Origin of the sequence: Streptomyces sp. NPDC005202 (genome assembly GCF_040608235.1) — a bacterium.
Lineage (GTDB): Bacteria > Actinomycetota > Actinomycetes > Streptomycetales > Streptomycetaceae > Streptomyces.
This window is the reverse complement of record NZ_JBEXHW010000024.1, coordinates 1-54158: the sequence shown is the minus strand read 5'-3', so window position 1 is coordinate 54158 and position 54158 is coordinate 1. Positions and strand designations below refer to the sequence as shown.

Annotated in this window: 57 protein-coding genes, 11 pseudogenes and 1 riboswitch (1 of these 69 running past the window's edge); of the genes and pseudogenes, 44 read left to right on the top strand and 24 right to left on the bottom strand. The window is 70.5% G+C overall.

The window, feature by feature from the left end; genetic code table 11:
* Both ABZV31_RS27580 and ABZV31_RS27575 read left to right on the top strand, forming a co-directional pair.
* On the top strand, window positions 1-836 hold the 3' portion of the coding sequence (locus ABZV31_RS27580) for a helix-turn-helix domain-containing protein (RefSeq protein WP_355899002.1). Its footprint begins 508 nt before the window's first position; 836 of the gene's 1344 nt are visible here — the last part of the coding sequence; its start codon lies beyond the left edge, outside the window; its stop codon occupies window positions 834-836.
* A gap of 109 nt (window positions 837-945) precedes the next feature.
* Window positions 946-1227, top strand: a complete 282-nt coding sequence (locus ABZV31_RS27575; RefSeq protein ID WP_355898999.1) for a ribosomal protein L7/L12 — start codon at window positions 946-948, stop codon at window positions 1225-1227.
* A 126-nt stretch (window positions 1228-1353) separates the two neighbouring features.
* Here the strand turns inward: ABZV31_RS27575 and ABZV31_RS27570 are convergent, their stop codons facing one another.
* The gene (locus ABZV31_RS27570) at window positions 1354-2130 is read right to left on the bottom strand and encodes a hypothetical protein (protein WP_355898996.1); all 777 of its coding nucleotides are present in this window, start codon (window positions 2128-2130) and stop codon (window positions 1354-1356) included.
* A 321-nt stretch (window positions 2131-2451) separates the two neighbouring features.
* On the opposite strand from ABZV31_RS27570, the gene thrS reads away from it, so the two are divergent.
* Together thrS and ABZV31_RS27560 are read left to right on the top strand one after the other, a co-directional pair.
* Window positions 2452-3666: a threonine--tRNA ligase gene (gene thrS, locus ABZV31_RS27565; protein ID WP_355898994.1), complete on the top strand. Its 1215-nt coding sequence runs from the start codon at window positions 2452-2454 to the stop codon at window positions 3664-3666.
* A 27-nt stretch (window positions 3667-3693) separates the two neighbouring features.
* Window positions 3694-4650: a nucleoside hydrolase gene (locus ABZV31_RS27560; protein WP_355898992.1), complete on the top strand. Its 957-nt coding sequence runs from the start codon at window positions 3694-3696 to the stop codon at window positions 4648-4650.
* Here ABZV31_RS27560 and ABZV31_RS27555 read toward each other — a convergent pair.
* Window positions 4647-5747 carry a HoxN/HupN/NixA family nickel/cobalt transporter gene (locus ABZV31_RS27555; protein ID WP_355899127.1) on the bottom strand — a complete coding sequence of 367 codons (1101 nt, stop codon included), beginning with the start codon at window positions 5745-5747 and terminating at the stop codon, window positions 4647-4649. The genes ABZV31_RS27560 and ABZV31_RS27555 overlap by 4 nt on opposite strands.
* A gap of 28 nt (window positions 5748-5775) precedes the next feature.
* Window positions 5776-5997: riboswitch (cobalamin riboswitch) on the bottom strand.
* An 80-nt stretch (window positions 5998-6077) separates the two neighbouring features.
* Here ABZV31_RS27555 and ABZV31_RS27550 point away from each other — a divergent pair.
* Both ABZV31_RS27550 and ABZV31_RS27545 read left to right on the top strand, forming a co-directional pair.
* Complete coding sequence (locus tag ABZV31_RS27550; protein WP_355898989.1) at window positions 6078-6437, top strand: metalloregulator ArsR/SmtB family transcription factor; 360 nt, start codon at window positions 6078-6080, stop codon at window positions 6435-6437.
* A 215-nt stretch (window positions 6438-6652) separates the two neighbouring features.
* A pseudogene (locus ABZV31_RS27545) lies at window positions 6653-8325 on the top strand (glycoside hydrolase family 13 protein).
* Between the two features lie 18 nt (window positions 8326-8343).
* Here ABZV31_RS27545 and ABZV31_RS27540 read toward each other — a convergent pair.
* Window positions 8344-9060, bottom strand: coding sequence for a DUF4142 domain-containing protein (locus tag ABZV31_RS27540; RefSeq protein WP_355899125.1), 717 nt, complete (start codon window positions 9058-9060; stop codon window positions 8344-8346).
* A 326-nt stretch (window positions 9061-9386) separates the two neighbouring features.
* Between ABZV31_RS27540 and ABZV31_RS27535 the strand changes: the two genes are divergently transcribed.
* From ABZV31_RS27535 to ABZV31_RS27520, 4 genes are read left to right on the top strand one after another with little or no spacing between them, the layout of a single operon-like run.
* Entirely contained in the window at window positions 9387-9719 is a 333-nt protein-coding gene (locus ABZV31_RS27535) for a J domain-containing protein (RefSeq protein ID WP_355898986.1), read from the top strand.
* Window positions 9720-9764: 45 nt separating this feature from the next.
* Window positions 9765-11633, top strand: a complete 1869-nt coding sequence (gene dnaK, locus ABZV31_RS27530) for a molecular chaperone DnaK (RefSeq protein ID WP_355898983.1) — start codon at window positions 9765-9767, stop codon at window positions 11631-11633.
* 2 nt (window positions 11634-11635) lie between these two features.
* Complete coding sequence (grpE, locus tag ABZV31_RS27525) at window positions 11636-12208, top strand: nucleotide exchange factor GrpE (protein ID WP_355898980.1); 573 nt, start codon at window positions 11636-11638, stop codon at window positions 12206-12208.
* Between the two features lie 9 nt (window positions 12209-12217).
* Window positions 12218-12901 (top strand): DUF6445 family protein, encoded by a 684-nt coding sequence (locus ABZV31_RS27520; RefSeq protein ID WP_355898977.1) that lies wholly within the window; start codon window positions 12218-12220, stop codon window positions 12899-12901.
* Between the two features lie 47 nt (window positions 12902-12948).
* Here the strand turns inward: ABZV31_RS27520 and ABZV31_RS27515 are convergent, their stop codons facing one another.
* Window positions 12949-13434 carry a hypothetical protein gene (locus ABZV31_RS27515; RefSeq protein WP_355898974.1) on the bottom strand — a complete coding sequence of 162 codons (486 nt, stop codon included), beginning with the start codon at window positions 13432-13434 and terminating at the stop codon, window positions 12949-12951.
* 212 nt (window positions 13435-13646) lie between these two features.
* Between ABZV31_RS27515 and ABZV31_RS27510 the strand changes: the two genes are divergently transcribed.
* The 3 genes and pseudogenes from ABZV31_RS27510 to ABZV31_RS27500 all read left to right on the top strand — a co-directional run bounded on the left by ABZV31_RS27510 (window position 13647) and on the right by ABZV31_RS27500 (window position 16192).
* Window positions 13647-14213 (top strand): hypothetical protein, encoded by a 567-nt coding sequence (locus tag ABZV31_RS27510; protein WP_355898971.1) that lies wholly within the window; start codon window positions 13647-13649, stop codon window positions 14211-14213.
* A gap of 313 nt (window positions 14214-14526) precedes the next feature.
* Window positions 14527-15201: pseudogene (locus ABZV31_RS27505) on the top strand (type 1 glutamine amidotransferase domain-containing protein).
* A gap of 100 nt (window positions 15202-15301) precedes the next feature.
* Window positions 15302-16192 (top strand): NAD(P)-dependent oxidoreductase, encoded by an 891-nt coding sequence (locus ABZV31_RS27500; RefSeq protein ID WP_355899122.1) that lies wholly within the window; start codon window positions 15302-15304, stop codon window positions 16190-16192.
* Window positions 16193-16250: 58 nt separating this feature from the next.
* Here ABZV31_RS27500 and ABZV31_RS27495 read toward each other — a convergent pair.
* Window positions 16251-17207 (bottom strand): annotated as a pseudogene (locus tag ABZV31_RS27495) (Ig-like domain repeat protein); the annotation flags it as partial.
* 5 nt (window positions 17208-17212) lie between these two features.
* Between ABZV31_RS27495 and ABZV31_RS27490 the strand changes: the two are divergent.
* A pseudogene (locus ABZV31_RS27490) lies at window positions 17213-17560 on the top strand (ATP-binding protein); the annotation flags it as partial.
* Between the two features lie 114 nt (window positions 17561-17674).
* On the opposite strand, the gene ABZV31_RS27485 reads toward ABZV31_RS27490, so the two are convergent.
* Window positions 17675-18637, bottom strand: coding sequence for a hypothetical protein (locus ABZV31_RS27485; RefSeq protein ID WP_355898968.1), 963 nt, complete (start codon window positions 18635-18637; stop codon window positions 17675-17677).
* Between the two features lie 1142 nt (window positions 18638-19779).
* On the opposite strand from ABZV31_RS27485, the gene ABZV31_RS27480 reads away from it, so the two are divergent.
* Window positions 19780-20115, top strand: a complete 336-nt coding sequence (locus ABZV31_RS27480; protein WP_355898965.1) for a hypothetical protein — start codon at window positions 19780-19782, stop codon at window positions 20113-20115.
* Here the strand turns inward: ABZV31_RS27480 and ABZV31_RS27475 are convergent.
* Complete coding sequence (locus ABZV31_RS27475; protein ID WP_355898962.1) at window positions 20090-20755, bottom strand: hypothetical protein; 666 nt, start codon at window positions 20753-20755, stop codon at window positions 20090-20092. The genes ABZV31_RS27480 and ABZV31_RS27475 overlap by 26 nt on opposite strands.
* A gap of 127 nt (window positions 20756-20882) precedes the next feature.
* On the opposite strand from ABZV31_RS27475, the gene ABZV31_RS27470 reads away from it, so the two are divergent.
* Both ABZV31_RS27470 and ABZV31_RS27465 read left to right on the top strand, forming a co-directional pair.
* Window positions 20883-21413, top strand: coding sequence for a DUF2867 domain-containing protein (locus tag ABZV31_RS27470; protein WP_355898959.1), 531 nt, complete (start codon window positions 20883-20885; stop codon window positions 21411-21413).
* A gap of 362 nt (window positions 21414-21775) precedes the next feature.
* A pseudogene (locus tag ABZV31_RS27465) lies at window positions 21776-21916 on the top strand (DUF5994 family protein); the annotation flags it as partial.
* 6 nt (window positions 21917-21922) lie between these two features.
* On the opposite strand, the pseudogene ABZV31_RS27460 reads toward ABZV31_RS27465, so the two are convergent.
* Window positions 21923-22319: pseudogene (locus ABZV31_RS27460) on the bottom strand (DUF5994 family protein); the annotation flags it as partial.
* 242 nt (window positions 22320-22561) lie between these two features.
* Here ABZV31_RS27460 and ABZV31_RS27455 point away from each other — a divergent pair.
* The 5 genes from ABZV31_RS27455 to ABZV31_RS27435 all read left to right on the top strand — a co-directional run bounded on the left by ABZV31_RS27455 (window position 22562) and on the right by ABZV31_RS27435 (window position 25320).
* Window positions 22562-22819 carry a hypothetical protein gene (locus ABZV31_RS27455; RefSeq protein WP_355898956.1) on the top strand — a complete coding sequence of 86 codons (258 nt, stop codon included), beginning with the start codon at window positions 22562-22564 and terminating at the stop codon, window positions 22817-22819.
* A gap of 157 nt (window positions 22820-22976) precedes the next feature.
* Window positions 22977-23279, top strand: a complete 303-nt coding sequence (locus tag ABZV31_RS27450; protein WP_355898953.1) for a PRC-barrel domain-containing protein — start codon at window positions 22977-22979, stop codon at window positions 23277-23279.
* Window positions 23280-23556: 277 nt separating this feature from the next.
* Entirely contained in the window at window positions 23557-24162 is a 606-nt protein-coding gene (locus ABZV31_RS27445) for a DUF5994 family protein (RefSeq protein WP_355898951.1), read from the top strand.
* A 5-nt stretch (window positions 24163-24167) separates the two neighbouring features.
* Complete coding sequence (locus ABZV31_RS27440; protein WP_355898948.1) at window positions 24168-24404, top strand: hypothetical protein; 237 nt, start codon at window positions 24168-24170, stop codon at window positions 24402-24404.
* Window positions 24405-24897: 493 nt separating this feature from the next.
* Window positions 24898-25320: an STAS domain-containing protein gene (locus tag ABZV31_RS27435; RefSeq protein ID WP_355898945.1), complete on the top strand. Its 423-nt coding sequence runs from the start codon at window positions 24898-24900 to the stop codon at window positions 25318-25320.
* 157 nt (window positions 25321-25477) lie between these two features.
* Here the strand turns inward: ABZV31_RS27435 and ABZV31_RS27430 are convergent.
* Window positions 25478-25761, bottom strand: a pseudogene (locus ABZV31_RS27430) (transcriptional regulator); the annotation flags it as partial.
* Between the two features lie 23 nt (window positions 25762-25784).
* Between ABZV31_RS27430 and ABZV31_RS27425 the strand changes: the two are divergent.
* From ABZV31_RS27425 to ABZV31_RS27395, 7 genes and pseudogenes are all read left to right on the top strand, one after another.
* Window positions 25785-26213: pseudogene (locus ABZV31_RS27425) on the top strand (FtsK/SpoIIIE domain-containing protein); the annotation flags it as partial.
* Window positions 26209-26570 (top strand): annotated as a pseudogene (locus ABZV31_RS27420) (SpdA protein); the annotation flags it as partial. The pseudogenes ABZV31_RS27425 and ABZV31_RS27420, both read left to right, overlap by 5 nt.
* 19 nt (window positions 26571-26589) lie before the next feature.
* Complete coding sequence (locus tag ABZV31_RS27415; RefSeq protein ID WP_355898942.1) at window positions 26590-26790, top strand: hypothetical protein; 201 nt, start codon at window positions 26590-26592, stop codon at window positions 26788-26790.
* Window positions 26790-26981, top strand: coding sequence for a mobile element transfer protein (locus tag ABZV31_RS27410; RefSeq protein ID WP_355898940.1), 192 nt, complete (start codon window positions 26790-26792; stop codon window positions 26979-26981). The genes ABZV31_RS27415 and ABZV31_RS27410 overlap by 1 nt, the downstream gene beginning before the upstream one ends.
* A gap of 9 nt (window positions 26982-26990) precedes the next feature.
* Window positions 26991-27185, top strand: a complete 195-nt coding sequence (locus tag ABZV31_RS27405; RefSeq protein WP_355898938.1) for a hypothetical protein — start codon at window positions 26991-26993, stop codon at window positions 27183-27185.
* Window positions 27186-27306: 121 nt separating this feature from the next.
* Window positions 27307-27495 (top strand): hypothetical protein, encoded by a 189-nt coding sequence (locus ABZV31_RS27400; protein WP_355898935.1) that lies wholly within the window; start codon window positions 27307-27309, stop codon window positions 27493-27495.
* A gap of 191 nt (window positions 27496-27686) precedes the next feature.
* Window positions 27687-28232: pseudogene (locus tag ABZV31_RS27395) on the top strand (tyrosine-type recombinase/integrase); the annotation flags it as partial.
* Window positions 28233-28648: 416 nt separating this feature from the next.
* On the opposite strand, the gene ABZV31_RS27390 reads toward ABZV31_RS27395, so the two are convergent.
* Both ABZV31_RS27390 and ABZV31_RS27385 read right to left on the bottom strand, forming a co-directional pair.
* Window positions 28649-29038, bottom strand: coding sequence for a group 1 truncated hemoglobin (locus tag ABZV31_RS27390; protein WP_355899120.1), 390 nt, complete (start codon window positions 29036-29038; stop codon window positions 28649-28651).
* Between the two features lie 43 nt (window positions 29039-29081).
* Window positions 29082-29939 (bottom strand): MOSC domain-containing protein, encoded by an 858-nt coding sequence (locus ABZV31_RS27385; protein WP_355898932.1) that lies wholly within the window; start codon window positions 29937-29939, stop codon window positions 29082-29084.
* A gap of 240 nt (window positions 29940-30179) precedes the next feature.
* Here ABZV31_RS27385 and ABZV31_RS27380 point away from each other — a divergent pair, with 240 nt between their 5' ends.
* From ABZV31_RS27380 to ABZV31_RS27355, 6 genes are all read left to right on the top strand, one after another.
* Window positions 30180-30368, top strand: coding sequence for a hypothetical protein (locus ABZV31_RS27380; protein WP_355898929.1), 189 nt, complete (start codon window positions 30180-30182; stop codon window positions 30366-30368).
* 541 nt (window positions 30369-30909) lie between these two features.
* Complete coding sequence (locus tag ABZV31_RS27375; RefSeq protein WP_355898926.1) at window positions 30910-32088, top strand: helix-turn-helix domain-containing protein; 1179 nt, start codon at window positions 30910-30912, stop codon at window positions 32086-32088.
* Between the two features lie 143 nt (window positions 32089-32231).
* Window positions 32232-33539: an amidohydrolase family protein gene (locus ABZV31_RS27370; protein ID WP_355898924.1), complete on the top strand. Its 1308-nt coding sequence runs from the start codon at window positions 32232-32234 to the stop codon at window positions 33537-33539.
* On the top strand, window positions 33529-33924 hold the full coding sequence (locus ABZV31_RS27365; RefSeq protein ID WP_355898921.1) for an ATP-binding protein: 396 nt from the start codon (window positions 33529-33531) through the stop codon (window positions 33922-33924). Before ABZV31_RS27370 ends, ABZV31_RS27365 begins: the two co-directional genes overlap by 11 nt.
* A gap of 307 nt (window positions 33925-34231) precedes the next feature.
* Window positions 34232-35656, top strand: a complete 1425-nt coding sequence (locus tag ABZV31_RS27360; RefSeq protein WP_355898919.1) for an MFS transporter — start codon at window positions 34232-34234, stop codon at window positions 35654-35656.
* A 140-nt stretch (window positions 35657-35796) separates the two neighbouring features.
* On the top strand, window positions 35797-36435 hold the full coding sequence (locus ABZV31_RS27355) for a GntR family transcriptional regulator (protein WP_355898916.1): 639 nt from the start codon (window positions 35797-35799) through the stop codon (window positions 36433-36435).
* Here ABZV31_RS27355 and ABZV31_RS27350 read toward each other — a convergent pair.
* From ABZV31_RS27350 to ABZV31_RS27340, 3 genes are all read right to left on the bottom strand, one after another.
* The gene (locus ABZV31_RS27350) at window positions 36336-37493 is read right to left on the bottom strand and encodes an amino acid permease (protein ID WP_355899117.1); all 1158 of its coding nucleotides are present in this window, start codon (window positions 37491-37493) and stop codon (window positions 36336-36338) included. The two genes, ABZV31_RS27355 and ABZV31_RS27350, sit on opposite strands and share 100 nt — an antisense overlap.
* Before the next feature lie 60 nt (window positions 37494-37553).
* Window positions 37554-38909, bottom strand: coding sequence for an amino acid permease (locus ABZV31_RS27345; protein WP_355899115.1), 1356 nt, complete (start codon window positions 38907-38909; stop codon window positions 37554-37556).
* 99 nt (window positions 38910-39008) lie between these two features.
* A complete protein-coding gene (locus ABZV31_RS27340) occupies window positions 39009-39959 on the bottom strand; it encodes an EamA family transporter (protein ID WP_355898914.1) in 951 nt (316 codons plus the stop codon).
* A gap of 296 nt (window positions 39960-40255) precedes the next feature.
* Between ABZV31_RS27340 and ABZV31_RS27335 the strand changes: the two genes are divergently transcribed.
* From ABZV31_RS27335 to ABZV31_RS27310, 6 genes are all read left to right on the top strand, one after another.
* Window positions 40256-40933 carry an HAD family hydrolase gene (locus ABZV31_RS27335; protein WP_355898912.1) on the top strand — a complete coding sequence of 226 codons (678 nt, stop codon included), beginning with the start codon at window positions 40256-40258 and terminating at the stop codon, window positions 40931-40933.
* A gap of 89 nt (window positions 40934-41022) precedes the next feature.
* Window positions 41023-42288 carry an aminotransferase class III-fold pyridoxal phosphate-dependent enzyme gene (locus ABZV31_RS27330; protein WP_355898909.1) on the top strand — a complete coding sequence of 422 codons (1266 nt, stop codon included), beginning with the start codon at window positions 41023-41025 and terminating at the stop codon, window positions 42286-42288.
* Entirely contained in the window at window positions 42285-45140 is a 2856-nt protein-coding gene (locus ABZV31_RS27325; RefSeq protein ID WP_355898907.1) for an FAD-binding and (Fe-S)-binding domain-containing protein, read from the top strand. The genes ABZV31_RS27330 and ABZV31_RS27325 overlap by 4 nt, the downstream gene beginning before the upstream one ends.
* A gap of 15 nt (window positions 45141-45155) precedes the next feature.
* Window positions 45156-46631, top strand: coding sequence for an NAD-dependent succinate-semialdehyde dehydrogenase (locus tag ABZV31_RS27320; RefSeq protein WP_355898904.1), 1476 nt, complete (start codon window positions 45156-45158; stop codon window positions 46629-46631).
* Between the two features lie 59 nt (window positions 46632-46690).
* Entirely contained in the window at window positions 46691-47365 is a 675-nt protein-coding gene (locus tag ABZV31_RS27315) for a GntR family transcriptional regulator (RefSeq protein ID WP_355898902.1), read from the top strand.
* A gap of 51 nt (window positions 47366-47416) precedes the next feature.
* A complete protein-coding gene (locus tag ABZV31_RS27310) occupies window positions 47417-47662 on the top strand; it encodes a hypothetical protein (protein WP_355898900.1) in 246 nt (81 codons plus the stop codon).
* A gap of 12 nt (window positions 47663-47674) precedes the next feature.
* Here ABZV31_RS27310 and ABZV31_RS27305 read toward each other — a convergent pair whose 3' ends face one another.
* From ABZV31_RS27305 to ABZV31_RS27260, 10 genes and pseudogenes are all read right to left on the bottom strand, one after another.
* Complete coding sequence (locus ABZV31_RS27305) at window positions 47675-47974, bottom strand: ASCH domain-containing protein (protein ID WP_355898897.1); 300 nt, start codon at window positions 47972-47974, stop codon at window positions 47675-47677.
* Between the two features lie 26 nt (window positions 47975-48000).
* The gene (locus ABZV31_RS27300; RefSeq protein WP_355898895.1) at window positions 48001-48372 is read right to left on the bottom strand and encodes a phosphotransferase; all 372 of its coding nucleotides are present in this window, start codon (window positions 48370-48372) and stop codon (window positions 48001-48003) included.
* Window positions 48373-48492: 120 nt separating this feature from the next.
* On the bottom strand, window positions 48493-48783 hold the full coding sequence (locus ABZV31_RS27295) for a hypothetical protein (protein ID WP_355898892.1): 291 nt from the start codon (window positions 48781-48783) through the stop codon (window positions 48493-48495).
* Window positions 48784-48802: 19 nt separating this feature from the next.
* Window positions 48803-49423: a hypothetical protein gene (locus tag ABZV31_RS27290; RefSeq protein ID WP_355898889.1), complete on the bottom strand. Its 621-nt coding sequence runs from the start codon at window positions 49421-49423 to the stop codon at window positions 48803-48805.
* Between the two features lie 156 nt (window positions 49424-49579).
* Window positions 49580-49711: a hypothetical protein gene (locus tag ABZV31_RS27285; RefSeq protein WP_355898886.1), complete on the bottom strand. Its 132-nt coding sequence runs from the start codon at window positions 49709-49711 to the stop codon at window positions 49580-49582.
* Window positions 49711-50901 (bottom strand): cupin domain-containing protein, encoded by a 1191-nt coding sequence (locus tag ABZV31_RS27280; protein ID WP_355898884.1) that lies wholly within the window; start codon window positions 50899-50901, stop codon window positions 49711-49713. Before ABZV31_RS27280 ends, ABZV31_RS27285 begins: the two co-directional genes overlap by 1 nt.
* A gap of 16 nt (window positions 50902-50917) precedes the next feature.
* On the bottom strand, window positions 50918-51061 hold the full coding sequence (locus ABZV31_RS27275) for a hypothetical protein (RefSeq protein WP_355898882.1): 144 nt from the start codon (window positions 51059-51061) through the stop codon (window positions 50918-50920).
* A 377-nt stretch (window positions 51062-51438) separates the two neighbouring features.
* A complete protein-coding gene (locus ABZV31_RS27270) occupies window positions 51439-51657 on the bottom strand; it encodes a hypothetical protein (protein WP_355899113.1) in 219 nt (72 codons plus the stop codon).
* Window positions 51658-51683: 26 nt separating this feature from the next.
* On the bottom strand, window positions 51684-52097 hold the full coding sequence (locus tag ABZV31_RS27265) for a hypothetical protein (RefSeq protein WP_355899110.1): 414 nt from the start codon (window positions 52095-52097) through the stop codon (window positions 51684-51686).
* Window positions 52012-52485: pseudogene (locus ABZV31_RS27260) on the bottom strand (TauD/TfdA family dioxygenase); the annotation flags it as partial. The gene ABZV31_RS27265 and the pseudogene ABZV31_RS27260, both read right to left, overlap by 86 nt.
* 168 nt (window positions 52486-52653) lie before the next feature.
* Between ABZV31_RS27260 and ABZV31_RS27255 the strand changes: the two are divergent.
* The 3 genes from ABZV31_RS27255 to ABZV31_RS27245 all read left to right on the top strand — a co-directional run bounded on the left by ABZV31_RS27255 (window position 52654) and on the right by ABZV31_RS27245 (window position 54114).
* Window positions 52654-52932, top strand: a complete 279-nt coding sequence (locus ABZV31_RS27255; RefSeq protein WP_355898879.1) for an NUDIX domain-containing protein — start codon at window positions 52654-52656, stop codon at window positions 52930-52932.
* Window positions 52933-53005: 73 nt separating this feature from the next.
* A complete protein-coding gene (locus ABZV31_RS27250) occupies window positions 53006-53128 on the top strand; it encodes a hypothetical protein (protein ID WP_355898876.1) in 123 nt (40 codons plus the stop codon).
* Between the two features lie 5 nt (window positions 53129-53133).
* Window positions 53134-54114, top strand: a complete 981-nt coding sequence (locus tag ABZV31_RS27245; protein ID WP_355898873.1) for a helix-turn-helix domain-containing protein — start codon at window positions 53134-53136, stop codon at window positions 54112-54114.
* The last annotated feature ends 44 nt before the right edge of the window (window positions 54115-54158 follow it).

The window sequence follows — 54158 nt, the reverse complement described above, 5'->3', positions numbered from 1 at the left end:
TGGCCGGTGAACTCCGGTACGCCGTCTACCTGCTGGAGACCACGCTCGACGAGCTCAACCGCGGTGGCCTGCACGACCCGGACGCCCTGCTGCTGCTCTACGCCAGCGTCATCGGACCGTACATGGACATGGGCGCGCACGCGCGGGCGGCCCAGGCGGCCGAGTTCGCGCTGGCCCTCGCCCCGCAGGCGGGCGACCCGGCGCTGGTGGCCCGGATGCACCGCTCCGTCGCCCGCACCCTGCTGGCCGAGGGCCGTGTCACCGAGGCCGACGCCTCCCTCGCCAAGGCCGCCGAGCTCTACCGCCAGCTGCAGCTCCGTACCGAACTCGCCAACTGTCACTGGATGCGCGGCTACGTCTACGCCCAGAACGGCGAACTGGAGTGCGCGGAGAGCGAGTTGCGCACCGCGCAGACCATGCTGACGGCCAGGCGCGCCGCCCTCTACACCAGCCGGGTCGCCGTCGAGCTGGCCGACATCCTGCACCGGCGCGGCAAGTCGGAGGAGGCGGCCGCCCTGCTGCACGGTGTCCTCGGCGACCTCTCCCCCGAGCGCGGCGCCGTCCACGCGGCGGCCGCGCACCGCCTGCTCGGCATCATCGCCGAGGACGCACGCGACACGGAGGCCGCCGAGGAGCACTACGTCCGCGCGTTGAGCCTGCTGGAGCGGGCGGGCGCGGCCCGCGACCTGGCCGATCTGTGCCGGCTCCTCGGCGACCTGCTGCGCCGGACCGGCCGGGTCGAGGCGGCGCTGGATGCGTACCGGACGGGGCTGGGCCACCGCACGGCTCCGGGCACGACGACGCTCGGACCCGCGCCCGCACAGCCGCCTCTGTGAGGAGCCGCCGCCGGCCACCACGTCGGGCAGTCTCCGTGCACGCATTGCCGCTCCGGCCGGCGGAGTGTCCACGACACAGGAAACGCACGCGTTCCTTACGATCACGGTCATGGGCATAGTGGCTTTCCTCGTCGTCGCCCTGGCCGTGCTCATCAGCATCGTCAACACCGAGAGCCGGCTCTCACGGACCGACCGGCGCATTGCGCACGTCGAGCGCCAACTCGACCTGATCATCGACCACTTGGGTCTGTGCGAAAAGGACCCGCGGATGGACGAGGTGGCCGCGCTCGTCCGCGAGGGGAAGACGATCCAGGCGATCAAGGTGTACCGGGAGGCCACGGGCGTCGGCCTGAAGGAGGCCAAGGAGGCCGTCGACCGCCTGGCCGCCTGAGCGGGCGCGGCCGGACGGCGCTCAGCGGGCCGCCGAGACGGACCGCACCTGACGACGTGTCCGCGCGTCACCCGCTCACCTCCTCACCCACGTGGGCGGCGGCGAACAGTCCGGCGGGCACGCGTCTCAGGCCTGGCCGCGGGCCTGGTGGTGAACCTCCGTCAGGCGCCGCGCACCCAGCTGGACCGCCTGCCGCGTCGAGTCGGCGGATACGGCTCCGAGGCCGCCGTTGGTGAGGGTGATCGCGTCGTCGCCCACGCGCACGACGGCGACGTCCAGGGCGAGGGTGGCCGCCTCGCCGTCGGCCGACTCGCCGGTGAGCGTGACCCGCAGGCCCTGGCGGGCGTCCCCTACGTCCGGCAGCGCGAGCTCGAAGACCTGCACGTTCTGTACGCCGGCCCGGGTGGTCGCCGCCGTGAACCGGGCGCATGTCTGCGGCAGCGTCCTCAGCCAGGCCAGGGTGCGGTCCACCTCCGCCGGCCGGTGGGCGAGGACCTGGTAGCGCAGCTGGGCCTCGTCGTCGCCGTCGTCGAAACCAGCGACCGCGTGCGCCCCCGTCGGTGTGCCGAGCAGCTCGTCGGCGTAGACGGCGTCGAGGAGACGCTGGCAGTCGGGTAGGTCGGTCTGCGCCTTGAGCAGTTCGTCGTGCCAGGTTGCCGCGCCCTGGGCCGGCGCCCACGGCGCACCCAGGTCGGCCTCGGTGATCAGCGCGGCCTGGGCCTGCGCGTCGGTGAGCGCGGGGACGGTGATCGGGGAGGTGGGGGCGGCCGGACGCGTGTTCCCTGCGGCGGACGGGGGGACGTCGGCCTGTCCCGTCAGCCCGGCCGTGCAGGCGGTCGCGGCCGGCAGGGCGGCTATGCAGAGGACGAAGGCGGGCAGGACGCGGGCCGGGGGACGGGGCATGCGGGTGCCTCCAGACGTACGTACCTCAGGGGCGTGTGTCCTCTCACGGCACCACCCAGGGGCTTCGCCCACCAGCGTGCCGGGCCGTCCGGGTGAGGGGCGGGCGCGGCGGCGGGCCCGGCTGGACGAAAACCCGTCGCGTTGACGCGCGGTCCGTTGAGATCGTCCTGCCCATGAAGCGCGCCCAGCCGTCTCCCATGACGACGACGCCGGAGAGTGTCCCGGCGCGCTGACAGCTGAGCTGAGTGAGAAGCCCCGGGGCGAGTGCCCCGGGGCTTCGGCGTCTCCCGGTTCCTCGCCCCTTCCAGCGAGGGAGTCCCCATGCACGACCACCGCCGCCTCGGCCGTGAACTCGGTCTGTTCGACACCGACCCGCTGATCGGCTCGGGCCTGCCGTACTGGCTGCCCGACGGCGCGATCGTGCGCCACACCCTGGAGGAGTACATCCGCGAGGCCGAGTCCGCGGCCGGTTACCGCCACGTGTACTCGCCCGTCCTCGGCAAGCGCGAGCTGTACGAGGTATCCGGCCACTGGGCGCACTACAGCGACGACATGTACCCGCCGATGGACCTGGGTGCGGAGCAGGTCGTGCTGCGCCCCAGCCTCTGCCCCCACCACGCCCTCATCTACCGCTCCCGCTCCCACAGCTACCGCGAACTGCCCCTGCGCATGGCCGAGCTGGGCGGCATGTACCGCTCCGAGCTGTCCGGTGTGCTCGGCGGACTGACCCGGGTGCGGGCCATCCACCTCAACGACGCGCACATCTTCTGCACCCTGGACCAGGCCGTCGACGAGGCCCGCGCCGCCCTGGACCTCATCACCCGCGCCTACGCCGACCTCGGCATCCGCGCGGCCCGCCACCGCCTGTCCCTGCCCGGCGAGGGCGGCAAGTACGTCGCCGACCCGAACCTGTGGCGGCGGGCCACCGCGCTGCTGAAGGAGGTCCTGGACGGTTCCGGCATCGCCTACGAGGAGGCCGAGGGCGAGGCCGCCTTCTACGGGCCCAAGATCGACGTGCAGATCGCCGATGCCGCCGGCCGCGAGGCCACCCTGTCCACCGTCCAGATCGACTTCCACCAGCCCGAGCGCTTCGACCTGCACTACATCGGCGCCGACGGCGCGAAGCACCGGCCCGTCATGGTGCACCGCAGCATCATCGGCAGCGTGGAGCGGGCGGTCGCGCACCTCATCGAGGAGCACGGCGGGGCGTTCCCGGCGTGGCTCGCGCCCGTGCAGCTGGTGGTGCTGCCGGTCGCCGAGGCGCAGGCGGCGCGGGCGGAGGAGGTCGTGCGGCGGGCGGCCGCGCGCGGCCTGCGGGCCGAACTCGCCGGGCCGGAACACGGCAGCCTGGGCGCCCGCATTTGGGCGGCGCGGCTCGTGCCGTACCAGGCGGTGATCGGGGAGCGGGAGGCCGAGAGCGACCTGGCCGCCGTACGACTGCGGGACGGAAGCCGCCCCGGGCCCCTACCCGTCGGCGAACTCCTGCACCGGATCGGGGAGCGGGTGGCGGCGCGCGGCACCGGGCTGTGGTCCTAAGGTCGGTACGACGGAAGGAGTGCTGTTGTGGCCGGTCAGCCCATCCCCGTGATCATCGACTGCGACACCGGCGTCGACGACGCCCTCGCCCTGCTGTTCGCCGTACGCCACCCGGGCCTGGAGCTGCGCGCGGTCAGCTGTGTCGCCGGGAACACGGACGTGGACCAGGTGGTACGGAACACCCTGACCGTCCTGGAGCAGGCCGGCGCCGGTGACATCCCCGTCGCACGCGGCGCCGAGCGGCCGCTGATCGAGCCCGTGCGCACGGCGCACCACGTGCACGGCCGGGACGGCATGGGCGACCTCGGCCTCCCGGCACCGCGCCGCACGCCCGCGGACGTGGACGCCGTGACGCTGCTGCGCCGCGAGATCCTGGCGTCCGACCGTCCGGTCACCCTCGTCCCCACCGCGCCCCTGACGAACATCGCGCTGCTGCTGCGCACGCACCCGGAGGTGACCCGCAACATCGAGCGGATCGTGTTCATGGGCGGCGCGGTGGCCACCGGGAACGCCACGCCGGTCGCCGAGTTCAACGTCTGGCACGACCCGGAGGCGGCGGCGATCCTGCTCACCGCCGGGGTGCCGATCACCATGTACGGCCTCGACGTGTTCGAGCGGGTGATCGTCCCGGCGGCGGACGTACGGCGGCTGCGCGAGAGCGCCGAGCCCGGCGCGCGCCTGGCCGGGCGGCTGCTGTCCCACCGCACCCCGGCCACCTACGACGACCCCTCCGGCGGCCTCGGCGACGCGGGCGCGGTCTGCGCGGTCGCCGACCCGGCGGGACTGACCACCCACCGGCTGCCGGTGGAGGTGAACCTCGCGCCGGGCCCGGCCCGCGGACAGACGATCGTCGACCGCCGCCCGCGCCCGGGCGAGTCGGAGCTCCACGGGGAGAGGCGTGAACAGCCGCTGGTGGACGTGGCGTTGGACATCGACGCCGAGCGGTACGTGAAGCTGTACCTGGCCACCGTCGAAGGCGCCTAGTTGGTGTCGGCGGGCTGCACGGCCCACCGCTGCTCCACCTTCGCCGCCTTCCAGTACGCCAGTGCCACCGCCCACACCACGACGAAGAGGGCGACGATGATGTAGCCGACGTTGTCGAGGTCGAGGCCGGCGATCCAGCCGGTGACGTCGTCGCGCAGGTCGAGCTTGTCGTGCAGGACGCCGACGAGCTCGATCGTGCCGATGAAGAAGGCGACGGCGATGGACAGGCCGGTGATGGTGAGGTTGTAGAACACCTTGCGGACGGGGTTCGAGAACGCCCACTGGTAGGCGAAGTTCATGAAGGTGCCGTCGAGGGTGTCGAACAGGCTCATGCCGGCGGCGAACAGGAGCGGCAGGCAGAGGATCGCGTACCAGGGCAGGCCGGCCGCCGCGCCCGAGCCGGCCATCACCATCAGCGTGACCTCGGTGGCGGTGTCGAAGCCGAGGCCGAAGAGGAAGCCGAGGGGGTACATCTGGCCGGGCCGGGAGATGGACTTGGTGAGGCGGCCGAGGACGCGGTTCATGAAGCCCCGGGAGTCCAGGTGCTGTTCGAGCTCCTTCTCGTCGTACGTGCCCGCCCGCATCGCCTTGAAGACCTTGAGGATGCCGACGAGGGCGACCAGGTTGAGAGCGGCGATGAGGTAGAGGAACGTGCCGGAGATCGTCGTCCCCATGAAGCCGAGGACCTGGTGGGTGCGCGAATTCTCGTTCATGACGCGTCCGGCGAGCTGGGTGCCGCCCGCGATCAGCAGGGCAAGGATGACGACGACACTGGAGTGGCCCAGCGCGAACCAGAAGCCGACCGACACCGGGCGCTTGCCGTCGGCCATCAGCTTGCGGGTGGTGTTGTCGATCGCGGCGATGTGGTCGGCGTCGAAGGCGTGCCGCATGCCGAGGGTGTACGCGGTGACGCCGAGGCCGATGCCGAAGGCCTCGCGGCCGACCTTGTAGTGCTCGGGGACGACGAGCAGGAACAGGACGCCGAAGGCGACGACGTGCAGGGCGATGATCACGGCCATCAGGCCGGCGGTCTTGAGGGTGTCCTCCCGGCGCCACTTGAAGGACGTCGACGTCGGGGCAGGGTCGGGCAGGGCCATCCGGTTCACGCTCCAGCACCTCGTGGATCACTTCGTGAGCTGCCGTGGCCGGTCTCCTGGCTTACGGGTCGTGCGTTCGCCGCCCCTGCCTTCCCGGTCGTGCGACCAGTGGCCCGGCGTGCGCCGGACGGGACGGAAACTCCCCGATCACAGTGGCGAGGGCCGCTCCGGCCTGGGCCCCGCTTGGTCCCGGTAAGGGACGTGAGGGGCCGTCACCGGCTTCCCGAACACCACGGCCCGCCCACCGTAGGGCCGTAAGCGGTTCCCTGCATAGCTGCATACCTGCGCAGGTATTCAAGATCACACAGCGGCGTTTGCGAGGATGACGGCATGCATCTCGTTCCGGCCGACCGCGCAGACCGCCGCACCATCGACGGCCACCGGGTGTGCGACGCCATCGCCGCGATCGGCGAGCCGGGTCACGTACGCACCTGGGCCGACCGCTTCTCGCTGCTCGCCGATCCCAGACGGCTCGCTCTCCTCCTCGCCCTGCACCGCACCGGGCCACTGGCCGTGTCCGACCTGGCGATCGCGACCGGCATGAACGACCCCGCCGTCTCCCAGGCCCTGCGGCTGCTGCGGGCGGCGGGGGTCGTTCAGGGGGAGAAGGAGGGGCGCGTGGTGCGGTACCGGGTGGTCGATCCGCACGTACAGGGGTTGTTGAAGCACTGCGCGGCGGACGCCGGCTGACCTGCGACCGCCCCGGCACTCCGACGGGCGCCGGGGCGGTGGTGGAGTCGGAGGCCGAGGGGGCGCACACCGGGAACGAGCCGCTCCGCAGATCGGTCGGTGTTCACGTTTCCGGCGATGTTCCCGGCGATGTTTCCGGCGATGTTTCCGGCGATGTTTCCGGCGATGTGGACAGAGTTCTCCTTGTCGCTCCAGCGCACCGAAGAGGAGACCGCGTGACCGTCCGCACCACCACGCACGACTCCCCGCCCGACCTCTCGTCCCGCAACCCCGACTGGTGGCGGCAGGCCGTCGTCCACCAGGTCTACCCGCGCAGCTTCGCCGACGCCGACGGCGACGGGCTCGGCGACATCCGGGGCATCACCCAGCGGCTCACCCACCTCGCCGCCCTCGGCGTCGACGCCCTGTGGCTCAGCCCCTTCTACCCCTCCGAACCGGCCGACGGCGGCTACGACGTCGCCGACCACCGCGACGTCGACCCCCGCCTCGGCACCCTGGACGACTTCGACGGCATGGTCGCCGAGGCCCGCCGCCTGGGCCTGAAGGTGATCGTCGACATCGTCCCCAACCACACCTCCCACCAGCACCCCTGGTTCCAGGAGGGGCTGCGCGCGGGCCCCGGCTCCCCGGCCCGCGACCGCTACGTCTTCCGCGACGGCCGCGGCGCCCACGGGGAACTGCCGCCCACCGACTGGCAGTCCGTCTTCGGCGGCAGCGCCTGGCGGGGGTGCCGGACGGGCAGTGGTACCTGCACCTGTTCGCACCCCAGCAGCCCGACCTCAACTGGCAGAACGAAGAAGTCCGCACCGACTTCCGCACCACCCTGCGGTTCTGGTCCGACCGCGGCGTCGACGGCTTCCGCGTGGACGTTGCATACGCCCTGGCCAAGGACCTCGACGAGCCGCTTCGGGACGTCGGGGACATCGGCGCCACCGGAGAGGAGGCGCTCCTCCACGTACCGCCCGGCAGCCACCCCTACCACGACCGGGACGACGTCCACGAGATCTACCGCGACTGGCGCAAGATCTTCGACGCCTGCACCCCGCCCCGCACGGCGGTCGCCGAGGCCTGGGTGCCGGGTGCCCGGCGCGCGCTCTACGCCCGCCCGGACGAACTGGGTCAGGCCTTCAACTTCGAGTACCTGCAGACCGGCTGGGACGCCGACGAACTGCGCCAGGTCATCACCGAGTCGCTCGAGACCGCCCGCGTTGCCGGAGCCTCGGCCAGCTGGGTGCTGTCCAACCACGACGTCGTCCGCCACGCCTCCCGCCTGATGCTCCCGCCCGGCACCGCCGACAACGCCTGGCTGCTGTCCGGCGGCCGCGCACCGGCGATCGACGAGGCGGCCGGGCTGCGCCGGGCCCGGGCGGCCACGCTGCTGATGCTGGCGCTGCCCGGCTCGGCGTACGTCTACCAGGGCGAGGAACTCGGCCTGCCCGAGGTGGCCGACCTGCCCACCGAGGTGCTCCAGGACCCGATCTGGCAGCAGACGGGCCACGTCCACAAGGGCCGCGACGGCTGCCGGGTGCCGCTGCCGTGGACGACCACCGGCCCGTCGTACGGCTTCGGGGCGGGCGAGGCCTGGCTGCCGCAGCCGGCGGGCTTCGCGTCGTACGCCGTCGAGGAGCAGAACGGCGTGGCCGGCTCCACTCTGGAGCTGTACCGCACGGCCCTGCGGCTGCGCCGCAAGCTGCTGGACGGCGAGTCGCTGACCTGGGGTGAGGACGCCCCCGCCGGGATGCTGGCCTTCACCCGCTCCGAGAACTGGCGGTGTGTCACCAACCTCTCCGGCACGGCCGTGCCGCTGCCGCCGGGGGAGGTGCTGCTGAGCAGTGCGCACCTGACGGAGGGCCGGCTGGATCCGGACACCACCGTGTGGCTCTCGTAGGACGCGGCCGGCTCAGGCTCACCCCACCGTCGGGCTGGGGCTCGGCGCGCCGTCGATCGCCACCGGGGTGGAGGTGGCGTTCGGCGGCGGGGTGAGCACCACCTGGGGCTGTCCGGGGGCCGGGGGCGGCGGGGTCAGGTCCGAGGCGGGCAGCTTCGGCGGGGTCGTCTCCTGGAAGAGCACCTGGTCGAAGTTGACCAGGCCGGTCTTCTCCATGACCGTGATGTGGTCGAGCACGGTGTCGTTGGCCTGGTCGGCCAGCGCGCGCACCAGGGTGTTCTTGGTCGTGGACCGGATCTTCGCCACCGTGTTGAAGATCGAGCCGTGCGTCACGCGCAGGATGTTGGCGAAGTCGGTGTCGAACTGCTTGCCGCTGTCCGCGTTGAGCGTGTTGATGAATCCCTGCTGCTGCGGGCTCGGCACGTTGGGGATCGCGATGTTGAGCATGGGGGCGATCTTGCGGCAGGTGGTGTCCAGCGCCGCGTGCCCGTCGATCAGGTGCTGTCCCGCGATGATGACCGCCTTGGTCGTGCCCTTCTTCAGGGCCATCTGCCCGACGGGGTACTCCCACAGCCCGGCCGCGCGCACCTTGACCACGAAGTCCCGGTCCGCCTCCGTCAGCGGCCCCCACTGCGTCTGGGCGATGACGCGTGAGGGCGAACTGGAGACGTTGTTGAATCCGAGCATGGTCGGGTAGGCGAGCGCGGCGAGGGTCAGGCTGAGAGCTCCGCCCACGAAGAGAGTTCCCGTCGCGTTCCGCGAAAAGCGCACCGTGCCTCCTGCCCGGTCGTGGATCCGCCCGTGGGCGGTTCGGACGCACAGCAGTACGGGCGGGGAAGCGGAAAGAACCTTTGGTTTTAGTAAAATCTTCCTCCATGGGCAGGGAGGCGCCGGCCTGCGGCGTGTGACACCCCGCTCCGCGGTCGCTCGACGATCAGTGGTTCCCCGTCCTGGTCCCCACCACCCCTCAGACTTGACAAGAGGGCGCTCAAGTTTTATTCAGGCAAATAGGTAATCCGGGTCCGAAACCGCAGCTCGCGGCGCGCGAGGAGGTGGGCGGAATGCAGACGCGGGACGGGACGCCGGACTGGTACGCGGTGCTGGGGGTGGAGCCCTCGGCGACGGCCGAGACGATCACCTCCGCCTTCCGCGCCCGGGTGCGCGAACTGCGCCCCGACACCCGGGTCGACCCCGTCACCGCGCAGCGGTTCGGTGAGGTGAGGGCGGCCTACGAAACCCTCCGCGACCCCCTCCTGCGCGCGGCCTACGACCGGACGCGCGCCCCCGCCCCGGACGCCCGGCCCCCGCGGCGGTACGCCGTGGCGCTCGGGGCCCTCGCCCCCGAACCGCCGCTGCGCGCGGGCCCCGTCCGGTGGGAGCGGACGTCCCGATGAGGACCCCTCAACCACCACGACCACAGCAACGAGGAGGAGAACCAGATGGCCCGCTCGGTCGGCATCGACCTCGGCACGACGAACTCGGTGGTCTCGGTCCTCGAGGGCGGCGAGCCCACCGTCATCACCAACACGGAGGGCGCCAGGACCACCCCGTCCGTGGTGGCCTTCGCCAAGAACGGCGAGGTACTCGTCGGCGAGGTGGCCAAGCGGCAGGCCGTGACGAACGTGGAGCGCACGGCGCGCTCCGTCAAGCGGCACATGGGAGACCACAGTTGGCGGTTCCCGGAGAACGGCGACATCGACGGCAAGCGCTACACCGCGCAGGAGATCTCCGCGCGCGTGCTGCAGAAGCTGAAGCGGGACGCGGAGGCGTACCTGGGTGAAAAGGTCACCGATGCCGTGATCACCGTGCCCGCCTACTTCGACGACACCCAGCGGCAGGCGACGAAGGAGGCCGGTGAGATCGCGGGCCTGAACGTCCTGCGGATCATCAACGAGCCGACGGCCGCGGCGCTGGCGTACGGGCTGGACAAGGAGAACGACCAGACGGTCCTCGTCTTCGACCTCGGCGGCGGCACCTTCGACGTGTCGCTGCTCGAGATGGGCGAGGGCGTCATCGAGGTGAAGGCCACCAACGGCGACACGCACCTCGGCGGCGACGACTGGGACCAGCGGATCGTCGACCACCTGGTCAAGAACTTCAAGAACAGCTACGGCATCGACCTGAGCAAGGACAAGATGGCCGTGCAGCGGCTGCGGGAGGCCGCGGAGAAGGCCAAGATCGAGCTGTCCTCGTCCTCCGAGACCACCATCAACCTGCCCTACATCACGGCCTCCTCGGAGGGTCCGCTGCATCTGGACGAGAAGCTGACCCGCGCCCAGTTCCAGCAGCTGACCGCCGATCTGCTGGAGCGCTGCAAGGGGCCGTTCCACCAGGCGGTCAAGGACGCCGGGATCAAGGTGTCCGACATCGACCACGTGGTCCTGGTGGGCGGTTCGACGCGCATGCCCGCCGTGACCGACCTGGTCAAGGAGCTCACCGGCAAGGAGCCGCACAAGGGCGTCAACCCGGACGAGGTCGTGGCCGTCGGCGCCTCGCTCCAGGCCGGTGTCCTCAAGGGCGAGGTCAAGGACGTCCTGCTGCTCGACGTCACCCCGCTGTCCCTCGGCATCGAGACCAAGGGCGGCATCATGACCAAGCTCATCGAGCGCAACACGACGATCCCGACCCGGCGTTCGGAGATCTTCACCACCGCCGCGGACAACCAGCCCGCCGTGACCATCCAGGTCTACCAGGGCGAACGGGAGATCGCCGCGTACAACAAGAAGCTCGGCATGTTCGAGCTGACCGGGATCGCGCCCGCCCCGCGCGGGGTGCCGCAGATCGAGGTCACCTTCGACATCGACGCCAACGGCATCATGCACGTCTCCGCCAAGGACCTCGCCACCGGCAAGGAACAGAAGATGACGGTGACCGGCGGCTCGGCCCTCCCCAAGGAGGACATCGACCGCATGGTCCGCGAGGCCGAGCAGCACGCCGAGGAGGACCGTAAGCGGCGCGAGGCCGCGGAGACCCGCAACCAGGCTGAGCAGCTCGTCTACCGGACCGAGCAGCTCATCGAGGACAACGATGCTGCCGGGATCCCGGCCGACGCGAAGAGCGAGACCGAGGCGGCGCTGGCCGACCTGAAGGAGCAGCTCAAGACCGAGGACACCGCCGCGATCCGGCAGGCCATGGACCGTACGGCGCAGGCCGCGCAGAAGATCGGCGCCGCGCTGTACGAGAAGTCGCGGGCCGAGCAGACCTCCGGCGGGTCCGCGACCGGCGGGTCCGCAGGCGGTGATGCGGCCGCCGAGGACGAGGTGGTGGACGCCGAGATCGTCGACGACGACAAGCCGGAGGCGGGCTGACCATGACCAGGAGCCGGCCGCAGAGCACGGAGCTCACGGAGCTGCGGCGCCTTGTGGAGGAGCGGACCGCCGACCTGCAGCGGGTGAAGGCCGAGTACGACAACTACCGCAAGCGGGTCCGCCGGGACCGCCTGGCCGTGCGCGAGATCGCGGTGGCCAACGTGCTGCGGGCCCTGCTGCCCGTGCTGGACGCCGTCGACCGGGCGTGCGCGCACGAACCGCTGACGCCGGGCCTGAAGGACATCGCCGACAGCCTTCAGGCCCAGCTCGGCTCGCTGGGCGTGCAGTCGTTCGGGGAGGAGGGCGACCCGTTCGACCCCGCCTGCCACGATGCCCTGACGCACCACGTCTCCCCGGGCGCCGACCGCCTGGTCTGCTCGGCGATCCTCCGCCCCGGCTACCGCCTCGGCGACCACCTGCTCCGCCCGGCCCAGGTGGAGGTGACGGGCCCGCCGCCCGGAGCGGCGGGGGCAACCGCCACCCCCCAGGTCTCGTCCCCAAGCCCCGTACGGACAGAGAAGGTTGACGGAATGTTGACCGGTTCGGGGGAGAGCCCTGGCGAAAGCCCGCCCTAGATTCGCCGCATGCCCCCACAGCCCGGCGGTGTGCCCACCGCGCTCCCCGTCCTCCCCTATCGCAAGCCCACCAAGGGCCGCGACTACTGGGTGCTGGACGACGTCCTGGCCGACGTGGACGCCGTACGGGAGCGCTGCCTGGCCAAGGACGACTGGGTCAAGGGATACCCGTACACCTCGGAGACCTGGCCCGGGCTGCGGACGATGCCCGGCCTCGAACCGTCCGAACTGGCCCGGGTCGAGCGGCTGGTGAAGAGGGCGACCGGGGCGAAGGAGCTGTGGGTGCAGCAGGCGCCCGGCGGCGGCACCCTCAACCACAACTGCGTCCAGGTCGTCGGTGCGGGCGAGAGCGAGCCGCGGCCGCACACCGACTCGCGGGCGCTGTGCCGGTACGCGGCCGTGCTCTATCTCAACCCCGGGGTGCCCAAGGACTGCGGCACCAGCTTCTACCGCCAGTCCCTGCCCGGCGGGCGGCTCGGCGGCAACGTCGTCCAGGCCCCGCACAACAACCTCGTCGAGGCCCTCGGCACGCGGTTCGTCGCGCCGGACGCCTTCGAGGAGGACGTCCGCGTACCGCACAAGGCCAACCGGCTGCTCCTCTACCACGCCAACCTCGTGCACAGCGCGACCGGTTACTTCGGCCGGACGCTGGAGGACAAGCGCATGACGGCGGTGTTCTTCTGGATGGCGTGACCGGATGTCCGCGAAAGCTCCTTCCGGTGACCTGAGCGGACGGCGGATCAGTACCGCAGCGCGGTGCCCACCTCGGCCTTCACCTCGCCGGACAGTTTGTGCGTGCTGCGCGCGGTACCCGTACCCGTCTTCCCGGCCGGCACGTCGGAGACGGTGACCACGACCGTGTCGAGCAGATTGCCGCCGGTGTCCTTGAAAGTGACCTGCACGGCGAAGGACTTGGTCGAGGCCGCCTTGTTGTCCACCGTGACCTCGACCGCGGTGCGCCCGTCGGAGGCCGTCGTCGGCGTGCCCAGCGTCACGGCGCTCCTGGCGTCGACGCCGTTCTTCACCTCGTCGAGCCTGCGGCCCGCCTCCGCGGTGGCCGAGGCCAGCGCCTCGGAGGCCTGCGAGGCGAGCGACGAGACGGCCGACGCCGCCCTGCTCGCCGTGTCCGACGGGTTGTTGCCGCCGTCGGAGCAGCCGGTCAGGCCCACTGCCACGATCCCCGCGAGCGCCGCGCCCGGCACCCAACGCGCCCGGTAGCCGGCCATTGCGCCTCCCAGTTGCTCGGTCCCCCTCCACCGAAGGGCCGGGGTGTCCTTACCAGTGAAGGCCCCCGGACCCGCGTCCGCATGCGGACGTCACCCGAACGGCCCCATCCCCGTGGTGGCGCGGGCCGCATCGCCGGATGGTCGGAGAAAGGCGACGTACGAGGTCGCCCATCCGGCAGAGACGGCAGAGACGGCAGAGACGAGGTACGGCCATGACGGAGCAGCCGCACGCAGGGCAGCCGCCGACCGGCGGGGAAGGGACGCCGGTGGGGGGCGAGCACCAGCGGTCGGCGGGACCGGCCCCTGGCACCGGCGGCCGCCAGACGGCGGCGGGACCGGCCCCCGGCACCGGCGACCGCCCGTCAGCGCCGGGCGACTACGGCTGGGTGGCCGGCGGTGTCGTCTTCGCGGGCGTCCTGATGCTGGTGAACGGCGTCCTGGCGATCCTCCAGGGCATCTCCGCGATCGCCGCCGACGACGTGTACGCCCCCATCGGCGGCTACGTCTACAAGATCAACCTCACCGGCTGGGGCTGGATCCTGGTCATCCTCGGCGCCGTGGCCGTCGCCACCGGCTGGGGCATCCTCAAGGGCGCCGAGTGGGCCCGGATGACGGGCATTTTCCTGGCGTCGCTGAGCATGATCGCTCAGTTCATGTTCCTGCCGTACGCGCCCGTGTGGTCGGTCATCATGATCGCCCTCGACTTCTTCGTGATCTGGGCGCTCGCCGTGTACCGGCCGGAGGGGCAGCAGGGGCACGCGGTCCACGGACACGCCTGAGCCGTATGCGCGTACCGGTCGGCCGGCCACCAGAACCACGCCGCACGCTGCGGCGCCTCCCGGCCGTGGCACGTCCGGGTCAGGTCGGCGGGCGCCGCGATGCGCCCGCCGCCCGCCGCCGGCCGCTGCCACGGCGTCGGTGCCGGAGGACGGGCGCGCGGTTGCTCATGCCGTCGGCGCAGCCCCTTGCCGCATCGTTGACGCATCGGACTTCCGATGGCAGCAATCGGGTGCTCTATTGGTTCCCTGATGGCCGGCGATCCTACCGTCGAGGTCGTCGCCCCCCCATGAGAGTCCGAGGAGAGACGCGACCATGGCGAAGATCCTGTTCCTGATGACCGCCGCCGACCAGTGGACGCTGGCCGACGGCACCCGGCACCGCACCGGTCTTCTGGGCCGAGGAGGCGGTCGTCCCCCTCGAGGCGTTCAAGGCCGCGGGCCACGAGGTCACCGTGGCCACCCCGGGCGGCGCGGTCTCCCCGGTCGACCCGGCCGGCCGCCGCCGAGGCCGCCGGCGGAGCCGAGGAGGCGGCCCGGCTGCACCACGTGATCGACACGGCCCCGGAGTTCCGCAGCCCGCTCGCGCTGACCGACGTACGCCTCGAGGACTACGACGCCGTGTACGTCCCCGGCGGCCACGGTCCCATGGAGGACCTGGCGGCCGACGCCGACTCCGGCCGCATCCTCACCCGCGCGGTGGAGGGCGGTCTGCCGGTCGGTGTGGTCTGCCACGGCCCGGCCGCGCTGCTGGCTGCGGTGAAGGAGGACGGCACCAACGCCTACGCCGGCTACCGCATCACCGCTTTCACCAACACCGAGGAGCAGCTGGCCGGCCACGCGGGCGCCCACGGCTCGCCCGCCTCGACCTTCAGGCCCGCCTCGGTGAGCCGGTCCTGCAGCAGCCACTGTCGACCGGCCTGTCGTCACCGGCCAGAACCCGGCGTCCTCCGCACCGGTCGCGGCGGAGCTGCTCAAGAAGCTCGTCTGAGGCGCACGTATTCCTGAAAGGACGCCCCGAGGCCTCAAGGGCGCCCTGAACGAGCGCGCCGAAGCGCCATACTCACCCCATGGATCAGGAAGGCGACGACATGACCGACACCCGCACCGTGAGCGTCCTGGGCACCGGGATCATGGGTGCCGCGATGGCCCGGAACCTCGCCAAGGCCGGAAACACTGTCCGGGTCTGGAACCGCACCCGCGCCAAGGCGGAGCCACTCGCCGCCGACGGGGCGCACATCGCGGACACCCCCGCCGATGCGGTGCGCGACGCCGACGTCGTCCTGACCATGCTGTACGACGGCGGCACGGTGCTGGAGGTCATGCGCGAGGCGGCGCCCGGACTGCGCTCCGGCGCCGCCTGGGTCCAGTCGACCACCGCCGGCCTGGAATCCGTCGGCGAACTGGCGGCTTTCGCCCGCGAACACGGCCTGGTCTTCTACGACGCGCCGGTGCTCGGCACCCGTCAGCCCGCGGAGGCCGGCCAGCTGACCGTCCTGGCCGCGGGCCCCGTCGAGGACCGGGACGCGGTGACGCCGGTCTTCGACGCCGTCGGCGCCCGCACGGTGTGGACGGGCGAGGACGGCGCCGCGGCCAGTGCCACCCGCCTGAAGCTCGTGACCAACAGCTGGGTCATCGCGGCCACCGCCGCGGCCGGCGAGGTCCTCGCCCTGGCCAAGGCCCTCGACGTCGACCCGCAGAACTTCTTCGACCTCATCGCCGAAGGCCCGCTCGACATGGGCTACCTGCACGCCAAGGCCGGTCTGATCCTCAACGACCAGCTGTCCCCGGCGAGTTTCGCGGTGGCGACCGCCGAGAAGGACGCCCGCCTGATCGTCCAGGCCGGTGAACAGCACGGCGTCCGCCTGGACGTGGCCGCCGCAAGCGCCGCCCGCTTCGCCCGAGCCGCCGCCCAGGGCCACGCGGACGAGGACATGGCGGCGGCGTACTTCGCCAGCTTCGACGAGAAGCCGGCCGGCTGAGCACCGGGAGGCGGTCACCCGGAGGTGACCCGGCGCCGGCCGGCCGGTCACCTCGCGCCTACTCGGAGAAGTACAGGTCCTTCCAGGGGCCGTACGTCGTCGTGTTCACCGTGTCGCCGGACGAGCCGTTGACGTAGGCCGAGCGCATGCGGGCCTTGATGCCGGACTCGCCGGGGGCCGGCAGGCGGACGGCCGACGTGCCGTTCGTGCCGAGCGGGAAGTACTCCGAGTCGGCGTTGTGCCATGCGCCGTTGTAGTAGACCTGCAGGTCGAAGCGCTGCTTGCGGCCCTTGTAGTAGGTCATGGTCGTGGTGAGCACCGGGTCGGTGCTCTTGTGGAACCAGTAGTACGTCGTCGAGCCGATCCTGGCCGTCTTGTACTGCTTGGCGACGGCGGTGGAGATCCTGACCCTGGCGTACGCCCTGGACTTCACCGTCTTCGGAGCGGTGCGGGCGTCGCCCTTGAAGACCGCGGTGACCTCCGTGTCCCGGGTCATGTCCACCGTCACGGAGAGGTTGCCGCTGGAGTTCACCGTCCCGGTCCTCAGCAGCTTGTTGGGCTTGTCGCCGCCGAAGGGGTTCGCCCAGATCTCGACCGTGCGGTTCTTGTACGTCGAGCCGAGGTGCGGGGTGAAGGAGACCTTCTTGGCGTAGTCGTAGACCTTGCCGTTGTTGTTCAGGGTCAGGGTCGTCGCCGTGCGGGAGACGTCGACCTTGTCGGAGGCGCTGACCGCGGTGTGCGCCTCGTCGCCGGCGTACGGCACCTTGTACGTGACCGTGCCACCGGCCGGCGGGGTGTCGGTGAAGGAGTACGAGCCGTCCGCCCCGACCGTGACGGCGGGCAGCGCCTTGCCCTTCGGGCTCTCCAGGTCGGTGCGGGTGACCTGCAACGACACGCCGCTCGGCAGCGGCTGCGTCGCCGTGAGCTTCCCGGTCACGGTGAGCGGCTTGCCGCGCGTGGCCTTCGACGGGGCGTGCACCGTCAGCGTCGGGGCGTTCAGCGCCGGGTCGGTGAGCGCCCCAGGGCTCCTACCGCAACATGAACAAGATCGCCCAGCGCATCCGGCCGGCCATGAACGCCGCCGAGCTCACCGCCGTACTCGAGGACCACTACACGGGCGAGGCCCAGACCCTGACCACCGGAGCCGAGGCCAACCTGCTGAAACTGGCCGAGCTGCGCGGCACGCTCACGCCCGTACAGGCCGCCCGCCGGCAGGAGGTGAAGACGGCGTACGTCCGCACGCAGGCCCTCGGCGGTCCCTACAGCGATCCGTTGAGCCGTGCGGTCGCCGCCCTGGGCGTGCTCGCCGACCGGGTCGCGGCCGTCGAGTCGGCCATCACCCGCGCCGTCGATCCCACCCGCCGGTGACCCGGAAGCAGCGGCACGGCCCCGGTGATGACGTACACGCGCGGCAGGCCTGAGGCACGTCTGGGACGGGACCGGCGGGCGAGGCGGTGTGCCGGGAGGCGCGGGGCGGCGCGGTCAGCCGAGGCACACCACGAGCAGGCAGAGCTGCGATGGCGACGTCGGCGTCGGCGTGGCCGCGGGGCTCGTCTGCGAGGTGCCCGAGTTCGTGCCGTCGGAGGCGGCAGGCGCGGGCGTCTGCTGCGTCGCCGTAGTACCGGTGTGGCCCGGGTGGCCCGGGTGGCCCGGAACCGTCCCGGCGGAGGACGGGGAGGTGGTGCCCGGCCGTGGGACGGACAGCGCAGCCGAAGGTGCCGTCGTGTGCGGTGCCGTCGTCGTGTGCGGTGCCGTAGGTGCTGCTGTCGTACGAGGAGCGGCGGCGGCATCCGGCCGAGCGCTCGGCGACGCGGTGCCGGGGGCCGCGGCGGCGGCATGCCTGCGCGGGAGGCCGGCTGCGGGCGGACGGGCGGGAGAAGTGGGCGACGACTGCTGACCGTCGGGCCTCGTCGACGACGGGCCGCCGTGCTGTGCCGGCTGCCCGCCCACGGCGCCCGTGTTCGCGGCCTCCGGCGCCGTGGCCGCCTGTGCCCGGTCGGCGGCGTGTTGGTCCATCGCTGCAACGGTCAGGCCGCCGCCGACGAGTGCGACGGCGGTCGCGACCGCGGCCCGGCGCCGGTTCTTCTTCCAACGAGCCAGCCGACGGCGCCGCGCCGCACGCCCTTGCCCCTGCCTCTGCGGTGCGGGCGGCGCGCCCGTGAAATCGCCGTACGGGTCGGCCTGCGGGCCCTCGTCCGTGCCAACCGCGACCGCTGCCTCGTCACGGAGGCGGCCGCTGTGCCACGGGTCCGCAGTCGTGTACTCCCAGGCGGTGGCCGCGCTCACCGCTGTGGGGGTCGTCGCCGTGGTGCCGCGGGCCGGGACGGCGCGCCCGTCGACGGTGGCCGGGGCGGTGTCCGGGGCGATGTCGGGCGCGTAGGCACCGCACCCGGGACACACCAGGGCGCCGTTGAGATGCCGACGACACGAGGAGCAGTAGTCCATCTGCGGTCTTCCTGAATTGACATGCCGTCGACCCGCGGGGCCGTGGCCTGGTCACCTTCGCACGTGGAAATCGAGCGGCAAGCAACGCTAACGAGGCTTTCGAAAGACTGTGTGCAGCCTGTGTGACACTCCTGCGCGGATTCTTCGAAAGCCGGGCCTCGGGGTGCACCTTGTCAAGGATTCAACCGATAGTTGCGCAATCCGGCAAGTGTGCCGATATGCTCCCAGCGATTCGCGACAGACAGCCCGTCCGGCGAGGCGTCCGGATGCAGAACGGAACGTGCACGGGGAGACGGCGGGGGCCGCTCAGGTCGGTGGACAGCCAGGTCGAAAGCGGCGTACGCGCCGTCGGCCTTCGCGACCGACGGGAAGAGCGCCTTGGCTCGGAACGCACCGGCCTCTGTGCCGCGGCCGGTGCGATGCACGAAGCCCAAGGTGCGCCGGGCGGCCGGGTGTTCAGCTCGCGCCGCGGAGACGGTTGGCGTCGGTCCGCAACACGACGGTGCTCTCCGTAGTACCCCGCACGACCTGGTGCACCCTTCGTCGGCGTGGAACGTCATCTCAAGGGCGTTGTCAGAGTCGGGTGTTAGCTTCCCGGACAGGAATGAGCCGGTTCGATGTTCCTGCCGAGGAACACGGCGGCCCAGGGGGGTGGCCGGACAGGATCCCCGGATCTGTTGGGTCCCGGGACACCGAATGGCTCCGCACCCACCCCCCTCACACCCTTCTGATCCGTAGCTCTCTGGGGTTCGGTCGGAGCGGGTGACGGGCCAGTATCAGTGCTGTGCACGATTTGCGCGAGGGCCGGTTGGACGTAGCAGCGGCGCCGGCCCAGGCTGTGAAACGGCCTGTGAGACATCGCGGGAGGTTGGTGGAGGCGAGTCCGCCAATGGCTCGCTTCGCGCACCCCTCCGATCCGAGAGATGCCACGCGACAAGCCAGACGATACGATAAAAACAGCATCACACCTCACGAAACGCTCCGGAAAATAAACGGGATGCATTGTCCATGTGGGGTGATATGTGCACGGCGTGACGGAGTGAGGCTTTCCCCTCGGTGTCCTATGCGACCGCTGCCGCGGGTGACGGAGCCGTCACGTCCCCTACCGGGCCGCACTGGTAGCGCCCAAGGCAGGTTGAACGATGAACCGGACACGTCGTCTCGCAGCACTCACGTTCCTGGTCGCCCCCGCGCTCGCGGTGGGCCCCGCGGTTGCCGCACACGCCTCGATCACGACCGCGCCCGGCGCCGCGTCCCGCGCGACGTGCAATGTCGGAAGAGAGTCGAACGGCAAGTACCACCTGTGGGGTGTGGGATTCCCCGGTGGCACGAAGGTGACCTACTCGGGGTCCAGCTCGGGCACCGTCTCCACGGACCATTCGGGAAGGTTTGACATCGGCGGTCTCAGCGGGAGCAAGTTCGTCGTCAAGACGGACGACGAAAAGACGACGCTCACCTGCGCCGTGGTCCACCACTGAGGGTTCCGCGCACGGCGGCCCCGACGACCTCCGCGAAGGCGGCCATCGGGACGGCGACGGCGCCGCCGACGGGGCTCTTGGAGTCGCGGAGGGCGAAGTGGCGGGGGAGGGAGCCGAGTTCGAGGCGGTCACCTCTGGTGTCGATGTCCTCGACGGTAAGAGGGCCCTGGGGGTGCGTCGGTGGTGCGCCACCCGCCCACTGGTTCAGACACCGAACAACCCCCGGAACTTGGACCTGGGGGTTTGTCGTGGAGCGGGTGACGAGAATCGAACTCGCGCGCTCAGCTTGGGAAGCGACGGCGCCGCGCTGCGTGTCGGGCAGATGCGTCAGCACGGCGAGGTCGATGGCTGTGATGCCGGAGGCGGTGGCGAAGCCCTCCTTGAGCGTGGCGACGATGTTCGAGCCCATTGCCGTGAGCCACCACAGGACGCGCTCTCGCCTGTTCAGGGTCTTCAAGGTCGGGCGTCCGCTGGGTATCAGACCGGGCGTCTGGGTGGGCATCGAGTCAAGGTCCTGCTGCCGCATCACGACCGACAGGACCGAGCCGTCCACGCCGACAGCGCAGCCCGCGGCCGGGTTGTCGGAGAAGGCGGTGTTCACCGCTTCGCAGACGTTCGAGGCGATCAGTCGCCCTGTCACGGCAACGGGAAGTCCCAGGCCAGCCGTTGACCCGCGCCCAGGACCATTCCGTACGCTCCGTGGCCGATGATGGACGGCACATCGTTGCCGGCGTATCGGAACGCCACGCCTGAGGAAGGAACGACGCATGTCGGGTGCAACAGGACGGCGGGTCCGGGCGAAGGCGGCCGCGCCGGTCACCGCAGCCGCGGTCGACAGCCTCGGGGGCTGCGACCACGTCGACGCGGTCGCGATCGACCTGCCGCCGGGCACCACGGCGGTGGAGTTCACCCACACGGTGCTCGCCGCCACGCCCGAGTGGGTCCACTGCCTGCTGACGACCCGCGACACCTTGATGTCGCCCTTCGGACTCCACACCCAGCAGCGGGTCGCTCCGCAGGACATCCGTGTGGTGCCCGGAGCCAAACTGGGACCGTTCCGCATCCTGACGGTCTCCGATGAAGAGGTCCTGGCTGGAGACGACGACAAGCACCTGTGTTTTCGCACCTCTTTTGCGGTACGCGAGGGCGTGCGGGGAACCGAAGGGGTCTGCACCACGGTCGTACGGTTCACCAGGGCCTACGGCCGGGCGTACTTCAAGGCGATCCAGCCTTTCCACAATCTGATCATTCCGCGGGTGGTGGCCCGAGCGGTCCGCGAGCGAGATGAGTCAGTGTGAGGGCAGCTGCCGACGAAGAGGGATACTGCGCGGTTGCACGCTGCGGGCACCCACTGGCCAGAGTTGACGGTGCCGGCCGACGCGAGGCAACCTCCGGCCTCAGCCGCTCGGAGGCGGGGAAAACTTCAACATGACGGCTGATGTCGGCGGAGCCTGAACCGTGGTTCTGGATCACTTTGAGTACCCGAGCCACAGAGCGTCACCACTACCGCGATGCTGAACGGCCGTGGATGAGGTGCTGGTTACCGCGGCCCGGCGCCACCCCGTGAGGTGACTCGCCACCACGGGCCTCAGGGCTGTCTGGGTGTCGGCGGCGGAGGCGCCGAGGAGCGGCGGCTGTCCGTTCTCGTCCGGCAGGATGCATGGTCGACGACCGAGTCGTGCACATCGACTCCTACCCGGTCGGTGACAACACCGTCCTCATCACCCGGGGCGATCGGGACCATTTCTCCCTGCTGGTGGTCCCACCGGACACGTCGCCCGACACGGCACGCGCCGCGATTTTCCGGGGTGAACCAGCCGACGTTGACGATGTGGCCGCCCACGGGAACCTTGTGCGGGATGACCGGCCAGTGCTGGGGGTTGACGGCGATGCGCGTGATGCGGCCCTACAAGGGGTCCAGCACATCGGTCAGGGCGGGCAGCTCGCTCAACACGTCCCGGGAGCGGGGCCACCAGGCACCGTCCAGGAGTCCACGGGACGTGCCGTCGGTCTTCAGCGCGAGACGCGCGGCCGGGGCTGCGACGGGCTCGTGGTGTGGCAAGGGTAGGTGCAAGGTTGCCGACATGATGCGGATCCGTCTCCGGGCCGCCCCGCGGCGGCCCGGGTTTCATCTCCGCCGAGAACGCCCCGGCGTGGAAGCCGGTGTGCGAAATGCCCTCGGTACTGTCGACAGTACTCCGCACGTGCCGGGGCGGCTGTGGAGACGACTCCGCACGCGCCGGGGCGGCTGTGGAGACGACTCCGCACGCGCCGGAGCGGCTGTCGAGACCGGCAGGAGTACCCTGGAGGCCCCGAGGGCACGTCGTATGCCGGTTACCAGACCGGTCTCGTTCTTGCCGCGCAGTACGACACGGACCGCTCCGGTCCGGGGCAGGTTCCGCCTATGACATCCGAAGCCACGCAACGCCCAGACCGTCCCGATGCCGTGGACGAGCCGAACAGGCAGGCCAGGGTGGAGGTCCGCATCGTCTCCCAGGACCCCGAAGCGGCACGGTGCGTCGCGGACGCGCTGCGGGCGCTGTTCGCCGGGGGCGAGCAGCGGAGTTATCCGGCGGAGCCCTCGGGCACGGGGACGCGACTGCATCTCACGCTCGATGCCTCGCACGCCGCCGGCCCACTGCGCTCCTGGCTGGAGTCCAGCAGGCTGCCCGCCGACCGGACCCACCCGAGCGAGACGGCCTGACCGTCTCCACCGTCGTATCAGCTTGCCGCGTACGTATCCGTGGCCGTGTCACGTGATCGGTGAGCGCCCGTTCCGCACCCGGCGCCACGACCGGGCCACCAAACCTTCGCCGTCGGCCCTGCTCTCGTTAGGCGAGAGCCGGCACTGCAGCCCCGGCGTGTACACGCCGGGGCCGTCGTCCCGACCGTCGGCGTCACAGCACAACCACGACGTCGTCGACCCGAAGGGCCACAAGATCGGCGTGCTCGAAGCGATCTACGTGGACACCACCACCGACCAACGGGCCATGGCCGCCGTCCGGACCGGCCTGCCCACCCGTCGGCGCCTGGTCTTCGTCCCCCTCGACGAGGCAATCCTCGGGCCGGACTACGTCAAGGTCTCCTACGCCAAGGCACTGGTGAGGAAGGCCCCTTCGATCGGCACTCGGCGCGACAGCCGAGGGCCTTTGGCTATCTGCTGATCATCGACATCGTGCTCCTCGTGGCCGACCTGGCCCTCGTCGCCGTCCGATGGTGCCGGCGCTCCCGTTGGCGCCCTCTCCGCTGACTGCGGCGTCGGACGACCAGGGCCTCGTGTGCCGTTCAGCCCGTCGCTCCACATCGGTCCGTCGGGCGTCGGCGAGGAGTACCCTGGTGATTACTGAGAGTATTTCGTACGCCAGCTTCCATGCTGACGTCGTTTTCGGCGATTCACGACAACCGGGTCGGCTGTGACCGGCCCGGGGTTGGGTCCGCATCATGACCGCGACCATTCTGTTTACGCCCGCGGTCGAAGACCGGACCCCTTCTTCGTTGCCGCTCCGACTCATGCTGGCGCCGGCTGGCACCGCTCCGGCCCTGATCGACGGTGCCTGGTGGCCCCGCTCCCGCAACCTGACGGAGCAGCTCCCGGCGCTCATCGAGGTACTCGACCCGTTGTGGGGGCGGATCACCCGAGTAACGGTCAACCCCACGTTCTGGCCGGTCATCCCACGAAAAGTGCCCGCCCACGGGCACGTGGTGCACGTCGGCTGGTTCAAGGCCGAGCAAGACCCGCACAAGCTGCTGCTGCTCTCCTACACCGTCGGCCGCTGGGATCTGCTGGTGATCCCACCGGAGACAGAGCCGGCCACCGCGGCCCGGCTGATGACCACGGCCACTGACCCGTCGCGGAGTCTCACGGCGAGCGGCCTGATCCATGAGGCCGAACTCTTCCGGATCGTGGCAGAGGAAACAGCCGACTCGGACTCGATCCGGGAGACAGTCTGGGACTCCGAATGCGGGTATGACGCCCGCCACCCGACCTCAACTATCCCTGTCGGGGCAGTCATTGACCACGTGCCGACCCCGGCAGAAGGAATGTGAAAGGCATGGAGACCTTCGCGACGGTGATCGTGCTCCTGGCGATGATCGCCTTGGGCGTGCTCGTGATTCAGCTGTTCACCACGCGCCACGACGATCGTCGCATGGCGCCCTTGCCCTCCGACCGTTCCCGGCCGGAGGGCAAGGGCTCGCCCGAGGGCAAGGGCTCGGGGCGGACCGCCGCAGCACGCAGCGCGACAAGCGGACTGTGGCGGCTCCGGCCGTGGCACCGCACCAAGAAATGAGCCCCTGCACAACCGGCTCAGCGGAAGGGCTCCCGCACAAAGGCGGCGCGCCATGACCGGTGCCCGACCGCCCGGCGGCTTCGGCCCGTTCCTTCGCCCGACCGCGGACTATGCCGCGTAGAGACGTCGACGTCCGAGATCCCGATGCGCGTTGCTTTTGGCACGGATGCCTGCGGTAGCGGACTCCGTCCGATCGCCCGGCGCATCCGCCCGAGGGAACCCGTGCCTCTGCCTGGAACACAGGCTGCTGGACCGACCGTTCGCCTCTCTGCATGAGAGCACGACCGTGTACGGAGCGCAGGAAGAGCCGGGAGTCCGGCCCGTACGGCGCTGCCCGGCCGGTCTCCTGAACCGAGGCGCCATGCCCATTCACAGGCTGCTGGACCGACCGTTCGCCTCTCTGCATGAGAGCACGACCGTGTACGGAGCGCAGGAAGAGCCGGGAGTCCGGCCCGTACGGCGCTGCCCGGCCGGTCTCCTGAACCGAGGCGCCATGCCCATTCCACAGCTGACCTTCTACCGGCACGACAAGCACAGCCGGGCGTTGATCACCCTGGCCGGTGAGATCGGCCTGGTGACGGAACACCTCGTGCGCGAGTCGCTGGGGCAATGCCTGCGCGACGGCATCCGCACCATCGACGTCGTCCTGACCACCGTCACCTTCTGCGACGTGACCAACCTCAACGCCTTCCTCCACGCGTCGCGGGCAACCGCCGTGGCTGGCGGATCTCTGCGGCTGCACTACCCGCCCCCGGTGCTGGCTCGACTCATCGCCCTCACCGGCACTGGCACCCTGCTCCTCGGCCTCCCAGGCGGCCTCCTCGTGAGCCGGCCGACCCGGCAGCATGCGTCTGATCCGGAGCCCCCACACGGGATCGCGCCTGCCATGCCTGCTATTCCGGAGCGTGTGTTGTGAGGGGGCGTTCCGGGGCAGGGCAACCGCAGAAACCCGTTAGCCACGAGCCGTCCCCCATGGACGCGGTACGTCTACGCCGACTGAACCGCTGGCAGACCGAGAGCCTGAAAGAGGACCTGGCCGACCTGTACGAACGGTCGGCCTGAGTGCTGGTTCGTCATCGAGCGATCGATTCCCCGGGGCTCGGTTTCGAGGGCTGCTCGTGTGCGGCCATGTCGAGGAGGACGGTCGCGTCGTGCTCAGGTGTGGCAGGTTCGGCGTAGTAGGTGACCAGACGCTGGCCGGGGGTGCCTTCCAGCTGCAGTAAGTGGTAGCCGAGGGCGAAGGTGCCGACGTTGGGGTGGTGGAAGGGGTCTTGCGGCCGTGGCTGCGGGCCTTGACGTCGTAGCGTTCCCACAGGCGCGCGAAGTCCGTGCTCTTGAGCAGGAGTTCGCCGACCAGTTGTCGAGGTCGGGGCGGCGCCCCTGGCCGTCCGGGCGACCACGCGCCGCGAGGTGCGACCGGTGCCCCCGCGCCGGGGAGTGATCCGACCCACCTCGACGGGGCTGCGCCTACGGCTGCGGCTGGCTCCGATCCAGGAACCGGCGGACGTGGCCGCCTCCGCCGAACGGCTGCGGCACGCCTGGGGCGTCCACGCCGTACACGTGCGGGACGTCAAGCCTGGTGTCGTCGAACTCCGGCTCATCGGCTACGACGTCTTGCACAAGGTGCGGATGCCGCGTCGAGTCGAGCGTGGGCTTCTCCGGGTGCCGGTGGCCCTGCGGGAGGACGCGACCGCGTTCTTACGCGACTACCGCGCCGTACCGCATGAACTCGTCCTCGGCGCGACGCTGTCGGGCAAGTCCATGTACCTGCGCAATCTGTTCGCCGGCCTCGCGGCCCAACCCGTCGCTCGGCGCCAACGTCGCCACGGCCGGACTGCTCGACCTGGACGACGTACCCGCCTGGCTCCGCATCCTCGTCGCCGGGGGGCCCGCTATCGCCTTCCTCGGCGGAACGCTGCTCGCTCACGGGTCACCGGAACCCGAAGCGGCGGCGGCTGCGGTACCTGAACAGCCCACCGCAGAACCGGTACCGGAACCGGCTCCGCCGTCGACAACTCCGTCCCGCCCGCCCTCGTCGCTCACGCCCGCAAGGTCGCCGACGAACACCGCGCCCGGACCGGAACGCCCATCGACACCCCGACGCTTCGCGCCCGGCTCGGCGTCCCGATGCCGCTCGCCGAAGCCATCGCCACCCGACTCACCTGACCCCGGAGGACTTTCCCCCGTGCGCCCGTCCACGCTCCGCGCGCTGAAGCGCGCCGCCGAGCTGACCCGGAAGAACCGCTTCACCGAAGCCGTGCTCATCGCCGAACCCGTGATCCTCGCCGCCGACATCGACGAGGGCGACGAGATCCGGCGGTGGCTGCTCGACCACGTCGCCGGATTCACCGGCGAGAACCGCAACGATGCGAAGGAGCTGCCCTGATGCCCGCCAACCCCCGCTTCCGCCGGGCCGTCGGCATCGGCCCCGTCCAGGTCGGCACGTACTACGACAGCCGGGGCCGCGAGAAGCACACCGCCGCCTGCACGGCTCCGCGCTGCGGCTTCTCGACCGACTACGACAGCCGCGCCGCCGCCGAGCTGGCCGCCCGCACTCACCGCTGCCGCGTCCGCTGAGGAGACCCCGTGACCGTCACGCTGCCGCTCGTCTTCGTTCTGGGCGTCATCGCCTGGGCCGCGATCAAGTTCCTCGGCATCCGCCTCTGGGTCGCCGTCGTGATCGCCCTGTTCGGCTTCTGGCTCTCGCACACCTTCCTCGCCCCCGCCATCGAGTCCGGCACCCGCTCCGGAGTCGACGTCGTCAACGGCACCCACAAGTGACAAGGAGACCCGCCGTGTTGTTCCGCCCTCAGCTGCCCGACGCTCCGTACCTGCCGACGACCGTCACCACGCACCACCAGGGCCAGGCTCCGGTGCCGTCCGCCGGCCGCCCGCCCCCTACGTGGGCGCGGTCGCCGCCGTGGTCGTCGTCGGCGTCGTCCTCACCGCGTTCCTGGCGGCGGTCGCCGCCGTGGTCGTCGTCGGCGTCGTCCTCACCGCGTTCCTGGCGGCGGTCGCCGTCTCGGCCGTGTCCGTCGCCATCGCCGCCGTGGTCCTGCGCTCCCTCGTCAGCAACGCCAACAGGCGCTGACCGGCCACCGGGGCGGCGCAACACCGCCAAGCATCCCGCCGTCCCGGGCCGTCCCTCCCAACCACCGAGACAGCCGAAAGGGACTCCCATCCCTACGCACCAAACCCCGCCCCCGCTGGCGGAACTGAGCACACTGGCCGCCCTCGGCGCCATGCCCGGCCTCGCCCGGCAGCTCGCGGGCCTGGGCGGCTGAGCTGGCCGGCCTTCGCCGCCGGGACGTCGACCTCGACAACCTCGTGATCCGTGTCCGCGTCGCCGAGCCGGAGCGCACCAATGGCAAGCGGGCCCCGGGTCCCACCAAGTCCGATGCGGGCGCCCGCGTCGTCGTCCTCCCGGCCTTTCACCACAAGGAGGTGAAGCAACATCTCGCCTGATTCGCCGAGAAGGGGCCTGACGGCCTGCTCTTCGTCGGCGAGAAGGGCGCTCCCTTCCGGCGTACCTCCTTCGGCCGGAAGTGGCGGCGTGCCCGCGCTGCCGTCGGCCTCCCGGACGGCTTCCGCTTCTACGACCTTCGTCACACCGGACACACGCTCTCGACCCGTTCGGGCGCCACCCTCAAGGACACGATGGTCCGCGCCGGCCAGTCCTCCGAGAAGGCCGCGCTGATCTACCAACACTCCGACGAGGAGCGGCAGCGCGACGTAGCGGCCGGGCTCGACAGCATGGTCCGCGCCGAGCGTGCGAAGCACCACAACCACGATCGCGCGCACCACAAGGAGAAGCCCACCGGCAGCTAACCGAGCCTTATGGTGCGGTTGTGGTGCGCGGGCCGCCCACCGGTCTAGACAACAAAGAACCCCCGGGCCTCTGACCTGGGGGTTTGTCATGGAGCGGGTGACGAGAATCGAACTCGCGCTCTCAGCTTGGGAAGCTTGGGTGATCTAGGACTGGTGGCCCTGCTGACCTGCGACGGAACGATGTAGGCGCCCAAGCGTCCGCCGACCTGATGCCCGGTACTCCCCGTGGTTCCCCGCGCGATCTGGCACGCATCTGGCACGACCTCTTCGTCCCGAACTACCGGCGGAAAGGTCGCTGATGTCTTCTGCGCTGGTCCGCCGTGGTCTTTGGGTTTCCGTAGTCGACTGCGGTGGGGGCGGTTGCTGTACTTTCCTGCTGTGCTGCAACGCCTCCGGAGGCCGGCGCTTCCTCTGGCTCAGGACGCCGGTCCAACAACGATGGAGTCTCGGGTGCTCTCGACGATGACGAGCAACTCCGACCGTTCCTGCTGCGGTACCTTGAACTTTTCGAGCGTCTGGTTGAAGTCGTCGATGAAGGCCTCCCACTCGTCCCCGGTAATCAGCATGTCGCGATGGGAGTCTTTCATCGTGCGACCCGTGTATCGCTGCGGTCCCCCGGTTGCTTCGCCGACCATTTCCGTCACCAGGTATTTGAATCCCGGCGGCAACACGCGGTGGTGCGCCTCGTCGACGCGAGGATTCGCGTTCAGCCGGTCGTCAACCATGATCCGATCGATGAAATCGTCGACGACGGTGGCGATGTTGTAGATACCGCCGAGTCGCTCGTAGAGCGAAGTTGGATGCATTTCCACGTTCGCTTCCTCCAGATTCGCGGTGACTCGCGTCCAATCACGCGAGCGTGACGGGATCGCCGCGCCGGATTGTGCCGCCCGCGATCACGTCGGCATAGACCCCCACATTCACCTGATTGTGCTGCGCTGCCGTCCGCAGGATGCCAGCGTCCCGCGGTAGGTCCCCCTGCGGCAGCGTGATCATGACGCAGCGAGAGCAGGGGCCAGTGATCTGCAAGCGGACCTCGTCGCCGATCGCCACCGTGTGACCGATCCAGTCGTTCTCCACGAAGCCCTGCTCGTCCGGGCCGGTTGCCACGACAATGTTCGGCCGAAACCGCCGAACCTCGAAGCGTCCCTCGGGATACAGCAGGCGCAGCCGCTCGATCGTCGCCGTCGTGACCAAGTGCACGACGGCGATATCGAAAAACGTCCCCGCTGGCAGTTCCCACTCGGTCACGGTGTCCCTGTGGTCGAGACCCTCCATATCCGGCCAATACTCCTCGGCCGTCGCGCCCGACAACTCTCCCTCGCCTCGCGTCTTCGCAAGCGTGACCTCCCGGCCGAGCGCTTTGGAGAGGATCTGTGCTAGGTGAGGCTGGTTGCTCGTTACGGCAGTCCCATTGGGCAGGGTTAGGCGGACGGCAGGTAGCTTCGATCCCGCCTGCGGAGGCTCGACATAGGCAGCGCGAAAATCGAAGAAGTTGCCCCACTTACGTGGATTCTTCGCGCCCGCGACCTTTCCCGTCACTGCGTCGACAATGGCAAATCGCCGATCCCCGACGAGCCCGCGCTCCGTGACCTCGGAGGCGTTCAACTCCTCCCCCAGCATCGACTTCACTGGATAGCGCCACAGTGCGACGACCGAACCACCCTCCCCATGCGGGGAAGGCGAGTTGGACGGATCCGTTTGCACGACGGCCTCCTTCGATTTTCATCGCACGAGCGCGACCCTCGCGTCGGCACCCTCCTAACAAGCGGAAACTTCAGGCATCCTCCTGTCAAACGGAAAGCCTGGAACCGGCCCGGGCGCGGTGGAGCCGGCCGCCCCAACCACAGCGGGGTTTCCCTCCTCGGCCCGCATGCACGCAGCGCGCCGCCTGGCGCGGCCAGCCGGGGCGAAGACAGGAGGCGGGCCGAGGAGGGAAACCCCGCTGTGATCAACCTCAACCAGCAGTGGCCGGCCTGGGAGGAGCGTCGGAAGGAGCTTGTCCGCGTCGGCGAAGGAGTGAACGGGAAGAACTCGGCAACGTATCTCGAGACCACCAGGACCGTCTTCACCGAGCCTCCGTTCATGCTCTTCGCCCTACTTGAGAACGTCCGCTCAATGACCGGGCGGCGTTAGTCATTCGGCCTCGCCCGCGTAGCCTCTTCAATCGCCGATCGACCTTCTTGACGCCTCGCGCCGGGGTTCGTTCCGCCCGGCGCGCTTCGTGTCGTTCAGCTCCCGCAGCACCACCGGGAGCAGATGCGCCATGTAACGGGCACCGATCTGGTCGGTGTAGTGGGCGAGATCAGGTGGGAACAGGAGGCGAAAACGCGGCTCCCAACCCCTTAGGCGACCGAGGAGGTCCATCCGCCGGGCCTCCCATGTGCACTGCTCGGGGCCCAGCCCCAGTCTGTGGCTGGGAGGATCACGATGGAGTCCCCTCGGGTTTCACCGACGACCTGCAGATCTGCGTAGGTTCGTGGAGGGGCTTCTTACGCGCGGCATCTGTCGATGAGACTCCCGCCAGTGGCATTGCGACTTGCCCAACTCTCGCTCGGTCGGACGGACAGGTGCCCCTTGGCATCCTGGAGTGTCTGTCTGTCTGACAGTATGTTCCTAGCAGTGGGATGCGCAGACGCCGTTCTGCCTCGCTCTCGGGACGTTGTGGGAGGCCGCGGTGTTGCAGGAGTTGCAGGACGTCATCAACGACATTTCTGCCGAGGTCGGCGTGCCGACGTCGCTCACCGACACCCGGCTGAACTCCCTCGTCTTCGGGCCCCACGACGACACCGAGATCGACTCCGTGCGCCGGCAGGCGCTGCTGCTGCGGTCGACCCCCGAGTGGGTGCGGGAGTGGTTCGGGCGCTACGGCATCGACACGGCGACCGGCCCGGTGCGCATCCCGGCCGACCCGGAGCGCGGGCTGGCCAGCCGCGTCGTGGTCCCCGCCCGCTGGGCCTCGACCACCTGCGGGTACATCTGCCTCCTCGACGTCCGTCACGAGCTGGACGAGACACGCCTGAGCACCGTCGTCGACGCCGCCCAGGAGGTGGGGCGCGTGCTGTATCTGGACCAGCAGGCCCGGCACAGCGACGCCGACCTGCTCGCTGATCTCGTACGGGGGTCGGCGGCCGTACGGGGCAAGGCTGCCGCGCGCCTCAGCGAGCAGGGGCGTTTTCCCGTCGGCTGGCCGGTCACCGTCCTGTTCCTGCGGCCCCTGGGTGGAGCGGCGTCCGGCACGGACGCTCTGGAGCACTGGCTGTGGCGGGACCACGGGGCCCTGCCCCGGGGCGCCCTCCGCTGCCTCGACGCTCAGGGCGCCGTGATCCTGGCAGCCGTGCCGCCGACCGCGGAGCCCGCGTATGCGCAGCGCATCGCCGATCATCTGCTCGCCGGTGAACACGACCTCCCCGAGCTGATCGTCGGCATCGGTGACGCCCAGCCCGACCTGCACGACGCCCACCTGTCGTACGAGCACGCCCAGCTGGCCGCACGGGCGGCAACGGTCTGGCCGGAGACGGGGCCGGTGTGCTCCTGGGACCGGCTCGGCGCACTGCGTGTGCTGATCGGTACGCCCGAGCATCTGCTGCGGGATCTGATGGACCCGCGGGTGGCCTTGCTCATGGAGGGGCAGCCCTCCCACGCGGGTCTCATCGACACCCTCGAGACCTATCTCGACTCCGGCTGCGACAACCAGGCCACCGCGGCGCGTCTGCATGTGCACCGGGGCACGGTGTACTACCGCCTGGAGAAGGCGGCCGCCCTGTGCGGGATGGATCTGAGCGACGGGCTGGACCGGCTCGCCCTGCACCTGGGGATCAAGCTGCTGCGGTTGATCGAGTCGAAGGCCGACTGAGCCGCTGGCCGGGCGGCCACGCGGCCTCTGAACGATTGCCGTACGGCGGGGGGCGTTCCTCGCAACGGTTGTCCATGGTTCGGCTCGTACGCGGTTCCTAGCGTGAGCAGCAGCCTGCTGGTACACCCGCGAAGGAGCCCGACGTGGACACGTTCTACCTGGTCAATGCCCGGATCATCGACGGCAGCGGGGCCGACCCCGTCGAGACAGGGTGGATCCGTGTCGAAGGCCGGCGCATCACGGGCATGGGCCGGTCCGCTGTCGACACCGGCCGTAACCAGGTCATCGACGCCGACGGCCGTACCGTCCTGCCGGGCCTGATCGACGCCCACACCCACCTCGCGGCGACCGAGATGCTCAACCTGGTGGACACCGTCTCCCGCCCCGTCCTGGCCGCGAAGACCTTCGCCAACATGCGCCAGACCCTGGCCGCCGGCTTCACCACCGTGCGGGACGCCGGGTTCACGGACTACGGGTTCAAGCAGGCGGTGGAGGCAGGGCTTGTCCCCGGCCCCCGGATGTTCCTTGCGACCGGCCCCCTGAGCCAGACCGGTGGGCACAGCGATTTCCGCCCGGCCGAGGAGCAGGACCGGCAGCGGCGCAGCGACGGCCTGTACCACCCCGGCGTGGTCGTTGACGGCGTCGCGCAGTGCCAGTGGGGTGCCCGCGAGGTGCTGCGTCGTGGAGCGGACCAGATCAAGATCATGGCCGGGGGCGGCTGCACGTCCCCGACCGACCACGTGACCCACACGCAGTTCACCGCCGAGGAGATCGCGGCCATCGTCCATGAGGCGCGGGCCCGGCACACCTACGTCATGGCGCACGGCTACACCCCCGAGTCGATCCGGACCTGTGTCGCGGCCGGCGTGCGCAGCATCGAGCACGCCAACCTGGTCGACGAGGAGGCCGCCGAGGCGATGGCCGCGGCCGGCACCTTCGCCGTTCCCACCATCGCCACGTTCGACCTGCTGGTCCGTGACGGGCAGGAGCAGGGTCTTACGGCCGACAGCGCCGCCCAGGCCGCCCATGTGCTGGAGCGGGCGTACGAGGCCCTGCGCATCCTGCGCGACAAGGGCGTACGCATCGGCTCCGGCTCCGACGTCCTCGGCGCGCACCAGCCCTTCAAAGCACTGGAGTTGCAGCTGAAGGCATCCGTGCTGGGGCCGATGGACGCGGTCGTGGCCGCGACGCGCACCAACGCCGAGCTGCTGGGGCTCGCCGACGACCTCGGCACGCTCGCTCCGGGGAAGATCGCCGATCTGGTCGTTGTCGACGGGGATCCCCTCGACGACATCTCGGTCCTCCAGGACAGCGGTCGTATCCACCTCGTGGTCAAGGACGGCCAGGTGGTGGTCGATCGGGTCGGCCTGTCCTCTGCCTCGTCCGTCTCATCCGTCTCGTCCCCGCAGGCCCGGCGGCCGGCGCTGGAACCGGAAGTTGTTGTGCCATGACCACCGCAATGATGCCGCCCCGGCACGCGGATCGACCCGTCCCGGCGCGAGCGCGCGCACCCGCACCTCCCAGCCCGAGGGCGGCGTCCTGTTGCAGGACGCCGCCCTCGCGGCCTTCCCGGCCGAGGCGAGGTGGCTCGGCTCGGTCCGCTCGTTCGCCCGGTCGGCGCTCGGCAGGTGGCCGCTGTCGGACGACACGCGCGATGCGGCGATGGCCGTCCTGGGCGAGTTCACGGCCAACGCCGTGGTGCATGGTCGTAGCGAGCTCTATGTGCTGATGTCGGTGTCAGACCGGTGCCTCACGCTGTCCGTCCGTGATTCCGGTGAGGTCCGGCCTCGGAAGAGCCCGCCCTGGCGGACGACGAGCACGGCCGTGGGCTGCTGATGGTGGACGTGCTGGCGGAGCGTTGGGAAGCCGAGAGCACGGAGCTCGGCTGGTGCAGCACCGCCTGGCTGGCGGTCCCGGGACCGGTTCAGCGCGACGCGGCCTGGACGTAGCGCGCAGGCAACCGGGAGTTTTTCGTCCGATGCCCAAAGGGACGCGGGCGAACTCGGAACCGGTGCACATGTTTCCGGTCTTCCAGGGCTTCTACGGTCCTTCCCACCAGCGGCGTTCACCGCTTCTGGCTCCTCCCTCCCTCTTCGTTCGGGCCCGGCCCACAGCCCCAGCGCCCCCGATCCCGAGGACCGACATGAACCACATCGCACGGCTCGAACGTCTGCCTCTGAGCCGCATCCATCGCAGACTCCTGATCATCGGTGGTCTCGGCTACACCTTCGACGGTGCCGACGCGGCGATCATCGCCTTCATCCTGCCGGTGGTCGCCCAGCAGTGGGCCCTGAGCGCCGGCCAGATCTCCCTGCTGGCCAGCGCGCTGCTCATCGGGTTCTTGTTCGGGGCCCTCACCGCAGGCACGCTGGGTGACAAGCTGGGCCGGAAGAAGGTGATGCTCGGCTCACTCATCGTGTACACGGGCATGACGCTGGTCGCCGCGTTCAGCCCCAACTACTGGGTTCTGTTCACCTTCCGGGTGCTGGCCGGCGCCGGTATCGGGGCGGAGAGCGCGATCATCGCTCCCTACCTGTCGGAGTTCGTGCCCGGTCGCCACCGTGGCCGGTTCATCGGCGCGGTCGCCGGCTTCTTCTCCTTCGGGTACGTCGTGTCCGCGCTGATCGGCCGGTACGTGATCTCACCGTTCGACGACGGGTGGCGGTACGCCCAGCTCATCCTGGCCGTGCCCATCCTGGTGGTCATCTGGTGGCGGCGGTCCATGCCGGAATCCCCGCGCTACCTGCTGTGCAAGGGCCGTGTGGAGGAGGCGGAGCAGGTGGTCGGCGCGCTGGAGGAGGCGGTGCGCAAGGAGACCGGTGCGGCCCTGCCGCCCGTTCCCGCGGAGCCGGACTCGGTGTCGGCCACCGGTCACCTCGCCCATGCCTCCATGGGGAAGAAGCTCGCCGTGCTGTGGAGCGGCCCCTACGCCAAGCGGACCTTCGTGGCCTGGGTGATGTGGTTCTGCCTCACCTTCGCCTACTACGGCTTCTTCACGATGATGCCCAAGCTGCTGGCGGACAGCGGCATGACGGTCGTGAAGTCGTTCAGCTTCGTGCTGTACATCTACCTGGCCCAGATCCCCGGCTACTTCAGCGCCGCGTTCCTGTCCGAGTACCTCGACCGCAAGCGGTCCATCGCCCTGTACCTGTCCGGAGCGACGCTGTCCGCCCTCGGCATGGCGCTGTCCGACTCCAGCGGCGCGATCATCGGTTTCGGCGCCGCGCTGTCGCTGTTCATGAACGGCGTCTACGCCCTGCTCTACACGTACACGCCCGAGACCTACCCCACCGAGATTCGCGCCACCGGGCAGGGGACCGCCTCCGCCTTTGGCCGTATCGGCGGCATCATCGCCCCGTTCGCCTTCACCGCCGCGGCGGCGCAGGGCGGCCTGAACGCCGTCTTCGGCGTCACGTCGGTCGTCCTGCTGGCGGGTGCGTTGACCGTCCTTTCGCTGGGGCTCGCCACCAAGGGGCGCACGCTCGAGGACCTCAGCCCGGAGCGCCGGACCCGCACCACGGACCCGGACTGTGCGGCCGCCCCGGTGGACAGCCCGGCCTCGCCCTGACCCGCGGTCGCCCGATGCGCCCCGGCATGCTGTCCCGCCCGGGGCGCATCACGCATGTCCCCGGTCCACACCGAGCGGGGGCTGTACTGGATGACTGTGTGACAATCCCTTCTCCGAAGGCATGAGTGAGGGGATGCGCCGTGCTGCAACGCGTCACCGCCGTGCAGGCACTGACCGAGGAACTGCGTAGGCAGATCCTCAACGGCGACCTGCCGCCGGGCTCGAAGCTGCCGGAGGTGGAGCTGGCCGAGCGATTCAAGGTGGCCCGTCCCACCGTGCGCACGGCGGTGCAGCATCTGGTGGAGCGCGGGGTCCTGCGCCGCGACACCGGCCGCTCGGCCGTGGTGCCGGAGCTGAGCCGCGCGGACATGCGCGACGTGTACTTCGCGCGGGAAGCCGTCGAGCTGCACGTGGTCGGCCATCTGTGCGCCGGCGAGCGGACACCGGCACGCCTGAAGCCGGTGCGGCAGGCGATGGACCGTATGCGGGATCTGCCCGACGATGCCCCCTGGAGCGAGGTGACCGAGGCCGATCTCGCCTTTCATGCGGCGCTGGTCGAGGCCGCGGGCAGCGCGCGGCTGGGCCGGCTCTTCCACGGTCTGCTAGAGGAGGCACGGATGTGCCTGGTCCAGTTGGAGGCCCATTACCCATGCCGCGCCGACCTGATTGACGAGCACGATCAGCTCCTGGACGCCCTGGAGGCGGGGGACGCCGCTGTGGCGCGGGAGCGGATGCGGGCGCACCTGGACAGCGCGGTCACGGCGCTGACAGACGACTGACCGCCCGCCCCCTTCGCAGGGCGGGCGGTCGGTCGTGCCTGATAGCGACCGGTGGCGGCCTTCTGCCGGTATCGCACGATCAGGTACGTCGCGAGGATGGCCGCCAGGCTCAGCACGCTCAGGTACAGCTGGGAGCGGGCGTCTTGGACCAGGAGCATAGAGCTCACCACTCCCACGATGGCCGCGAGGGTGACCCAGCTCAGATACGGGTAGCGCCACATCCGCAGCTTGAGCCGCTCGGGGGCCTCCGCCTTCAGCTTCCGGCGCATCCTCAGCTGCGACCCGGCGATGATCGCGTAGACGAACAGGCCCACCGCACCCGCCGAGTTGATGATGAAGTCGAAGATGGTGTCCGGGGCGACATAGCTCATGGCGACGGCGACGTAACCGGCGGAGGTGCAGGTCAGGATGGCCTTCCAGGGGGTGCCCTTACGGCCCCGGTCGGCGACCCAGCGGGGCGCCCACCTGTTGCGCTGGAGAGCGAAGAGCATCCGGGAAGCGGTGTACAGCCCGGAGTTGAGGACCGACAGCACCGTGGTGAGGACGGCCACGTTGATGATGGTCGCCGCAGCCGGGATCCCCAGCTTGCCGAAGGCGGCGGCGTAAGGGCTGGTCTGGGTCGGGACCTGGTCCCACGGCGTGATCATCACGAGCAGGGTCACCGAGCCGACGTAGAAGGTGATCACGCGCCATACGGTGGCGGACGTCGCCTTGACCATCGACTTCACCGGGTCGGCGGACTCCGCCGCGGCGATGGTGACGATCTCCGTGCCGACGTAGGCGAAGATCACCAGCACGATGCCGTGCAGGACGGACGAGATGCCGTGGGGGGCGAATCCGTCCAGGGCGACGTTGCCGACCGACAGGGTGGCTCCTGGCCACAGGCCCAGCGCGAAGAGGGTGCCGGTGACCAGGAAGACGACGATCGTGACGACCTTGATGGACGACAGCCAGAACTCGGTCTCGCCGAAGGAGCGGGTCGAGACGAGGTTCGACGCGGTGAGCAGGGTCATCAGCACCAGCGAGAAGACCCACTGCGGTACGCCGGGAGGTGAGATCGGGGGAAAGCTGCACTGTCTGGTCCTCCTGCGCGTTGAGTGCGGTGGAGCGCCTGCCGGTCAGTGGACCGGCTCCTCCTGCGGGTCGGCCGGCTGCGCGAGCGTGGAAGCAGGTACTGCGTGCCGCTTCTGCCGGGCCCACGCGCACAGCAGCACCACCAGCGCGACGCCGACCGACCACAGCAGCTGGGGCCGCGCGGACGTGTCGAACAGCATGGTGACCAGGACGGCCAGGATGCCGACGATGGCGACCCACGTCAGGACGGGGAAGCCCCACATGCGCAGCACCAGCCGCTCGGGCGCCTCACGTTCGAAGCGACGGCGCAGTCGCAGCTGTGACACGGCGACCACGAGCCAGACGAACAGGGCCACCGCGCCGGAGGAGTTGAGCAGGAACGTGAAGGCGAGGTCGGGGGAGTAGTAGTTGAGGCCGACGGCGAGGAAACCGAAGGCGACGGAGGCCCAGATCGCCCGGCGCGGGACGCCGCGGGAGGTCACCCGCGTCCACGAGCGGGGCGCGTCGCCGCGCTCGGCGAGGGAGAAGGCCATCCGGGAGGCGGTGTAGATACCGGAGTTGAGACAGGACAGCACCGCGGTCAGCACGATGAAGTCCATGACGGGAGCGGCGCCCGGAATGCCGATGTGCTCCAGGACGGCGACGTACGGACTGGTTCCGGTCTTGCTGCTGTCCCAGGGGAGGAGGGTGACGACGACGGCGATCGAGCCCAGGTAGAACACCAGGATGCGCCAGATGACGCTGGCGATGGCCTTGGCGACGGCTCGGCCGGGGTCCTTGGACTCGGCGGCGGCGATGGTGACGATCTCGCTGCCCATGAAGGCGAAGACGACGGTCAGCATGCCGGTGACGACCGCTCCGCCCCCGTGCGGGAAGAAGCCGCCGCGTCCGGTGAGATTGGCCATGCCGACCGCCTCGGTGCCGGGCAGCAGGCCGAAGACGGCCAGGCCGCCCAGGGCGATGAAGACCACGATGGCGCCCACCTTGATGGCCGAGAACCAGAACTCGAACTCGCCGTAGGAGCCGACCGAGTACAGATTGGTGGCGGTCAGTACGGCCATCACCACCAGGGCGACCAGCCAGGCGGGCAGGGCGGGGATCCAGTTGTGCACGATCGAGGCGCCCGCGGTCGCCTCGACGGCGAGCACCACCACCCAGAACCACCAGTACAGCCAGCCGATGGTGAAGCCAGCCCAGCGGCCCATGGCCCGGTCGGCGTACGAGGAGAAGGAACCGGTCGACGGCGAGGCCGCGGACATCTCGCCGAGCATGCGCATCACCAGGACGACCAGGAACCCGGCGAGGGCGTAGGAGAGGAGGATGGCGGGGCCGGTGGCTCGTATGCCGGCCCCCGAGCCGACGAACAGGCCGGCGCCGATGACTCCCCCGATGGCGATCATGCTCAGATGGCGGCCTTTGAGGCCGGGCTGGAGTTGCTGCACGAATGGTCCCTTTCAGGGATGGGTCCGACGGGTGCCCGGGGCGGAGCCCCAGGGTGATCAGACGGAAGGGCGTCCGGTCCGCTGCGGGCGCATCATTAGGGCGAGACCGCCGAGGACGAGGACGATGCCGGCCCAGCGCACGGCGGAAAGGTCCTGGTGCAGCCATACGGCGGCCAGGACGGCGGCGGTGGCCGGCTCCAGCAGGGAGATGGTGACCGCGGTCGGTGCGCCGAGGCGGGTGACACCGTGGGCGAACAGGGCGTAGGCGACGGCGGTGGTGAACACGCCGAGGTAGACCACGCCGGCCAGGCGCCCGAGGTCGGCGGCCGCCCAGGGCACGGCGCCGGGCAGCCAGGGCGTGAGGGCGAGCGTCGCGCCGCCGAAGATGGCCGCCACCGCGGTGGCGGGTCCGTGCCGGCGGGCGACGGCCTGGATGGTGTCGGCCTGCGCGGCGTACAGGGCGGCCGCCAGTGCCGCGAGTGCGGTGCCGGGCAGGCTGAAGGCGAGGGCGCCGCCGGGCAGCGACACCAGGGCGATGCCGGTGACGGCCACGGCGGTGGCCACGGCCCAGGTGCGGCTGACGGGCCGCCGCGTCACGAACCGGGCGGTGAGGCCCGCCAGGATCGGGGCGCCTCCGATGGCGATCACCGTGCTGGTGGCCACACCCGACAGTTCGACGGCATGGAAGTAGCACACGGAGAAGCCGGACACGGCCATGGAGCCGAGGGCGACAGCCATCAACTCCCGTCGCTGCCAGCGCACATGAGGTGAGCGTCGTCGTCGGGCCAGGAGGTGCAGAGCCGCGGTGCCGATGAGCAGGCGCAGCTCCGCCATGTGCAGCAGGTGTCCGGCCGGGAAGAGGGCCGCCACCGGTCCGAGGGTGCCCCAGATGACGGCACCACCGGCGGTGGCGGCGGCAGCGCGGCCGGTGGGCGGGCGCTGCCGTGAGGGCGGGGAGGGAGAGGCGCCGACTGCGACGGTTTCGCAGGAGCGGGCAGGGGGCGGCATCGCGGGTCTCCGACAGGTTCGGGACGGGGAGAAGGAAGGGAAGGGGAAGGGCGGCTTCGCGAGGTGCCGCTGGTGCCGAGGACCGTAGAGCGCCCGTGCGACGGCGAACCATGTGCATCTGTTGAAAGAAGGCGCCGCGTTTTCTGGACCGCTGTCGAAAGACGCGCCGCGCGGAATCGTAGACGATCCGACTGTTGGCACTGCCGGTGCTCGCGGTTCATCCCGGGGACACCGCCCGCCCCCTCTGAGAAACCCCGCTGAGAACCCCGCACCACTGAGAACCCGGAGAAAGATCAATGAGCGAGAAGCGTTGGGTCACCTTCGACTGTTTCGGCACCCTCGTGGACTGGCGCCACGGCATCGCCACCGGTATCGAGCTGGTCGCGCCCGGCAAGGGCTGGGAGCTGCTGGACGTCTACAACCGCCATGAGCCGCAGGTGCAGCGCGAGCACCCCGGCATGTACTACAGCGACGTCCTGGCGGAGGCCCTGAAGCGCACGGCCGCCGAGGCGAAGCTCGACCTGGTGGAGGAGGACTTCCGCGCCGTGACGGCCGGCTTCCCGTTCTGGCGGGTCTTCCCCGACACGCGGCAGGCCCTGCGCGAGCTGCAGGAGGCCGGCTGGAACCTCGCCCTGCTCACCAACTGCGACCGCGTCCTCATCGGCGAGACCCAGCGCCGTCTGCAGATCCAGTTCGACGCGATCGTCACCGCCGAGGACTCCGGCGCCTACAAGCCGGCCCACAACCACTTCCAGTACTTCGAGAAGTCCCTCGGTGTCACCCGCGACCGCTGGGTGCACGTGGCGCAGAGCTACTTCCACGACATGGTCCCGGCGAGCGAGCTCGACATCACCCGCGTGTGGATCAACCGGCTGAACGAGAGCGACGACCCCTCGATCGCGCACGCGGTGCGCCACGACCTGACCGACCTGGCGGCCACCGTCAACGAGGTCCACCAGAAGTTCAACGGCTGAACCCTGGCCCCGATCCGTGCCGGGCGCCGTTCCGCGTGTCCCCGGTGCCCGGCACGTCCCGCAGCCCACCCCGTCCAAGGAGTCCGCGCATGACCAGCCTGTCCCCGCACCTGCGCCAAGCCACCCCCGTCACCGTCGAACGCGGCGAGGGCGTCCACATCTACGGCACCGACGGCCGCCGCTACCTGGACTTCACCGCCGGCATCGGCGTCACCAGCACCGGCCACTGCCACCCGCGCGTGGTCGCCGCCGCGCAGGAGCAGATCGGCAAGCTCATCCACGGCCAGTACACGACCGTGATGCACCAGCCATTGCAGCAGCTCGTCGAGCGGCTCGGGGACGTGCTGCCCGCCGGCCTGGACAGCCTGTTCTTCTCCAACTCCGGCAGCGAGGCGGTCGAGGCGGCGCTGCGGCTGGCCCGGCAGGCCACCGGCCGCCCGAACATCGTCGTCTTCCACGGCGGCTTCCACGGCCGTACCGTCGCGGCCGCCTCGATGACCACGTCGGGCACCCGCTTCCGCACCGGTTTCTCCCCGCTGATGGGAGGCGTCGCCGTAGCGCCGTTCCCTACGGCCTTCCGCTACGGCTGGGACCAGGAGACCGCGACGCGCTTCGCGCTCAGCGAGCTCGACTACCTCCTCCAGACCGTCACCGCCCCGCAGGAGACGGCGGCCTTCGTGGTCGAGCCCGTGCTCGGCGAGGGCGGCTACATCCCGGCCGACCCCGCCTTCCTGCGCGGGCTGCGCGAGCGCGCCGACCGTCACGGCATCGTGCTCGTGCTGGACGAGATCCAGACCGGTTTCGGCCGCACCGGCCGCTTCTGGGGCCACGACCACGCCGAGGACGTCCGTCCCGACATCATCACCATCGCCAAGGGACTGGCCAGCGGCTTCCCGCTGTCCGGTATCGCCGCCTCCCGAGAGCTGATGAGCAAGGCGTACCCCGGCTCCCAGGGCGGCACCTATGGCGGCAACGCCGTCGCGTGCGCGGCCGCCGTCGCCACCCTCGACGTGATCCGCGACGAGAAGCTGGTGGAGAACGCCGACGTCGTGGGGCAGCGGCTGCGCGCCGGCCTGGAGGAGGTCGCCCGTACGACGCCGGGCATCGCCGACGTCCGCGGCCTCGGCCTGATGCTCGCCAACGAGTTCGTCACCGCCGACGGCGACCCGGACCCGGCCACCGCCGCCCGGGTGCAGCAGGCCGCCGCCGAGGAGGGGCTGCTGCTGTTGCTGTGCGGCCCGTGGAACAACGTCGTGCGCATGATCCCGGCGCTGGTCATCGACGAGACCGCCGTCGACGAGGGACTGACCGCCTGGCGGACGGCCGTCGACAAGGGCACGGCCGCAACGTCATGACCAGCACCGCCCCCTCCCCTGAGGTCCTGCTGGAGGCCCTGCGCCGAGAGGTGCCGTCCCTGAGGGTCGACACCTCCGGCGGGCGGCGCGCCCAGTACGCCTACGACGCGTCCAACTACCGGGTGCCGCCGCTGGCCGTGGCGTTCCCCGCCGACGCCGACGAGGTCGCCGGCGCGCACCGGGTCTGCCACCGGCTCGGCGTGCCGGTCACCTCCCGAGGCGCGGGCACCAGCATGGCCGGCAACGCCGTCGGCACCGGCCTCGTGCTGGACCTCTCCCGTCACATGCGGCGCGTCCTGGACATCGACGCGACCGCACAGACGGCGCGCGTCGAGGCAGGCATCGTCCTGGACGCCCTCCAGGACGCCGCCGCCCCGTACGGGCTGGTCTTCGGCCCCGACCCGTCCTCGCACAGCCGCTGCACCATCGGCGGCATGATCGGCAACGACGCGTGCGGCAACCACTCCGTGCGCTACGGCCGCACCGGCGAGCACCTTCTCGCCCTCGACCTGGTCCTGGCCGACGGCACCCGCGCCGTCGCCGACCGCGACGGACTGCACGCCGTGGACGAGGCGGGCCGGGAGCGGGTGGCGGAACTGACGGCCGCCCTGCGCGGCATCGTCGACACCAACCTGGCAGCGATCCGCCTGACCCTCGGCCGCATCCCGCGCCAGGTCTCCGGCTACCAGCTACAGCACCTGCTGCCCGAGAACGGCTTCGACGTCGTCCGCGCCCTCGCCGGCACCGAGGGCACCTGCGCCACGGTGGTATCGGCGAGCGTCCGCCTGTTGCCGAAACCGCCGGCCGCGCTGCTCATCGCACTCGGCTACGACGATGTCGTGGACGCGGCCGAGGACGTGCCGCTGATCCTGAAGTTCTCCCCGGCCGCCGTCGAGGGCCTGGACGAGGCGATCGTGGCCACCATGCGCCACCGCCGCGGCCCCGCCTCGGTGACCGGACTGCCCGAAGGGCGGGCCTGGCTGTACGTCGACCTCGACGGCGAGGACCCGCAGCAGGTCGCCGCGGACGCCGAACGCCTCCTGGACGAGCTGAAGGCCGCGGGCCGGATGGTCTCCGGCCGCCTGATCACCGACCGCGCCGAGCGGGCCTCCCTGTGGCGGGTCCGCGAGGACGGCGCGGGCCTGGCCGCCCGCCTGACCGACGGCAGCGCGTCGTGGCCCGGCTGGGAGGACGCGGCGGTCGCCCCCGACCAACTGGCGGGCTATCTGCGTGACTTCCGCGCCCTCATGGCCGAGCACCGGCTCACCGGCGTGCTCTACGGCCACTTCGGCGCGGGCTGCGTCCACGCACGCCTCGACTTCCGCCCCGACACCGAGGACGGCCGCGCCGTCATGCGGGCCTTCCTCACCGAGGCCGCCCGCCTCGTCGTACGGCACGGAGGCACCCTGTCCGGCGAGCACGGCGACGGCCGGGCCCGCAGTGAGCTGCTGTCGGAGATGTACGACCGGCCGATGCTGGACGCCTTCGCCGCCTTCAAGCACGCCTGGGACCCCGAGGGCCTGCTCAACCCGGGCATCCTCGTCGACCCTCGGCCCCTGGACGCGGACCTCGCCCTGAACACGGGCCGCACCACCACCCCGTCGACGGTGTTCGCCCTGCTGGAGGACCCGGACGGCATCACCGCGGCAGCCAACCGCTGCGTGGGCGTGGGCCGTTGCCGCAGCCACACCGGCGGGGTCATGTGCCCCAGCTACCGGGCCACCGGCGACGAACAGCACTCCACCCGCGGCCGTGCCCGCACCTTGCAGGAGATGCTGCGCGGCGCACTGCCCGGCGGCTGGCGCTCCCGCGAGACCCGCGAGGCGCTCGACCTGTGCCTGTCGTGCAAGGCGTGCTCCAGCGACTGCCCGGTCGGCGTCGACATGGCGACGTACAAGTCCGAGTTCCTGCACCACCACTACAAGGGGCGCCTGCGCCCGCTGTCGCACTACTCGCTCGGCTGGCTGCCGATGTGGACGGCGCTCGCCGGGCGCATGCCGAAGCTGGTCAACGCGGTGATGGGCAGCCGTCTCGGCCCCTGGATCGCCCGCCTGGGTGGGGTCACCACGAAGCGGAGCCTGCCCGCGTTCCACGGGCGGCGCGCATGGCAGCAGGGTCTGGCCCCGGCCGAGGCGGCCGCCGCCGTACTCCTGGTGGACTCCTTCACCAAGGCGTTCCGCCCCGAACTGGCGGGAGCGGCCTCCCGGGTCCTGGCCGAGGCCGACCTGCCCACCGAGGCCCGCGGCGACGTGTGCTGCGGCCTGACCTGGATCACGACCGGCCAGCTCGGCATCGCCCGCCGCGTGCTGGAGCGCACCGCCGCCGCGCTCGACGCGTCCGAGGGACCGATCGTGGTCACGGAACCGAGCTGCGCCGCCGCCCTCGCCAAGGACCTGCCGGAGCTGGTGGACAGCGACGCGGCACGCCGGGTCGCCGCGCGGGTGCGGACCTTCACCGGGGCACTCGCCGAGCGCGTGGCCGAAGGGTGGCGTCCCGAGCACGTGCCCGACGAGGTGGTCCTGCAGACCCACTGCCACCAGTACGCCGTCTTCGGCGCCGGACAGCAGCGGGAGCTGTTGCGCGACCTCGGCATCCAGAAGGTCACCGAGGCCACCGGCTGCTGCGGCGTGGCCGGCAACTTCGGCTTCGAGCACGATCACTACGACCTGTCGATGGCCGTCGCCGACCAGGCCCTGCGTCCCCGGCTGGAGGCCGCCGACCTCGGCACGCCGGTCCTGGCCGACGGGTTCAGCTGCCAGATGCAGATCGAGCACCTCGTCGGAGACGACCGCCCCGGCGCCACCCACCTGGCGCAGCTCCTGGACGACCCCTCATCCCCTTCCGGCTCCTGAAATTTGGAGAGCGACATGGCAGACACGAAGACGGACGTCATCGCGAACGTTCCCCGGCAGCTGTTCATCGGGGGCCAGTGGGTCCCGGCAGCCGACGGCCGTACCTTCGGCGTGGAGAACCCCGCCACCGAGACCCAGCTGTGCGAGATCGCCGACGCGGGTGCCGCTGACAGCGCCCGCGCGGTCGAGGCCGCGGTGGCCGCACAGGAGTCCTGGGCCCGGACCGCGCCGCGGGCGCGCAGCGAGATCCTGCGCCGTGCCTACGAGCTGATCGTGGAGCGCACGGACGAGCTGGCGCTGCTGATGACCCTGGAGATGGGCAAGCCGCTCGCCGAGGCGCGCGGTGAGGTGGCGTACGCCGCCGAGTTCTTCCGCTGGTTCTCCGAGGAGGCCGTCCGCATCGACGGCGGTATGTCGACCACGCCCGACGGGCGCAACCGCATCATGGTGACGCGGCAGCCGGTCGGTCCCTGCATGCTGATCACGCCGTGGAACTTCCCGCTGGCGATGGGCACCCGCAAGATCGGGCCCGCGGTGGCCGCTGGCTGCACCATGATCCTCAAGCCGGCACCCCAGACGCCGCTGTCCAGCCTCGCGCTGGCGCGCATCCTCCAAGAGGCCGGGCTGCCCGACGGCGTGCTCAACGTCGTCACCACCACCCGCGCCCAGGAAGTGGTCGAACCGGCCCTGCGTGGCGGCCGTATCCGCAAGCTGTCCTTCACCGGCTCCACCGCCGTGGGCAGGCTGCTGCTCGCGCAGTGCGCGGACACGGTGATCCGCACGTCCATGGAGCTGGGCGGCAACGCCCCCTTCATCGTCTTCGAGGACGCCGACCTCGATGTCGCCGTCGAAGGCGCGATGACGGCGAAGATGCGCAACATGGGCGAGGCGTGCACGGCGGCCAACCGCCTGTTCGTCCACCGCAGCGTCGCCGACGAGTTCGCCGAGCGCCTCGCCTCGCGCATGGCCGCCCTCACCGTGGGTCCGGGCACCCGCGACGGTGTCCAGGTCGGCCCCCTCATCGACGCCGCCAGCAAGCAGAAGGTCGTCTCGCTCGTCGAGGACGCGGTCGCCAAGGGCGCCAAGGTCGTCGCCGCCGGTGTCGCGCCGCAGGACACCGGTCACTTCTACCCGCCGACCGTGCTGGCCCAGGTCAGCCCCGACAGCGACATGCTGACCACCGAGATCTTCGGCCCCGTGGCCCCGGTCATCGCCTTCGACGACGAGGACGAGGCCGTGCGCCTGGCCAACGACACCGACTGGGGACTCGTCGGCTACGTCTTCACCCAGGACCTCGACCGCGCCCTGGACGTCAGCGAGCGGCTGGAGGTCGGCATGGTCGGCCTGAACACCGGCCTGGTCTCCAACCCGGCCGCGCCCTTCGGCGGCGTCAAGCAGTCCGGCCTGGGCCGGGAAGGCGGACGTGTGGGCATCGAGGAGTTCCTGGAGTACAAGTACATCGCCACTCCCGTGCGGGACCGGTCCGCGTGATGAGTACCGTCATGTCTGCCAGGTCCGTCTCGAGGGAGCCGCGAAAGGGGGCAGGAGCTGTGTCACAGCCGGGACTCGACGAACTCACCCCCGTCAACCTGCGGAGCACTCCCGCGCTCATCGCCGACCGGCTGCGGGAGCAGATCGTCGCCGGCGCCTTCGCACCGGGCAGCAGGATGATCGAGCCGCAGCTGGCGACCCGCCTGGGCGTCAGTCGCGGCCCCGTGCGGGAAGCACTCCAGCGACTGGTCCAAGAAGGGCTGCTGACCAACATCCCCAACCGGGGCGTGTTCGTCGTCGAGCTGGACGCCGCCGACATCAAGGACATCTACACGGCCCGGCGTGCGATCGAACGCGAGGCGGCCACCCAGCTGCACCGCAGCAAGTCCCAGGCGCACCTGGACCGCCTCGCGACCGTGGTGGAGGAGATGCGTTCCTCGGCGGGCCGCGGCGACAGCCGTCTCATCGCCGAGCAGGACCTGGCCTTCCACAGCGCTCTCGTCGAGGCCGCCGAGAGCCCGAGGCTCAGCAGGATGTTCACCACCCTGCTCGCCGAGACCCGTATCTGCCTGGCCAGCCTCATGGACTTCTACCCGGAGCAGGACCTGCTCGTCGCCGAGCACCAGCAGCTGCTCGCCCTGCTCCAGGGCGAGGACGAACAGGCCCTGCTGGACGCCGTCAACGCGCACCTGGACTCGGCCGTGCGCGACCTGACGCGCGCCGACCAGGACTGACGCCACCACCCGCTCCACGTGTGCCCGCCCACCCCCTCGGAGAGATTCCGCATGCCCTCCACCACGCTCAACGCTGCCCAGCTGCAGACAGCAGCCCGCAACCACCTCCTCCTGCACTTCGGTCAGCACGCCAACCTGCGCAACGGCCAGGACGTGTTCCTGCCCGAACGCGGCGAAGGCGTCTACCTCCACGACGCGGCCGGGAGCGCTACATCGACGGCCTGTCCGCCCTGTTCTGCGCCCAGCTCGGCTACTCCTACGGCCCCGAGTTCGCCAAGACGGCCGAGCGACAGCTGAACCGCATCCCCTTCAGCACCCTGTGGAACACCGCGCACCCCGCCGCCATCGAGCTGGCCGAACGCCTCGGCTCGCCGGTCCCGCGCCGTCGAGCAGGGCATCGAAACTGTCGTACTCGGTTACGCGTTTGACCACGACCTCACAGGTCTCGTGGGCGCCCTTGATGTGGAAGCGGATGGTGTCGCCCGCTGCGAGGTCGGCGAGGTGCAGGTACTTGACGCGTACTTCGACGGTCTTGTCGCCCGCGGCGACGAGGTCGAAGTACTGGCGGTAGAGGTTGAGGTTGCGGACGCGGCCTTGGGTGTCCTTCATGGGGAGTTGGCACTCCTCAGTGCTGATCAGGTCAGGTCGGCGGCCAAGGCCGTGAGCGCTGGAACGAGTTCGGGGTGGTCCCCGCGCGAGGCGGACTGTAGTAGCTCGGTGACGACGATGATCTGTGCCACGCGTCCGAGCGCCGTATCGAGGATGGGGAAGGTGTCACGGACACGCTGGGCGACATCGGGGACGAGCAGGCAGTACGCCAGGAGCATGGCAGCGTCGTAGCCGACGGGTGCCAGCCCGAAGCCTTCCCAATCGAGGAGGTAGGGGCTGGTGGTCAGGTTGGCCGGGTGCAGATCCCCGTGGGCTGTCGCCCAGTCGGTGATACGCGGGCTGGGCATGCCGAGGAAGCGGGGGACCGAGCGGTCCACCCACTCCTGCCGGACCGCCACACGGTCGGTGACCGTTCTGCTGACGTACTCGAGATCGGTGCGGAGGGAGTCCCACCACGAGGTCGGTGGATCCAGCGGGGTACGCAGGACAGGGCCGGGAGAGCAGATGGGCTCGTCGACCTACTGGTGCAGCTCGGCCTGGTACGTGTAGCCCTCCCTGCTCGACTCGATGGTGTCGTACAGGAATGGCTTGTGGATGCGTCCGTCGAACAGCGCCGCTGCCGTCCGGTTGCCCTCCCAGATCTTCCCCGCCGCTCGGTCGTGCGGTGCGGAGATCAGTCTCAGCCAGCAGACACCACGGTCCGGATGCTCGACACGGTGGCTGAGGGTGCGGCCGTACCAGCCCCAGGCTTCGGGGCCGGTGACCGTGACGTCGAGAAGCAGGGCCGACCGCGCGAACGCCCGGCGCATGCGCTGCTGATCCGCTGGGTCAGCCGGCGGCGAGTACATCCAGCACCTTCCGCAGGGTAGGGACCGGGATGGCCGGGAAGCGCAGAGCCTCTCGTGCCTCGGCCCAGTGTGCCGGACTGGAGGTGGAGAGCAGGGTCCGTGTCACTCCGGGGCAGGACGCTGCCGCGAGCAGGCATGCCTGCGCTGTGCTGAGGTCCGGGTTCAGCAACTCGGTGAGTTCGCGGGTGGCAAGGTGTGGCAGTTCGCCGCCGAACAGGGGGGCCGACGTGAATACCTGCCAGCCGCGTTCTGATGCCTGGGCGATGGGACCCTCACCGTCCAGGGCTTGGGAGAAGGCGGTTGCGGTGACGAGGGACACCGGCAGCTGGATGGCTTTCAGATGGTGTTGCTCGCTCGCGGCGGCCGAGGTGGCCAGTTGGTGAAGGGCGGGGATGCTCAGGGCGCCGGTCTCGAAGCCGTCCCAGGTGGCAACGCCGTAGGCGGACAGGGTGCCGGCTGCTGCCTCTGCTTCGAGGGCGATGAAGGCGTCATGGAGGGCTTCGTACGGGTCGCCGTCGGCATGCTCGGGGTTGTGCGTGAACACGAGGTCGAGGTGGTCTCGGCCGAGTTCGGTGCGGTTGCGGGCGCACTGCCAGTGCACCTACGGGGCGCTCAGGCAGTGTCGCCATGCCGCATCCTCGCCGGTGATCGCTCCGTCGAAGACGGCATCCTTCGCGGCCCGGTCAGTGAGGAATCCGACCTTGGTGGAGGTCGGGACCGGATGGCGGACGAGGAAGGATGCGAGTAGCTCCTGCGCTCACCCGCCGAGGTAGTTGGGCGCGGTATCGATCCAAGCGGTGGCGGGGGCGGCGGCTGCGCGTGCGGCTGCGTCGTTCAGGGCGGCGGGCTTGAGACGGTAGGTGCCCAGCCCCAGGGCTGCTGTCGTCATCACCCTTGGCCTTCCACTGTGATCGCTTGGCCCGTCATCAGCTCGGAGACGGCGGCTGCCACGGCGTCGACAGAGAAGTCGGCCGCCTCGGCCAGTTCGCCGAGGGAGACGGCATGGGGAACAGCGGAGATCAGTCGCGTGAGCAGCGGCAGCGCTTCCTGGGCCATCTCCCACTCGTGGTCGCAGGCCCGGAACACCACCGATCTCCCGTCGGCTGCCGGCTCGATCCGGGCGCGCGCGGTGGTCAGCCTGACGTGGGTGTTCGGGTTGGCGGCGAGGCCGGTGACATGGGGCAGGCTCGGCCTCAGCCGGGTGAGATCACTGGCGTCGCGCATCGTCGTGTACCGGCTGATCACGTCCGGATCTTCCAGTGCTGCGGTGACCTGCTTGCGCAATCGTTCCAGGTAGTCAGCCCGCTGCGCGGCCGCCGCGTGCACAGGCAGGTCTTCGCGCAGGACAGAGTGACGGCGCAGGTCATCGGCGAGCCAGGGCAGCAGCTGGGCGCCGGTGGAGGTCTGTATGCCGAAAGTGAGGTGGAGGGAGTGCTCGCCTTCGGAGGCGGCGACCGAGTGCCACCAGCCGCGCGGGAGATACAGCAGGTCGCCAGGGAGCAGGACCAGCTCGGTGAGCGGTTGGCTGGGAGGGGGCTCCGGTTCGTCGGTGTCCTTGTACATGGGGGCGGTGCGGGTGGGACCGTACAGCTTCCAGCGTTTGGCGCCGTCGATCTGGACGACGAGCACGTCATGGTCGTCCCAGTGGACGCCGAAGCCTTCACGGGCGGTCCAGGACGCGTACAGGTTGGTTTGCACGCCCGTGCGTAACCACTGCTCCAGCTCCATGGCCGCGCGGCCGACGGCTGGGTGCAGTTCGTCGACGGCGTCGATGACCAAGGAGGCGCCCTCGGCGAGGCGGGCGTGCAGCTCGGCGGGATGCAGGCGCTGCCAGACGGTGTGCCGGCGGGTGGTGACCGGGGACGTGTAGCGGTATGCGGGAAGCATCTCGCCGTCGGCGGAGAGGCGGAAGCGGGGCGGTTCCAGGCGGTGGGTGGCGAGGATGGTGTTGACGTCGTCCCAGGTGATCAGCCGGCCCGGCTCGGTGAGGGCGCGGGGGACGTGGCGGTGGTGGCGGTGGAGCACCTGGGCCAGGAACTCGTCCGGGCCCAGGTGAGCCGCCAGATTCAGCGGCGACAACGCCGCTCCTCCCTGATCAGTCGTTGCCGTCGGTGCGGCCGGTGCTGCCACCGTCGGACGGGGTGACGCCCCGCTCGCGGGCGGCCTGGATGCGGCGGCGTGCCTTGACCAGGCCCGTCGGTGCCGGCTCGGCCGCCGGGGTGGTGCTGCTGTTCGGCATGGAGTCCTCCTATGACGATGAGCTGCATTGCGGACCCGCCCCGGACGGCGCTCGACCTGTCCAAGTGCGCGGGCGATTGATCCGCCCGGGGCGGGGCTTGCGACCCCGCCCCTGCCGCGGCTTCTCGACGTGGGGGAGCGTCTCGATCGGCTACGTCCGGCAGGGACGGGAACTCAGGGGCCGGGTCTGAAGGAACCGGCAGTCAGGGGTTGGCCGGGGCGCTGGCAACCGCCACGCCGATCACGAAGCCGCATGACGCGGAGATCGCAACGATCAGCAGCGGACCGGCGAAACGACCCAGCCAGGCGATGGCCCGCCGCATCACGTGTGCCGCCAGGCGTGCCGGGACCGGTTGTGTCGACTGGTGGCACTCGGGCTCACCGACCCCACCGCCCGTTCGCCACGGCGACTTTGACGCTCATCTCCTCGGCTGGTGTGGGTGTTCGCAGCTGGTCGGGCGGAACGTCCCACTCCTTGCCCCCGTTGAGGGGGCGAAGCTGCACGTAGGGCCCCTCGCTGCCCATGACCCGGCCGATGCGGCCGGTGCGTCTGTCGACCATCACGGCCCGGAGAGCAGGCAGGCTGGCCTCGGCCATGACTGTCACCTCCTCTCGCGCGCGCATCAGACGGCCTCGCTCGTCCTGGGCAGCACGGATGCGGTCGGGCAAGGCGTGAATCCGTCGGGCAGAGCGAAGCGAGGTTCGCCCAGCGCGTGCAGGAGTCGCCGGTCCCCCGTGAAACGCGTGCGGGCATGCAGCCAGCGGTGGTTGTCCAGCAGATAGCCCTGCCCGGTCCGAAGCGTGAGGCGACGCTGACTGGCGGTGATGGCGCTGCGGAGCAACGGGCAGGTAGGGCTGGACGATGGGGCTCCAGCGGGCCAGACCGTCCTGTCGCAGTCGTATGGAGATGCGCCCGTCCGCCTGGGCGGTGAAGACCTGGGAGGCGTGGCTGGCGCCCGCACCGAAGTAAGCGGTCCGGGGCTGGCAGAGCGCGACCGCTGCTGCGCGGTTCTCGCTGACCAGGCGGGCGTGTACATCACGTCCGTCCGCGAGGAGCGTCTCGCCGCCTGCGGATGCCGGCTGCAGGCAGACCAGGAGGATCAGACGCGGAGGGGTGGGCGTGCCCGACCTCTCCGTGTGGGGGAGGAGTTCGCCGTTGCCGAGTCCGGCGAAGCCGGCGCGGTGGGCGTGGTTGCCGGTGTTGTGGATCAGGGTCAATCCGTCCGGAGCGCCGTGCGGGTGGGGCCTGATCGCCATCAACCGGGAGGCGAACGACAGGACCTCCTGGCGAGTGGTCATTCCGTCCAGGGTGACGAGGCCGGTCTCACGAAGCTGTGCGGCGATCACGTCGCTGGCGTGCGGAGCACGAAGGTTGACGAAGTGGTCCGCGAAGAGCCTCTCGGAGCGTGTGGAGGCGTCGGGCATCGCCGTACTCCTTCGATCGGGATCGGTGGGATCAGAGTGGGAAGGCGAAGTGGGCGCGGTAAAGCGACAAACTGTCGACTCGGACAAATAGGGTGACCAGGCGATGAGTTCAGGGGCCCGTGCTACGTTCCGAAGGCCCGGCTCGCACACCGCAGGACGAGGACCGTCATGACGTACACGCCGCCGCTCTGGCCCGTCTCCGTGAAAGGCGTTGCGCTCGACGCGCGTGATCGTGTGCTGCTGCTACGGAACGAGCGCGATGAGTGGGAGCTGCCCGGAGGGCGGCTGGAAGTCGGCACCGGCGACGGAGTCCAACTGCCGGACTCTAGCCCCGAGGCAGCCCTGGAGCGGGAGATCCAGGAGGAGACCGGCTGGGAGGTCAAGGCCGGCCGCTCATCGACGGGGGCGTGTGGATCTACCAGCCGATCCCGGGTCGGCGCGTACTGATCGTGACCTACGGCTGCACCGTGCTGACCCCCGAACGGTCGCCGGTCGTCAGCCACGAGACAAGCAGCTGGGCATGTTCACCGCGGACAAAGTGCCGGACCTGAACATGCCCGACGGATACAAGCAGGCCATCACCGCCTGGTACAGCCGGAGGAACGCCAGCCCGGCGGCCCTGGACGACTACGAGCGGATGTAGTCGGCATGGCCGGGGGCGAGATCGCTGCACGCGCGGTTGAGGACCGGCTCCCGCTTCCCCGGCCCTCGGCCGGGCACACCCAGTGGCACTGGGCCACACCCCAGGCTCAATTAGTCCTGGCAACGGGAGACCTGGCCGACATCCTGCGCTTCTACCGCCGCGTGCACAGCCTGAACCAGACCGCACTCGGTGAACTCCTCGGCTACGACAAGACGTACATCTCCGCTCTGGAGCTGGGGAAGCGGTCCCTGGACGACGTGAGCTCCCGGCGCCGTATCTGCGAAGCGCTGCAGTTGCCGCCGCACGTGCTCGGCGTCACCGACCCGACCGACACCGACCACCGGGCGATGCTGCAGTTCGGCGAGTCCACTGTCCGGCTCGCCGAGATCGCCCGACAGTCCGGGCACGCCATAGAAGCGGTCTCGGAGTTGTGGCCGCTCGTCGCCCGCCTCGAAGCCCGCGTCGAGGAGGGCCACACCGAGCGCGACGTCCTGCACCTCCTCGCCCGGGCCCGTGTCGGCCTCGGTGTCGCCCTGGGCAACGTACTGCCCGAGGAACGTCTCGCCACCGCCGCGCACTGGACAGCCAAAAGCCTGGAGATCGCCGAGTACTTCGACGACGCGCGTATGACCTCATACGTGCTGCGCATGCACGGCAACGAACTCCGCAAGGCCAGCCTGCGGGGCGCGGCCGTCCAGCGGCTGTGCCGCGCCGCAGCCACCGCTCCGGACGAGACCGCTCGTGCCGCTGTCCTCCCTCTCCTCGCGCGGGCCGCCGGCGCACTGGGCAACGGTGAGCTGTTCGACCGGGTGATGAGGGAGACCGACGCCCTTCTCGACCGGGTCGACCACACCAGTCTGTTCAACCCCTTCTCCCTGCATGAGATCCGCCTGCGCGGGCTTGTCGCCACAGGCCGCACCAAGGCGGCCATGCGGCTAGGGCGCGTATCGGGTCGTGATCAATCTGTCGATTTGCCCTCGTGGTGAGGCCCTGGACCGGTAGATCTTTTTCCGTGACGCGAGTGCAACTG

Coding starts and splice junctions, on each gene's coding strand:
- ABZV31_RS27575 (WP_355898999.1), top strand. CDS start 946: ATGGGCATAGTGGCTTTCCTCGTCGTCGCCCTGGCCGTGCTCATCAGC.
- ABZV31_RS27570 (WP_355898996.1), bottom strand. CDS start 2,130: ATGCCCCGTCCCCCGGCCCGCGTCCTGCCCGCCTTCGTCCTCTGCATA.
- thrS (WP_355898994.1), top strand. CDS start 2,452: ATGCACGACCACCGCCGCCTCGGCCGTGAACTCGGTCTGTTCGACACC.
- ABZV31_RS27555 (WP_355899127.1), bottom strand. CDS start 5,747: ATGGCCCTGCCCGACCCTGCCCCGACGTCGACGTCCTTCAAGTGGCGC.
- ABZV31_RS27550 (WP_355898989.1), top strand. CDS start 6,078: ATGCATCTCGTTCCGGCCGACCGCGCAGACCGCCGCACCATCGACGGC.
- ABZV31_RS27535 (WP_355898986.1), top strand. CDS start 9,387: ATGCAGACGCGGGACGGGACGCCGGACTGGTACGCGGTGCTGGGGGTG.
- dnaK (WP_355898983.1), top strand. CDS start 9,765: ATGGCCCGCTCGGTCGGCATCGACCTCGGCACGACGAACTCGGTGGTC.
- grpE (WP_355898980.1), top strand. CDS start 11,636: ATGACCAGGAGCCGGCCGCAGAGCACGGAGCTCACGGAGCTGCGGCGC.
- ABZV31_RS27520 (WP_355898977.1), top strand. CDS start 12,218: ATGCCCCCACAGCCCGGCGGTGTGCCCACCGCGCTCCCCGTCCTCCCC.
- ABZV31_RS27515 (WP_355898974.1), bottom strand. CDS start 13,434: ATGGCCGGCTACCGGGCGCGTTGGGTGCCGGGCGCGGCGCTCGCGGGG.
- ABZV31_RS27510 (WP_355898971.1), top strand. CDS start 13,647: ATGACGGAGCAGCCGCACGCAGGGCAGCCGCCGACCGGCGGGGAAGGG.
- ABZV31_RS27500 (WP_355899122.1), top strand. CDS start 15,302: ATGACCGACACCCGCACCGTGAGCGTCCTGGGCACCGGGATCATGGGT.
- ABZV31_RS27485 (WP_355898968.1), bottom strand. CDS start 18,637: ATGGACTACTGCTCCTCGTGTCGTCGGCATCTCAACGGCGCCCTGGTG.
- ABZV31_RS27480 (WP_355898965.1), top strand. CDS start 19,780: ATGAACCGGACACGTCGTCTCGCAGCACTCACGTTCCTGGTCGCCCCC.
- ABZV31_RS27470 (WP_355898959.1), top strand. CDS start 20,883: ATGTCGGGTGCAACAGGACGGCGGGTCCGGGCGAAGGCGGCCGCGCCG.
- ABZV31_RS27445 (WP_355898951.1), top strand. CDS start 23,557: ATGACCGCGACCATTCTGTTTACGCCCGCGGTCGAAGACCGGACCCCT.
- ABZV31_RS27440 (WP_355898948.1), top strand. CDS start 24,168: ATGGAGACCTTCGCGACGGTGATCGTGCTCCTGGCGATGATCGCCTTG.
- ABZV31_RS27435 (WP_355898945.1), top strand. CDS start 24,898: ATGCCCATTCCACAGCTGACCTTCTACCGGCACGACAAGCACAGCCGG.
- ABZV31_RS27410 (WP_355898940.1), top strand. CDS start 26,790: ATGCCCGCCAACCCCCGCTTCCGCCGGGCCGTCGGCATCGGCCCCGTC.
- ABZV31_RS27390 (WP_355899120.1), bottom strand. CDS start 29,038: ATGCATCCAACTTCGCTCTACGAGCGACTCGGCGGTATCTACAACATC.
- ABZV31_RS27360 (WP_355898919.1), top strand. CDS start 34,232: ATGAACCACATCGCACGGCTCGAACGTCTGCCTCTGAGCCGCATCCAT.
- ABZV31_RS27345 (WP_355899115.1), bottom strand. CDS start 38,909: ATGATCGCCATCGGGGGAGTCATCGGCGCCGGCCTGTTCGTCGGCTCG.
- ABZV31_RS27340 (WP_355898914.1), bottom strand. CDS start 39,959: ATGCCGCCCCCTGCCCGCTCCTGCGAAACCGTCGCAGTCGGCGCCTCT.
- ABZV31_RS27335 (WP_355898912.1), top strand. CDS start 40,256: ATGAGCGAGAAGCGTTGGGTCACCTTCGACTGTTTCGGCACCCTCGTG.
- ABZV31_RS27330 (WP_355898909.1), top strand. CDS start 41,023: ATGACCAGCCTGTCCCCGCACCTGCGCCAAGCCACCCCCGTCACCGTC.
- ABZV31_RS27325 (WP_355898907.1), top strand. CDS start 42,285: ATGACCAGCACCGCCCCCTCCCCTGAGGTCCTGCTGGAGGCCCTGCGC.
- ABZV31_RS27320 (WP_355898904.1), top strand. CDS start 45,156: ATGGCAGACACGAAGACGGACGTCATCGCGAACGTTCCCCGGCAGCTG.
- ABZV31_RS27310 (WP_355898900.1), top strand. CDS start 47,417: ATGCCCTCCACCACGCTCAACGCTGCCCAGCTGCAGACAGCAGCCCGC.
- ABZV31_RS27305 (WP_355898897.1), bottom strand. CDS start 47,974: ATGAAGGACACCCAAGGCCGCGTCCGCAACCTCAACCTCTACCGCCAG.
- ABZV31_RS27295 (WP_355898892.1), bottom strand. CDS start 48,783: ATGCGCCGGGCGTTCGCGCGGTCGGCCCTGCTTCTCGACGTCACGGTC.
- ABZV31_RS27285 (WP_355898886.1), bottom strand. CDS start 49,711: ATGACGACAGCAGCCCTGGGGCTGGGCACCTACCGTCTCAAGCCCGCC.
- ABZV31_RS27275 (WP_355898882.1), bottom strand. CDS start 51,061: ATGCCGAACAGCAGCACCACCCCGGCGGCCGAGCCGGCACCGACGGGC.
- ABZV31_RS27270 (WP_355899113.1), bottom strand. CDS start 51,657: ATGGCCGAGGCCAGCCTGCCTGCTCTCCGGGCCGTGATGGTCGACAGA.
- ABZV31_RS27265 (WP_355899110.1), bottom strand. CDS start 52,097: ATGTACACGCCCGCCTGGTCAGCGAGAACCGCGCAGCAGCGGTCGCGC.
- ABZV31_RS27255 (WP_355898879.1), top strand. CDS start 52,654: ATGACGTACACGCCGCCGCTCTGGCCCGTCTCCGTGAAAGGCGTTGCG.
- ABZV31_RS27250 (WP_355898876.1), top strand. CDS start 53,006: ATGTTCACCGCGGACAAAGTGCCGGACCTGAACATGCCCGACGGATAC.
- ABZV31_RS27245 (WP_355898873.1), top strand. CDS start 53,134: ATGGCCGGGGGCGAGATCGCTGCACGCGCGGTTGAGGACCGGCTCCCG.